Genomic DNA, 56,465 nt, shown 5'->3' on the forward strand with positions numbered 1-56,465 from the left:
GACCATGTCTTCGGCAATGCGGCCTTTGTCGCTGAAGGAACCAGCTTCGTCGGCCACCGCAAACTGCCGCAGGCACTGGCCACGCGCGGGCCGTATTATCTCGATAATTTCCGGCGCATCATGGGCGGCGAACTGATCGATCCCGTGAAGATCGTGCCGGCCACTGTGCTGGTTAAGGACGTCATGACGCTCGATCTCGGATCGCGCCGGCTCACCTTGCGGGCATGGTCGGCCGCGCACAGCGACAATGACCTGACGGTGTTCGACGAGACGACCAGGACGCTGTTCGCGGGTGATCTGGTCTTTCTCCGCCACATTCCGGTGGTGGATGGCAGCATTCGCGGCTGGCTCGCTTTGCTAAGGGAGCTGGAGGCGGTTCCGGCGGTTCGCGTCGTTCCCGGTCACGGCCCTGTGAGCGATTGGCCCGCGGCACTCACCGATGAGCGGCGTTATCTCTCAACGCTGCTGTCGGACGTCCGTGCCTCGAACAAGAAGGGCGAGCCAATCCAAACCGCGGCGGAGAAGGCGGCCGCCACCGAGCGGTCGCATTGGGAACTATTCGACGACTACAACGCCCGCAACGCTACCGCAGCATTTTCTGAAATTGAATGGGAGTAGCGGGCGCGCTACCTTTGTTCGACAACTGCGTCGTCCGCACGGGACCTTGACCATGATGGGATGCACACGTCGCCTGCTCCTGATCGCCGCATCGCTCGGCATCGCCTTCGCGCTGCCGGCGAGCGCCGAGGAGGCCTACGATCCCTGGCCGGGCCTGGTGCAGGATATCTTCAACAACCGTCCGATGAACGACGGCAACGACGTCATCGCCATCGAGATGCCCTATCGCGCCGAGGACGCGGCCATCGTGCCGGTGACCTTGCGCAGCAAGCTGTCGCCGGGCGATGAGCGCCGCATCCGATCGATCACGCTGGTGATCGACCGCAACCCGGCGCCGATGGCCGCGAAATTCGAGCTTGGCGCGGATGCCAATGTTACCGAGATATCGACGCGCGTGCGCGTCAACAATTACACCGATGTGCATGCGGTCGCCGAGCTCAGCGACGGCCAGCTCTACGTCTCCAAGACCTATGTGAAGGCATCAGGCGGCTGCTCGGCACCGGCCGGCAAGAATGCCGAAGAGGCGCAGAATCGCCTTGGCCAGATGCGCTACCGGCAATTCGCGCGCCAGGAGGCGCCGGCGAGCCGCATCCGCGAAGCGCAGATCATGATCGGCCATCCCAACAATTCCGGCCTGCAGATGGATCAGGTCACGCAGCTCTATATTCCCGCCTTCTTCATCAACCAGCTGAAGCTGACGCAGGACGACAGCCCCGTGCTATCAATGGAGGGCGGCATCTCGATATCGGAAGATCCCAATCTGCGCTTCACCTATGTCTCCAGCGGCGCGAAGCGATTCCGCGCGGAGGCCAAGGACACGGACGGCCATGTGTTCCGGAATGAGTGGGACGTGGAGAAGCCGGGGACTTAGCGCGTGAGGCTTGCGCTGAAGCACCCTCTCCCCTTGCGGGAGAGGGTGGATCGCCGCGTAGCGGCGAGACGGGTGAGGGGTTTCTCTCCTCATATGAGCGCGCGGAGAGATACCCCTCATCCGGCGCTTCGCGCCACCTTCTCCCACAAGGGGAGAAGGGAAGGAAGCATCAGAAACACCTGACCTCGGCCTCAGCCTGCGCACGCCGCAAATCATTCACGGCCGAATTCGCCTGCTCTGATGTCCGGAACTGGGTGCCGAGATTGCCGCGAACCTGGGACATGCTGAGTGCGGTCTCGGCGGTGACATAGCGCTCGTAGCTGACAATCGAGGCGACCACGTCGATCGAGCAGGAGCATTGCTCGATTGCCTGCCGCGTCTCGCCATTGGCCTTCATGCAGCCATAGACATATTCCGCGCGCGCCGACGTCGGATAATCATTGGCCTCCTCGGCCCGCGCCGCGTAAGCGGTCGCCGCGAGCATGACCACAGCGGCGACAATCGGTCGTACCTGTCCCGCAAAACTCATGAGCGTCCTCCCGCTGGTTGCGATGGAAGCTATGCTATGCCTATTGTCCTGAAAAGCACTCAATCTGCGGAAATGGCTCACAAGGTGATGAGAGTTTTGGGACGAACATTGGCGCTCGCGATGATGCTGGCACTGACGCTGGGTACGTCGGCCCATGCCGCCGACACCATCCGCCTAGCGGTGCAGAAGACCGGAACGTTCTCCTGGGAACTGGCGACCATCCGCAACGCCGGGCTCGACAAGGAGGCCAATCTGGTACTGGAAGTCACCGAGCTTGCGAGCCCCGAGGCCGGCAAGATCGCGCTGCGCGCCGGCAATGCCGACATCATGTTGTCGGACTGGCTCTGGGTGTCGCGCGAGCGCGCGCTCGGCGCCAAGCTCACCTTCTATCCTTATTCCAGCGCGCTCGGCGCGGTGATGGTGCCCGCGGCCTCTCCGATCAAGACGCTTGCCGATCTGAAGGGCCGCAAGCTCGCCGTCGGTGGCGGTCCCATCGACAAGAGCTGGCTGCTGCTGCAGGCGCGGATGAAGCAGGACGGTATCGACCTGAAGTCGGAAGCGACGATCGTCTATGGCGCGCCGCCTCTGATCGCGGCCAAGACGCTCGACGGCGAGATGGATGCGAGCCTGAATTTCTGGAATTTCTGCGCCCAGCTCGAGGCCAAGGGTTTTCGGCGCCTCGCCGGCATCGAGGAGATTTTGCCGAAACTCGGCGCCAAGGGCGCAGTGTCCGCCGTCGGCTATGTCTTCGACGAGAGCTGGGCCGCGAGCCATCGTGACGCCGTGGCGCGTTTCATCGCCATGACCCGAAAGGCCAAGCAGCTGCTGGTCACCTCGGATGCAGCCTGGGACAAGATCGCCCCGCTCACCGGCGCGACCGATCCGGTCATGCTCAAGACCTATCGCGACCGCTATCGTGACGGCATTCCACGCCGAAACATCATCGATGAGGAAGCGGATGCGCGCGTGCTCTATCGCGTGCTGGCCGAGATCGGCGGCCGCGACCTGGTCGGTCCGGCGGCCGAGCTCGATCCCGGCACGTTCTATCACGCGGTCCCTGGAGATTGAGGTGCTGCGCCTTCTGTCGATTGCCCTGCTGCTTGCGATCTGGTGGACCGCCGCGCTGTTCGTCGGAGGCGCAAAGCTGCCCTCCCCGCCCGCCGTGCTCAATGTCATTATCGCGGAAGCGTCAAGCGGCGCACTGTTTCTGCATCTCGGTGCGACGCTGGCGCGCGTCGCGCTCGCCTTCGTGCTGGCGATGTCGCTCGGCAGCGCCATCGGTTATCTGATGGGGCGGATCAAGCTCGCCGACCGGCTCGGCGATCCCTGGCTGATCCTGCTGCTCAACCTGCCGGCCTTGGTGGTGATCGTGCTGGCCTATGTCTGGGCCGGGCTCACCGAGGCCGCGGCAATCGCTGCCATCGCCATCAACAAGCTGCCGACGGCGGTCGTCACCTTGCGCGAGGGCACGCGGGCACTCGATCGTTCGCTCGACGAGATGGCGACCGTGTTCGCGATGCCGCGCTGGCGCGCCTTTCGCCATGTCGTACTGCCGCAGCTTGCCCCCTATATCGCGGCCTCCGCCCGCTCCGGCCTGTCGCTGGTATGGAAGATCGTGCTGGTCGCCGAGTTGCTGGGGCGGCCGAATGGCGTTGGCTTCGAGATCGGCGTTGCCTTCCAGCTATTCGACACGCCGCGGCTGCTCGCTTATTCCCTGACATTTGCCGCGGTCGTACTCGTTATCGAGACGGCGCTCGTGCAGCCGTTCGAGGCCCGCGCAACGCGGTGGCGACCCCGTGCGGCTTGAGGTCGAGATCACAGGCAAGACGTTCAAAAGCGCTGCGGGCGAAACGCACGCGGTGCTGGCGCCGGTCAAGTTCGCACTTCAATCCGGTGAGGTCGGCGTGCTGATCGGGCCGTCCGGCTGCGGCAAGAGCACGATGCTGCGCATCATCCTCGGGCTCGATCGTGACTTTGAGGGGCACATCGCGCGTCCGCCGGAGGCGCGGATCGGCATGGTATTCCAGGAGCCACGGCTGTTGCCGTGGCGCTCGGTCGAGCAGAATGTGCGGCTCGCTGCGCCCGGGATCAGCGACGCAAAACTGTCCGAGCTGTTCAGGATCCTCGAGTTGGAGGCGCATCGCAGCCACTTCCCCGGCGAATTGTCGCTGGGGCTGGCCCGCCGCGTCGCACTCGCCCGCGCCTTCGCGGTCGAGCCGGACTTTCTCGTGCTCGACGAGCCCCTGGCCTCGCTCGACGACGCGCTGGCCGGCCGTTTGCGCGACGAGATCGCGACGCTGGTCGCCAGCCGGCCCGTCACGACGCTGCTCGTGACGCACAGCCTGGACGATGCGGTGCGCCTCGGCGACCGCCTGTTCTTCCTGTCGCCGCGCCCGGCGCGCATTCTGGACGAGGTTCCCATCGGCATCCCGCGCGAGGTACGCGGCGACGCCTCGATTGCCGCGATCAAGGCCGGGCTTGCGCGGCGAGCCCAGGATGAACAGAACGGCGAACGCGCCGGGCGCGATGTCTCATAGGCAGCCGCGCGGCGCATGTGCTAAACAGGCCGGCAGCGGAGCCTGACGATGAGACGAACGGTTGCTCTGACGACGCTTGGCTTCGCGCTCGTCGCGACCATGGCGAGCGCCCAGGACATGATGCGCGACGTCGACCTCACCTCACCCGCCATGGTCTCCGCTGAAATGAGCCGGCAGGAGGTCGAGGCCGTGCTGGCCAAAGCAAGCGCCAGCGCGCCCGCCGACTTCACCGGCATGCGGTTGTCGGGGCTCGATCTCTCGGGGCTCGACCTTTCCAGGGCGGTGCTTCGCGCGGCACGGCTGAACAAGACAAAACTCGGCGGCGCCCGTCTTGATCGAGCGATCCTCGATCAGGCGTGGCTTCTCGACGCGGATCTCACGGGCGCGAGCCTGAAGGGCGCCAACCTGTTCGCCACCCAGATGGCGCGCGTTCACCTCGACGGCGCTGATTTATCCGGCGCGCGCATTGCAGCTGATCTCAACGGCGCGAGCCTGGTCGGCGCCTCGATCGCCGACGCGCATCTCGGCGCCGACATGCGCAACCAGTCGATGGGTTTGATGCGCGCCGTGCTGCGATCGGCCAATCTGGAACGGTTGAACGCGCACAACGCCGACCTGTCGCGCGTCGATCTCGAGTTTGCCTCCCTCAAGGGCGCCGACCTGACCGGGGCGTCACTGAAGAACGCCCAGCTCGGCGGCGCCGACCTGACCGGGGCGACCGTCGTCGACACCGATTTCGAGGGCGCCGATCTCACCTCGGCCAGGCTGATTGCACCGATCGGCCTTGACCGCGCCAAGAATTTCGACAAGGCAAAGAACCGCGAGCGCCTGATCAGACAATAACGGCGTCGCCTTGAGAGGACGATTTTTGGGAGGACGATTTGATGCGTTGGGGTCTGGTGTTGATCGCGTTGCTGGCGTTTGCCGGCGAAGCAGCCGCGCAGAGCAAAGGCAAAGGCATCCGGCTCTGGAATTTGACGAGCGAGACGATCTCCGGCTTCCAGCTCGCGCCTGTTGGCAAGACCGACTGGGGTCCGAACCAGTGCCTGAACGACAAGGACAAGGAGGTCGACCACGACGAGCGGCTGCGCATCACCGGCGTCGAGCCCGGCCGCTACGACGCCAAGGTCAGCTACCCCAATTCACGGCAGTGCGTCGTGCGCGACATCGAGATCAAGGCCGATGCGGTGTTCTCGATCGCCGACAAGGATCTGAAGGACTGCACCAAGTAGCGCTACACTTCACGCCTTGTCGTTTGGATGCGGGTATTCACAGCGCCAGCGCACGGCCTGCCACTTCGGGTGCTCGCCGACCCATTGCGCGATATAGGGCGGCGCGGCCATCGCGCATTGCGTCGGCGACCCCGCATAGTTGAACACAATATGCTGCTCCTCGCAGGTCGCAGGCGAGAGCACCGCGCACACAGTCACCACCAGGTCGATCGGATTCATGCCGGGATCCTCGCGCAGGAAGCGATTAAGTCTAGCAGAAGGGATACGTCCCGAGGAGCCGGAAGTTTCAATCCGGCGTGAGGGATGCGCTGGAACCTGCTCTGCTAGAAGTTAATCCCGAACACCAAGCGCGCCTGGTGGCGCTCGAAATTGACGAGATCGAGATTGGCCCCCGATCCGGCCGGCCGACCCCAGGCCTGCGTGCTCCAACTCAAGGTGAGTCGTGATTGCTCAGAGAGCTGGAAGTACGCGGTCGGCCCAACGAACAGGGCTTGCCCTGAGAACTCGCCGAGTCCGATGCCCTCGTATTGGCGGAAGTAGCGCATCTCGCCGCCGAGCAGCACGTTTGGGCTGACGCGCACCATGCCGGCGAAGGCGGCGCCGATGGTGGAGCTCTTCTCGGACAACCCGCTCACCTCGAAGCGCGTCCATTCCGGCTGGTAGATCAAATTGAGCGCGCCGATCGCAAAATTTGGGATCAACTCGCGATCGAACGCGAGCGTCAAGTCGGTGCCGTACATCCGTCCCTTGGCGCCGCTGACTTCATCGATGCGGTCGCCATGGGTCTCGGCGGCGATCGTCATCCCGAACGGGGCGCTCTCGCGGTCGAGCAGGCGATAACGTAGGTCGAGCGAGAGGCCCTGGAAGTTGAACTGGCGGCGATCGTCGATATCAGGGACGCCGGTGATGTCATGCAGCGTCGCGGTGCTGCCGACCTCGACGCGAAAATTGGGCAGCGGCACGATTTCGATCTCGACTTCCTGGCCGAGGGCGCGATAGGTGCCACCGCCCTTGCCGAAGCGTCCCGTCGTCTGGGTCTGGAATTCGCGCTCGCCGGGATTGCCGATATCGCTGCCGATCATGAAGCCGAAGATGTGTTCGGTGTCGAAGCCCTCTTCGGCCCTGGCGCACAGTGGCACGAGCGTGAGCGTACACGCGACCGCCGTCCAGATTGTATGGGCTCCAATGCGCATCACGAACACTACCACGGCTTCGACGGTATTCGCCATCGAAGCCGCGGCAGGTCGTTCAGTCTTACTTGCGCGCAGCGCAGGCGTACATGTTGATTTCCATGCCGACCGGCACTTCCACGATCTTCGGAGCTTTCCAAGCCATTCGGGGTCTCCCCAAGTATTGAGCGCGACATCGCGCCGGGCAAAACCTAGGGCTGCGTCAGCAACCGCGCAAGTCTGGAATCGGACCGAGAACACAGCGAACGGTCGCGCGGTGCGCGTACAGTTCACTCTCGGACAAATCGCCTTCGCTCCCAGTCAAGCGCGGCTGTTCTCAACGCAACAACCGCAGCAGTGCGCGACCCGCGCGCGAGTTCAACTCCTTCGCATCCAGCGTTCCATCCTTGTCGGGATTCGCCGCGTTGAAGCGCTGCTCCACCACGGCAAGATATTCGTCGAGTGTCAGCGTCCCGTCGTGATCGGGGTCTGCAGCGGCGAGTTCTTTCGCTGTTAACCGTCCGCGCAATTCACGCATGTCGAGCGTCCCATCATGGTCGGGATCGAGCTTTGCGAACAGCGCGGCGGCCGCCTTCTTCACCTCGGCCAGATCGAGCGTGCCGTCATTATCGGTGTCGAACATCTTGACGGCACCGGCGGATGCCGACCAGGCCGGACCGGAGAGCACAGCGAGCGTGAGCGCAAGCGCAACTGAGCGACGCGATATCATTTTGACCTCCCTGACCATGAGCCCCGATTCGCGGGGGATCGCGACAGCATAAGTCCGCAAGCCGGCCCCGGTTCAAGCCGAATTGCGATGCCACGACCGCGACGGAACCGGTCGCACCAGAATTCTCGCGCTGCGCGAATCTTCGCACCGTGGAAATTGGTGCAGCGCATTCGCGCAAGACGAGTAAAATTCTTCGAGGATTACCGCATCAAGCCTGGCATCTGGCGTCCAAACTATCGGCAGCGCGCTTCCGACTTTCGTATTGACGGGTTTTGCTTTCGAGTGGAGTGTTGCAATCGCAGCGTCAAAAGGCGCGCATATTGGGAGGAACGGATGAAACGCTTTGCGATGGCCGCGAGCCTCGTCATATCCGCATGCTCGGTTGCGAGCGCGCAGACGACCGATCAACTGGTCAAAGGCGCAACCGATACGTCGAACGTTCTCAATTACGGGATGGGCTACAATCTCCAGCGCTTCTCGACGCTGAACCAGGTCAACAAGGACACCGTCAAGAACCTCGTCCCGGTCTGGAATTACTCCTTCAACGACGATCGCAGCGAGGAATCGCAGCCGCTGGTCTACCAGGGCGTGATCTACGTGACCTCCCACAACGCGACCATGGCGGTCGACGCCAAGACCGGCAAGCAGATCTGGAAATCCAAGATCGAATATCCAGCCGAGACGCCGCGCATCGTCTGCTGCGGCATCATCAATCGCGGCGGCGCGCTCTACGAGGGCAAGCTGTTCCGCACCACGCTCGACGCCAACGTGATCGCGATCGACGCCAAGGACGGCAAGGAGCTGTGGCGGCAGAAGGCAGCCGACATCAAGGAAGGCTATTCGATGACGGTGGCTCCGCTGGTCGCCGACGGTGTCGTCATCACCGGCATCTCCGGCGCCGAGTTCGGCACCCGCGGCTTCATCGACGGCTGGGATCCGGCAACGGGCAAGCATCTCTGGCGCACCCACTCGGTCCCCGCGCCGGATGAGCCCGGCGGCGACACCTGGAAGGGTGACACCTGGAAGCTTGGCGGCGGCTCGACCTGGATCACGGGCTCTTATGATCCCGAGCTGAACACGGTCTATTGGGGCATCGGCAATCCCGGCCCGTTCAACGCGGCTGTGCGGCCCGGCGACAATCTCTACACCTGCTCCGTGCTGGCGATGGATCCGAAGACCGGCAAGATCAAGTGGCACTACCAGTTCTCGCCGAACAATCCGTTCGACTATGACGCAGTTGCCGAGATGGTGCTTGCCGACATGAACGTCGAGGGCAAGCCCACAAAGGTGCTGATGGACGCCAACCGCAACGGCTTCTTCTACGTGCTCGACCGCACCAACGGAAAGCTGCTCGCGGCCAATCCTTACGTGAAGGTGAATTGGGCAACCGGCGTCGATCTGAAGACAGGGCGGCCGATCGAGACCGATGTCGTCGCCGGCGCACGCGAGGGCAAGAAGGTCACCGTCTATCCGTCGATCCTCGGCGGCAAGAACTGGGAGCCGATGTCGTTCAACCCGCAGACCGGCCTTGCCTACGCCAACACGCTCGCGTTCGGCGGCAGGTACAAGTCGGAGCCGGCCACCTTCAAGCAGGGTGAATGGTATCTCGGCATGGACCTGACCGATCCCTGGGAATGGGGTGACGGCGCGCGCGGCCATCTGAAGGCGATCGATCCGATGACGGGCAAGGCGAAGTGGGAGGCGGCAAGCGACATCCCGCGCTTCTCCGGCGTGCTGTCGACCGCGGGCGGCGTCGTGTTCACGGGTGCGCTGACCGGTGAGTTCGAGGCCTTTGACGCTGACACCGGCAAGAAGCTCTGGCAATTCCAGACCGGCTCCGGCATCGAGGGACAGCCGGTGACCTGGCAGCAGGACGGCGTGCAGTATATCGCCGTCACCAGCGGCTATGGCGGCGTCTACTCGCTGTTCTCCGGCGACGAGCGACTGGCCAAGGTGCCGCCCGGCGGCTCGCTGTGGGTCTTTGCGGTGAAGCAGTAGCGGCAAGACACGTTGAGAGACACATCTCACAAGACGGTGGCGATCCTCGCCACCGTCGCGGTGCTGACGGTCGCGCTTGCGGCGACCGTACGTGCCGCGGATGATCCGAATGGCAATCCGCTGCAGGCGCAGATCGACCACGGCAAGTCGACCTATGCCGAAAAATGCTCGCACTGCCACGGCCCCAACATGATGAATTCCGGCACCATCACGCCGGACCTGCGCGCCTTTCCCGACGACCAAACGCGCTTCGTCACCACCGTGAAGAACGGCAAGAACAACAAGATGCCACCGTGGGGCGACATTTTAAGCGACGACGAGATCGGAAATCTCTGGGCCTTCATCTCGAGCCGGAGGAAGCCATGAGAGGCCGGCTGGCAGCACTCGGCCTCGCCATCGTGCTCGCGGGCCCAGTGACAGCGGCGTGGGCGGCAGATCCCCTGAGCATCTGTCTCGACGAGGACCGGCCGCCGCTCTCGGCGCATCACCGTGGCAAACCGGACTCGGGCTTCGACGTCCTGCTGGCGCAAGCGATCGCAGACCGGATGGGACGTCCGCTCAGGATCCAGTGGTTCGAAAGCAAGCTGGACGAGGATTCGAGCCCGCAGCTCGAGGCCAATGCGCTGCTGTCCGATGGCCGCTGCTCGCTGATTGGCGGCTACGCGCTGACGACGGATTCCCTCGTCAAGCCCGGCCTGAAGACGGCGCGCTTGCCGGATTTCGCGGGCGCCACGCGCGACGACCGGCGCCGCCGCGTCGCTCTCGGCGTCCTCGCGCCGAGCCGGCCTTACATCTATTCACCGATGACGGTGGTGCTCGGGCCGAAGGCACAGGGCCGCAAGATCGGCGATATCGGCGACCTCGCGGGTCTTCGCCTCGCGATCGAAAGCGGATCGCTCGGCGACGCTATCCTGATGACGTTCGACAAGGGACGGCTGATCGACAACATCACCCACCTCGTGCCCGCCCGCGAGGACCTCCTGGGCGCGCTCGATCGCGGCGATTATGATGCGACCTTGATCGATCTCGCGCGCTACGACGCCCACCGCGCCGCGCATCCCGACACGGCGATATCAGCCTCCGGCTATTACTATCCGATCGGGGCCAATCGCGGCTATGTCGGGCTTGGCAGCGATCCTGCCTTGATCGAGGCCGTCAACAAGGCGCTGACGGATCTTGCGGCCGAGGGCAAGATCGCCGAATTCGGCAAGCAAGCCGGCCTGACCTATCTGCCGCCGCGCGAGCCGGCGATCCTCGGCGACGTCTGGACCAAGATCATTCAGCGGTGAGCGCTCTCGTCATTCCGCGGCGCCTGCAGGGCGAGCCCGGAATCCATTTTGCTCCAGCACATGCGGCTCGGTGGATTCCGGGCCTGCGTGCTGCGCACGCATCCCGGAATGATGGAGGAGGCGGCTCGCGATCGAACGCCGCGGCTTTGAATCGCCCGGCAGCACCGGCGCCCGCGGCGTCTGCATTGGAGCGGAATGCTGTGTAACGCGGCGCTGAGCCGCTCTCGTGGCTAGCGGGCCTAGTTCTGGTCCACGGCAACAGCGCCCTGTTGCCCCTTGTGGATCGAAGACGGCACCACACCGAAATATTTCCGGAACACGCGGCTGAAATGCGATGAGCTGGAGAAGCCCCAGGAGAATGCGACATCGGTGATGGTCTTGCCGCCGTGCGCCTCGAGCTCCTGGCGGCAGTTCTGGAGGCGTGCCTGCCAGATGTAATCGCTCACCGTGGTGCCGCGCTCCGAGAATAGCATGTGCAGATAGCGCTTGGAGCAGCCGAGCTCGGCGGAGATCTGGTCGATGCACAGATCGGGATCGCGCAAGTGCTCGCGAATGAAAAATTGGGCACGCACATACATCGCCTCAGGCCCGACCCGATCGAACATCGTGTCGGCTTCGCGCAGCGGCAGCAGCAACAGGTCGATCAGCGAATCGGCAACACCGACCGCGCTGTTGGCCGACAGCTTCGCCGCCTCGTCGAACGTGGCATGGACGAAATCATGGGCGATCCGCCCCGTCCCCGTCTTCGCCGACAACTTGCAGGCCGGCATGCGCTGCGACGGGAAGCCGCGATCGCGCAGCAGCGCCTTCGGCACGATCACCACGTCGTGGCGCGTGAAGGCGGGACTGACGATCAGATGCGGGCATGAGACGTCATAGGCGATGATGTCGCCAGGGTTCAGCTCGATGTGGCGGCCTTCCTGCTCGAAATAGGACACGCCATATGTCTGGAAGTGAATTTTGATGTACGGGTGTTCATTGGCCTTGGCGCGCGCCAGCGTGTGCGCGATGCGATGCTGGCTGACCTCGATCTGACAAAGCTTCAGGCGCGAGACGCTGGTGTAGTCGATGCGCCCTTCGAGCGAGGATGCTTCCAGCGGATCGACATCGAAGTGCCCGCACAGACTCGTCAGCCCGTCGATCCAGCTCTGGATCTGTCGCTTCGGCGTCAGTCCGGTCGTCGAGAGCGTGTGAATTGTGTCGGACATTAATCCAGCCACTGGTGATACCCGGAGATTCGACGCGAATCGCGGCAAGCGCCTGCTGGAGCCTCAGCCATGATTGCGTGACGTTTACCTCAAATTTGGGCGGTCTTTTGAAACGAGCGCCATCGTTCCTTCGCCACTCTTGAACGTTAATCCTCCGCCTTAGTTGCACCGCCGTCAAGGGGAACCTGATCGTTGCACGCGGCACCGGGCCGCACGGAAGCCGCTGAATTCGCTACTGCAAAATCAAAAACTTTGTCTCCGTGCGCTGTCGAGCAAAGCGGGTTCACTCTTGGGCAAGTTTCCCGTTGACGAAGTCGTTAGGGATTGCGGCAGGAACAAAAAGAACGGGCCGCTCCTGCACGTGGACCCGTAGCTCTCATCGGAGGAGGAGACAGCACAGCATCGTTTCTGGTCCCCAACGTGACCGCCCTGCACGAGCAGACGCCGGACGAGAAGCCCGGTGATTGAGCAATGCTTCGGAAACAATAAACGAGACCAACGGAGGAATGACTATGCGCAAGGTACTACTGGCGACCTTTCTTGGATCCGCGGCGGCTCTCGCCGTCGGCAGCGCGTCAGCCAACGACGAGCTGAACAAGATGTCGCAGAACCCGAAAGACTGGGTGATGCCGACAGGCGACTATGCCAATACCCGCTACTCCAAGCTCAACCAGATCAACGCACAAAATGTCGGCAAGCTCCAGGTTGCCTGGACCTTCTCGACCGGCGTGCTGCGCGGCCACGAAGGCGGCCCGCTGATCATCGGCAACATGATGTACGTCCATACGCCGTTCCCGAACAAGGTCTACGCCATTGACCTTTCCAACGAGAACAAGATCGTCTGGAAGTACGAGCCGAAGCAGGATCCGAACGTCATCCCGGTGATGTGCTGCGATACGGTTAACCGCGGCCTGTCTTACGGCGACGGCAAGATCTTCCTGCATCAGGCCGACACGACCCTGGTCGCGCTCGACGCCAAGTCCGGTCAGGTTGCATGGACCGCCAAGAACGGCGATCCCAGCAAGGGCGAGACCGGCACTTCGGCACCGATGGTCGTCAAGGACAAGGTGCTAGTCGGCATCTCCGGCGGCGAGTTTGGCGTTCAGGCCCACATGACCGCCTACGACATCAAGACCGGCAAGGTCGCCTGGCGCGGCTATTCGGAAGGCCCGGATGACCAGATCCTGGTCGACGACAAGACCACCGCACTCGGCAAGCCGGTCGGCAAGGATTCCAGCTTGAAGACCTGGCAAGGCGATCAGTGGAAGATCGGCGGAGGCGCGACCTGGGGCTGGATCTCCTACGATCCCGAGCTGAACCTCGTCTATTACGGGTCGGGCAACCCCTCGACCTGGAATCCGAAGCAGCGTCCCGGTGACAACAAATGGTCGATGACGATCTGGGCACGTAACCCGGACACCGGCGTCGCCAAATGGGTCTACCAGATGACGCCGCATGACGAATGGGACTATGACGGCGTCAACGAGATGATCCTGTCGGATCAGTCGATCAACGGCCAGCCGCGCAAGCTGCTGACACACTTCGATCGTAACGGTCTCGGCTACACGCTCGATCGCACCAACGGCGAACTGCTGGTTGCCGAAAAGTACGATCCGAAGGTGAACTGGACCTCCGGCGTCGACATGGACAAGAACTCCGCCACCTATGGCCGTCCGAAGGTGCTCGACGCAGCTTCGACCGACAAGGCCGGCGAAGATCACAACGTGAAGGGCATCTGCCCGGCCGCGCTCGGCACCAAGGACGAGCAGCCGGCGGCCTACTCGCCCGACACGCAGCTGTTCTACGTTCCGACCAACCACGTCTGCATGGACTACGAACCGTTCAAGGTGAGTTACACCGCGGGCCAGCCCTATGTGGGCGCGACGCTCTCGATGTATCCGCCGCAGGGCGATACCCATATGGGTAACTTCATCGCCTGGGACGGCAAGACCGGCAAGATCGTCTGGTCGAACAAGGAGCAGTTCTCGGTCTGGTCGGGTGCGCTCGCAACCGCCGGCGGCGTGGTGTTCTACGGCACGCTCGAAGGCTACCTGAAGGCAGTCGACGCCAAGACCGGCAAGGAGCTCTACAAGTTCAAGACTCCTTCCGGCATCATCGGCAACGTCACCACCTACGAGAACGGCGGCAAGCAGTATGTCGCAGTGCTCTCCGGCGTGGGCGGCTGGGCCGGCATCGGTCTGGCAGCTGGCCTGACTGATCCGACCGCAGGTCTCGGTGCAGTCGGTGGCTACGCCGCGCTCAGCAACTACACGGCACTCGGCGGTACGCTGACCGTGTTCTCGCTGCCCGCGAACTAGCCTTACCTCCGTATCGCTCCGGCGCGTGGATCAACTCCACGCGCCGGCTCGTCTCCACCTGATGCCTTCGAGGAACACCTCTTGCGTAAAATCTGCTCTGTCATTGCTGCGATGATCTTCGTTGCGTCCGGAGGAATTGCTGTCGCGGACGGCTCGGGCGACCCGACCGCCGTCAAGCAGAACGAAACTGGCGAATGGCTCGATAAGGAGGGTAACCCGACCTACAAGATCAACGGCGACTCCGTCGACTGGTACACCTATTCCGGATACCGCCGCTATCACTCGGACTGCCATGTGTGTCATGGCCCGGATGGCATGGGCTCGACCTACGCGCCCGCACTGAAGGATTCGCTCAAGACGATGAGCTATGCCGATTTTCTCGGCGTCGTCGCCTCGGGCCGCAAGAACATCTCCACCGCCGCAGAAAACGTGATGCCGGCCTTCGGAGATAACCCGAACGTCGCCTGCTACATGGACGATCTCTACGTCTATCTGCGCGCCCGCTCCGACGAGGCCTGGGGTCGCGCCCGCCCCGGCAAGCATGAGGACAAGAACGACGCCTATACCAAGAATGAAGACTCGTGCATGGGCAAGAAGTGAACGTTTGGGGCCCGGCTGAGACTCAAGTCTCGGCGCCCTGCGAGAATTTGAGGAGTTACCGATGAAGACACGTGCCGCCGTCGCTTTTGAAGCCAAGAAACCACTCGAGATCGTCGAAGTCGATCTGGAAGGACCGAAGGCCGGCGAAGTCCTGGTCGAGATCAAGGCAACGGGCATCTGCCATACCGACGCCTACACGCTCGACGGTCTCGACAGCGAAGGAATCTTCCCGTCGATCCTCGGCCATGAGGGCGCCGGCATCATCCGCGAGATCGGTGCGGGCGTGACCTCCGTGAAGCCGGGCGATCACGTCATTCCGCTCTACACGCCGGAATGCCGCCAGTGTAAAAGCTGTCTGAGCCAGAAGACCAATCTCTGCACCGCGATCCGCGCGACGCAGGGCAAGGGCGTGATGCCCGACGGCACCAGCCGCTTCTCCTACAAGGGCAAGCCGATCTATCACTATATGGGCTGCTCGACCTTCTCCAACTTCACGGTGCTGCCCGAGATCGCGGTGGCGAAGATCCGCGAGGACGCCCCCTTCGACAAGAGCTGCTATATCGGCTGTGGCGTCACCACCGGCGTCGGCGCCGTCGTCAACACCGCCAAGGTCGAGCCGGGCTCCAACGTCGTCGTGTTCGGCCTCGGCGGCATCGGGTTGAACGTGATCCAGGGCGCCAAGATGGCCGGCGCCGACAAGATCATCGGCGTCGACGTCAACGACTCCAAGGAGGAATGGGGCCGCCGGTTCGGCATGACCGACTTCGTCAACCCGAAGAAGATCACCGGCGACATCGTCCCGCATCTGGTCACCCTGACCGACGGTGGTGCCGACTACACGTTCGACTGCACCGGCAACACCACGGTGATGCGCCAGGCGCTGGAAGCCTGCCATCGCGGCTGGGGCACCTCGATCATCATCGGCGTCGCCGAAGCCGGCAAGGAGATCGCAACCCGTCCGTTCCAGCTCGTCACCGGCCGCAACTGGCGCGGCACCGCCTTCGGCGGCGCCCGTGGCCGCACCGACGTGCCGAAGATCGTCGACTGGTACATGAACGGAAAGATCCAGATCGATCCAATGATCACCCACACGCTCAAGCTCGAAGACATCAACAAGGGCTTCGACCTGATGCACGAGGGTAAATCCATTCGTTCAGTCGTCGTGTTCTAGCTCGCAAGCGTCACACCCAAGGAGGATCGACTCATGACTGCACTCCATCCCTCGATCGACAACGGTATCAAACAAGGCACCGGCCACTTTGCCGGCGGCACACTCGCCTGCAAATGCAAGGACCATCAGGTCAAGGTCGGCATCAAGGGCGACGTGGCGCACAACCACGCCTGCGGCTGCACCAAGTGCTGGAAGCCGGAGGGCGCGAACTTCTCTGTGGTCGCGGTGGTGCCGCGCCAGAATCTCACCGTGCTCGAGAACGGCGACAAGCTCCAGATCGTCGACGCCTCGGCGGTGATCCAGCGTCACGCCTGCAAGGCTTGCGGCACGCACATGTATGGCCGCATCGAGAACAAGAACCACCCGTTCTACGGTCTCGATTTCATCCATCCGGAGCTGTTCCAGGAGCAGGGCTCGCAGGCGCCGCAATTCGCCGCCTTCGTCTCCTCTGTGATCGAATCGGGCGTGAAGCCTGAGCAGATGGCCGGCATCCGGTCGCGGCTGAAGGAAATCGGCCTCGAGCCCTATGACTGCCTGTCGCCGGCGCTGATGGACGCGATCGCGACCCACGTTGCGAAAGCCAAGGCCGCCTGAACAGGGCCGTCCAGACGTTGGCCACGCCTCTCTCCGCTCGCTGGCCGCAACCGCCGCCAGCGAGCCGGACAGGTGTGGCTCTCGAATGATTGCGGCCAATGTTGCCGCCTGTGCACTTTGCGTATGCAAGCGCGTTCCGCTCCTCAGTCCTGGTCTCTGAATGACTGCGCAGTGCCGCCTCCTTCGTTCTTGAAGTCAGCGTCCTGCGTTTCTCCCTCCCTCGACTGAGGCATCCTGCTTCGTCCGCGCAGTCCCTCTGGCGGACGAAGCCTTTTTTCACTTCGAATCTCATTTTGTAGTTGCACAAAACGCGCGACGTCTTGCCGCGCCCTGCTTTTGACAAATCACGGATGCAATCTCACGTCGAGAACACCCGGCTGTGAATACCGCCGCGATCCGATCTCTGATACGATCGCGGCGTGACGATGCCGCGCGAACTTCAATCAACTAAGAACAAAACGGGAGGTATCGAGCACATCCGGACATTGCGATTCGCTTTCCTGCCCCCTGCCGGGATCTGCCCGCGCGGGACAACGGGCCGGAGTGCGGCCGCGACGGCGCACCGACCATGGTGCCGACCGACGTCGACAAACCCAAATCGGCAAAGCTTATGAAGAGCGAGGGACGATCATGATCAAGGTGAAGATCAACGGCCAGGAACAGAGCTGGGACGGCGACCCGGATCTCCCGCTACTCTGGTTCCTGCGCGACGAGGCCGGGCTCACCGGCACCAAGTTCGGCTGTGGCCAGGCCCTGTGCGGCGCCTGCACCGTCATCGTCGACAAGGAGGCGGTGCGCTCCTGCATCACCTCGATCAACGACGTCGCCGGGCGCGAGGTCACCACGATCGAGGGGCTGCATCCCGATGGCGATCATCCCGTCCAGAAGGCATGGCGCCAGGTCAACGTTCCCCAATGCGGCTTCTGCCAGGCCGGCCAGATCATGCAGGCCGCCGCACTGCTGATGGACAACCCAAAACCTTCGCACGACCAGATCCGCGAGGCGATGTCCGGCAACATCTGCCGCTGCGGCTGCTACCAGCGCATCGAGAACGCCGTCCACCTCGCATCGACGGGAGTGTGACATGAATTTCATCGACAATCCCCGGAAGCTTCGTGGCTTCGAAAAGAATCTGAAGGTCGAGAAGGTCTCGCGCCGCAGCATCCTGAAGGGGCTCGGCGTCACCGGCGGCTTCGTGCTCGCCGCCCCCGTGATGTCGCGCCAGGCCTTCGCCTATGAGACCGGCGCCGGCAAGATGCCGCATGGCGTCGTGGTCGATCCACGCGTCTTCGTCGCGGTCGCGCCCGACGGCACCGTCACCATCCTCGCCCACCGTTCCGAGATGGGCACCGGCGTGCGCACCAGCCTGCCGCTGATCGTGGCCGAGGAAATGGAGGCCGACTGGTCCAAGGTGAAGGTGCAACAGGCCCATGGCGACGAGGTCAAGTTCGGCAATCAGGACACCGACGGCTCGCGCAGCACGCGACACTATTTGATTCCGATGCGCCAGATCGGCGCCTCCGCCCGCACCATGCTGGAGCAGGCCGCCGCAAAACGCTGGGGCGTTCCGGCGACCGAGGTGAAGGCGGTCAATCACGAGGTCGTCCACAGCGCCAGCGGACGCAAGCTCGGCTTCGGCGAACTCGCGGCCGACGCCGCCAAGGAATCGGTGCCGAGCATCGAAGGCCTCAAGCTGAAGGACCCCAAGGACTTCCGCTATCTGACCAAGGGCCAGGTCGGCATCGTCGATCTCCACGACATCACCACCGGCAAGGCCGGCTACGGCGCGGATGTGCGTCTGCCCGGCATGAAGTACGCCGTGATCGCGCGGCCGCCGGTCACCGGCGGCAAGCTCGTCTCGTTCGACCCGGCTGAGGCGATGAAGATCTCCGGCGTCGAGAAGGTGATGCAGGTCCGCGGTTGGCCGTGGCCCTCGAAGTTCCAGCCGCTTGGCGGCGTCGCGGTGATCGCGCGCAACACCGGCGCTGCGATCAAGGGCCGCGATGCGCTGAAGCTCGTCTGGGACGACGGTGCCAACGGCAAATACGACTCGGTCGCCTACCGCAAGGAGCTCGAGGAGGCCTCGCGCAAGCCGGGCCTCGTCGTGCGCCAGGAGGGCGACGCGGACGCCGCGCTGAAGGCCGCCGCCAAGGTCGTGATCGGCGAATATTACCTGCCGCATCTGGCCCATGTCAGCATGGAGCCACCGGTCGCGGTCGCCGACGTCAAGGGCGACAAGGCGGAAATCTGGGCGCCGGTGCAGAGCCCCGGCGGCACGCGCGAGGATGTCGCCAAGACGCTCGGCATCCCCGAGGGAAATGTCACCGTCAACGTCACGCTGCTCGGCGGCGGCTTCGGCCGCAAGTCGAAATGCGACTTCGCGCTCGAGGCCGCGCTGCTGTCGAAGGAGCTGGGCGCGCCGGTGAAGGTGCAATGGACCCGTGAGGACGACCTCCATCACGACTTCCTGCACACCGTCTCGGTCGAACGCATCGAGGCGGGGCTCGACAAGGACGGCAAGGTGATCGCCTGGCGTCATCGCAGCGTGGCGCCCACCATCGCCTCGACCTTCGCCGCCGGGGCCAATCACGCAGCAGCGTTCGAGCTCGGCATGGGCCTCGTCGACATGCCGTTCGAGATCGCCAATATCTCCTGCGAGAACCCGGAAGCTGCCGCGTTCACCCGCATCGGCTGGTTCCGTTCGGTCTCGAACATCCCGCGCGCCTTTGCGGTGCAGTCGATGGTCGGCGAGATCGCGAACGCGACCGGCCGCGACCAGAAGGAGACGTTGCTTGCCCTGATCGGCAGCCCCCGCATCGTCAAGCCAGCGGTGAAAGATCTCTGGAACTACGGCGAGCCCTATGACAGCTACCCGATCGATACCGCGCGCCTGCGCAAGGTGGTCGAGTTGGTCGCCGAGAAGGGCGAATGGGGCCGTCAGGTGCCGAAGGGCCACGGCCTCGGCATCGCCGTGCACCGCAGCTTCGTCAGCTACATCGCGACCATCGTCGAGGTGGCCGTCGACGACAAGGGCAAGCTGACTGTGCCGCGGGTCGACACTGCGATCGACTGCGGCACCTATGTCAACCCCGAGCGCATCGCCTCACAGATCGAGGGCGCCGCGATCATGGGCCTGAGCCTCGCCAAGTATGGCGCGGTCACCTTCAAGGACGGCAAGGTCGAGCAGAAGAATTTTGACGACTTCCAGGTCATCAGGATGGACGAGGCCCCGCTGATGACCAACGTCTACATCGTGCCGCCCGGACCCGACACGCCGCCGAGCGGCGTCGGCGAGCCCGGCGTGCCGCCGTTCGCACCGGCGCTGATGAACGCGATCTTCGCCGCGACCGGCAAGCGCATCCGCGCGTTGCCGATCGGCAAGCAGTTGGAGGCTTGAGGCGCGCTCGCAGGCGTTTGCCAGCCGATGTGCCCTCTCCCCTTGTGGGAGAGGGTGGCGGCCGCGGCTCGCGCGCAAAATGCGGCGGACGTTGCCGTCCGCCGCATTTCCCCCCACACGCTCCGCCTACTTCGATCCGCCGCGGAGCTTATTTCTTCAGCGCGAACACCCAGATCACGCCGCCTTGCGGCACATTGGACTCGATGCCGATGTTGTTGGTCGCGAGCGCGTCCTGGATGCGCTGTGCGTCCACGCCCCAACCCGACTGGATCGCGACGTATTGCGTGCCGTCGATCTCATACGACACCGGCATGGCCATGATGCCGGAGTTGGTCTTCTGCTCCCACAGCACTTCGCCGGTCTTGGCGTTGAAGGCGCGAAAGTTGCGGTCGTTGGTGCCGCCGGCGAAGATGAGATCGCCTGCTGTCGCCGTCACCGAGCCGAACAGCTGCGACTTCGGGAAATTGTGCTGCCACACCTTCTTGCCCGTCGCGGGATCCCAGGCCTGCAGCTCGCCGAAATGATCAGCGCCGGGCTTCGCCTTCAACCCGATATCCTCCGGTTTGGTGCCGAGCCAGAGCTCGCCTGGCTTGAGCGGCACTTTCTCGCCGGTGAAGCCGCCGCAGAAATTCTCGTTGGCGGGAACATAGACGAGGCCGGTCTTCTGGCTATAGGCCGCCGACGGCCAGTCCTTGCCGCCCCACAGTGACGGACAGAACTCGACGCGCTTGCCGATCGCCGGCTTGTGATCGGGATCGACGATCGGACGCCCGCTTTCGGCGTCGATGCCCTTCCAGACGTCGGTGGCGACGAACGGCCAGCCGGCGACGTAGTTGATCTTGGTCGGTGTGCGCTCGAGCACCCAGAAGATCGCGTCGCGCCCCGGATGGATCAGGCTCTTGAAGGTGCGGCCGTCGCGCTGCAAATCGACGAGCATCGGCGCGTCGACCTCGTCCCAGTCCCAGGAATCGTTTTGGTGGTACTGGTGATAGGTCTTGATCTTGCCGTTGCTGGGATCGAGCGCGAGCACCGACGAGGTATAGAGATTGTCGCCGGGATGGGTTTCGCCGGGCCACGGCGCGGCGTTGCCGACACCCCAATAGATCGTCTTGGTGTCCTTGTCGTAATTGCCGGTCATCCAGGCCGAGCCGCCGCCGGTCTTCCAGTCGTCGCCCTGCCAGGTGTCATGACCGGGCTCGCCCTCGCCGGGAATGGTGAAGGTGCGCCACAATTCCTTGCCGTCATTGGCATCGTAGGCGACGACGTAACCGCGCACGCCGAGTTCGCCGCCGGAACCGCCGACGATGACCTTGCCGTCGACGATCAGTGGCATCAGGGTCATGTACTGACCCTTCTTGTAATCCTGCACTTTGGTATCCCACACCACCTTGCCGGTCTTGGCATCGAGTGCGACGACATGGTCGTCGGTGGTGGCGAGATAAAGCTTGTCCTCCCACAGGCCGACGCCGCGGCTGGTCGGATGCAGCTGGAACAGATCGTCGGGGAGCTGCCGCTTGTAGCGCCAATATTCATCGCCGGTCTTCGCGTTCAGCGCGATCACCTGCCCCATCGGCGTTGCCACGAACATTACACCGTTGTTGACGATCGGCGGCGCCTCGTGGCCCTCGACCACGCCGGTGGCAAAGGTCCAGACCGGCGTGAGATCCTTGACGTTGGTGGTGTTGATCTGGTCGAGCGGGCTATAGCCCTGCCCGTCATAGGTGCGCCGATAGAGCATCCAGTTGCCTGGTTCCGGATTCTCCAGGCGCTGCTGGGTGACGGGCGCATAGCTCTCGATCGGGCCCGCGATCGCGGCGGTCGAGGCGACACACGTGAAGGCGACGAAGCCGGATAGCAGTAATTGCTTCCTGGTCATGGACGTTCCCCTTTTTCATCCGTTTGAATTCTTGTTTTGAATTCTTGTCGTTCGTCCCGACGTCCGCCCCTCGGCGGATGCGGCCTCTCGTGACGCGGGCACACCCCGCACCGTCATCATCCTGGCTGTACGCCACCTACCTTTCCCATGAAGCCGCCCACGACGCTGAGCGAGCCGTCAGCCAGCGCCAGCGGCAACGCGGCGAGCCGCCGCGGCGCCGGTCCGAACACCACTTGCGCGCCGGCGCGGGGATCGTATTCGGAGTTGTGGCACATGCACTTGAACACCTCCTTGTCGCCGACATCGCTCTTGACCCAGGCGGTGACGGGACAGCCGGCATGGGAACAGATCGCCGAATAAGCGATGATGCCGTCGACGGCACGCGCGCGCGTTTGTTCGTCGAGCTCAGCCGGATCGAGCCGAATGATCAGGATCTCATTGAGCCGCGATGCGCTGCGCACCACCGATGTCTTGGGGTCCTGCGGCCAGGCATGTACCGGCGGACCGCCGGCCGTCAGATCAGCCGCTTTGATGAGCTTTCCTTCGCTGTCGCCTTCGGAGAACACGAGCACGTCGCCCTTCTGCGGACGTTCATCGGAGCCTGGTGGATCCTCTCCCGCACGCGCCGGCGCGGAACAGCCGAGACAGGCCGTCGTGGCGAGCGCGCCGAGCAGCAGCGTTCGCCGCGTTTGCTCCGCGCTCACATCGGCTTCAGGTTCCGCAGTGCTGTCGGAGGATGACGACGTGATGCTGAATGATGCGCGTGACATGCACAGTAGCAGGCGCTGTAACTCTGCCGAAATGAAGGCGAAGAATTGGCGCCGCAGTGCATCAATATGACTATGCTCGTTTTGATTGAACACGATTGCGCGGATTCAAACACGTTTTTGCCAATTCAACGTCATGCCGCGCGATCGGTATGATGATTTTGCAGATCAGACTAATGATGTTGGAATTGGTGCAACGCGCTGTAAACAGCGCGATGCAACCTCGAAGCGATTCAACTGCACGTTTTGCAGGCAGCTTTCGCCCTCGTCAGGACCTGAGCACGTGACGCGGCGACGCGATGCGGCCGGCAATGGTGGCCGACGCCATCTCAAAACTATCAGCGATGCGACGCGCCCTGTCGATAAAGAGTGCGGCCGCTGGCGGCGGGCACACTTCGCGCGCGGTCTGTTCGAACAGATCGAGCCAGCGATCGAAATGATCGCCGACCAGGCTCAGCGGCATGTGCGCCCGCATCGGCGAGCCGTGGTAGCGCCCGCTCATCAGCACCACCGACGACCAGAAATCTTTGAGCTTGGCGAGATGCTCGTCCCAATTCCCCACGATCGCGAACACCGGCCCGAGCAACGCATCCTCGCGGACGCGTCCGTAGAAACGGGTGACAAGTTCCCCGATCATCTGCTCGGTGATCCCGGTGCGCTCGATCGCATCCTGGGTGAGCAAGTTCCGCCGTTCGGCCGCAGCTTCCCGCTCAGCCTTCAGTCGATCCGACATGTCCTTCGTTTTCCGTTTTCGTTGTTCCCGCCAGCCGCCCGTTCGACATTGTCGGGCCAATTGCGTGCGTCGTCTTTGACACAGCGCAAATTGCGGGATTGAGCGGCGAGCGCTAAGGCCCGCCGCCTGCGCCAAATCAGGCGCCGTAGCTGTAAAAGCCCTGCCCGGTCTTGCGGCCGAGATGGCCGGCATCGACCATTTCCCTGAGCAAGGGGGCCGGACGGTATTTGGGGTCGTTGAAGCCCTTATAGAAGACCTCCATCACCGAGAGCATGGTGTCGAGGCCGACGAGATCGGCCAGCGCCAACGGCCCGATCGGATGGTTGCAGCCGAGCTTCATGCCGGCGTCGATCTCCTCCGCGGTCGCAATCCCCTCCTGGAGCGCGAAGATCGCCTCGTTGATCATCGGGCACAGGATGCGGTTGACGGCGAAGCCGGGGCTGTTCTTGGCGGTAATCGCCACCTTGCCGACGCGCTGGGCGAAGTCCAGCGCCTTGGCGTGGGTGTCGTCGGAGGTCTGCAGGCCGCGGATCAGCTCCAGCAGCTGCATCACCGGCACCGGGTTGAAGAAGTGCATGCCGATGAAGCGATCGGGGCGATCCGTCGCGGCGGCAAGCTTGGTGATCGAGATCGACGAGGTGTTGGTCGCGAGCAGCGTGCGCGGCGACAGCGTGGCGCAGAGATCCTTCAGGATCTTGACCTTGAGCTCCTCGTTCTCGGTCGCAGCCTCGATGACGAGATCGCAATCGGACAGTTTGGCGCGGTCGGTCGTGCCGGTGATGCGCTTGAGTGTCGCCTCGCGATCGGCCGCCGACATCTTCTCCTTCTTGACCAGGCGCTCGAGGCTGCCGCCGACGGTCGAAATGCCGCGGTTCACCGCCGCATCAGAGATGTCGACCATCACGACCGAAAGCCCGGCCGCGGCGCATATCTGGGCGATGCCGTTGCCCATGGTGCCTGCTCCGATGATGCCAACGGTATTGATCATAGAATGACGTCCTTCTCGTTGTGCGAGCCCGGCCTCTGCGGCAGCGTGCCCGGTTTGACCTGAATTTCGACTCGCGGCGCGCCTTGAGTGCTGCGCCGCATCCTGGCTCTTCCTTAAAGCATCCGTGGCGAGAATAAAGTCGCCTTTCCGCTTCCAAAGGGCATGATTTCGCGGCCTCGCGGCCAGTTTGGCCCAAGTTTTGCGGCTGGCTTCGCCCCCGGGATTGCCGAGGGCGCAGGGAAGGCCGGGCGCCGGCTGGCACCCGCGGTCCGCTGTGCGCGTGTAGCGCAAGGAAAACTGCACAGCGGCGTACAGGGCAGCCGAGACATCCCGACCTTCCCTGCGCGAGTGGTTTGACGGCTTATGCCGTGCCCTCCCCGGAGCCGAATTCCTTTGGCCTCCGTCGCCTTGCGAAAAGTCGACGGCGAGGAGCCGGTTGGCCGCTGCCGCCTTCCGCAAGGCTTGACTGTAGCAACGACAGTCAGGACCACACGGTTTTGCCGTACGCAGCGCGCGCCGTTCGTCACACGCGGTCGGAGCTCACGAGGTTCGGCTCAATCCTCCGCTCGCCCTGCTCCCGACCCTTGCGTGCCGACGCGCCCGCGTCCACCGCAACTCACCCACGTACCGGACGACTCGCGATCCGCCCCTCGTGCCGGGTGAGGTGAAACGACACATACGCCAATTCCGAATTTCGGTAAAGTGGAATATTTTAACAGGGATGACTTGACAATCGTTCAGGCCGTTTTGCCCGCCTGGCCGGCGCCGACGGCAACGACCTTCACCTCGATGCCTTCGGCCTTCGAGAACAGCGGCAGCAAATAGCCGAACAGGCCCGACTGCTCCGTCGACGTCGTCGAGGCCACGGTCATGCTGCGGTCTTGCGCCAGCGCGCATGTCACCTCGCCGCAGCGGATCGGAACGATCCTGTCTTCGGGAGGATCGGACATGCGAAGGTTCGCCTTGCTGCCCGCATAACCTAAGCGCGACGGCCGGGAACGCCGCGGCGGTGCTTTGTCGCATCTGGGTTCCCAAGACCTGCGAAAGGGAACGCCCTCACGCCTGCCTCACGACTGATGAACCCCGCGTGAGTTGCCGCGCGATCGTGTGGCAGCGTGGAATATCGCCCGCTTCGCCCGATCCATTCAATGAAACGGTTTGGAGCGTCCCATGACCAAGACAAGCATCGTCGCCGCCTTGCGGATCATTTTGTCGCTTGCGATCGCCGGCCCGGCCCAGGCCTGGCCCGGACAGTCGTCAAGCATCGACTGCGCGTCGGGCGGCGAACCCACAGAATGCGAAGTGCTCACCATGACGCTGGTCCACCAGCACGCCCTCGCGCGTCCGCGCATCCGCAGAACGGAGCACGCGGCCATCCCGCTTGCGCCAACGCACCGGCCCGATCGCAACGAAGATCCACTCGCATCGATGCACTTCGAATGAGCGCTGTGGCGCGCGAGGCTGTGCAGATGTTCTGCAATTGGTCCCGCCTCAATTGACAGGGGTGTGACGGCCGGGGCAGTTTTTCACATTGCTGGCGAATCAGCGATTGCCCTTACGGCCCGAGTACCTCTTGGACAACTCCCAGTGCTTTCGAGACTGATATCGTTGCTGAGCCGCATTCCTGCGGTGAAATGGGCGTTCAACCGGCTTCGGCCTCTGCCGCACAGCGGCAGTCTCGACGTGGCGCCGATCGCCGCGGATGAAGAGCCTGCCCTCATGGCGGAAGCTACTCCAGCTCTCGACAACACCGCCGAACCTGTCGTCGTGGAGAGCCCGTCAGCGGCGCCGGCTGATATCAGTGCCAGCGACAATTCATCAGTAGAGCCGTCGGCAGAGGTCGAGCCTGTCATCGAGGAAGAAGTATCGACCTCTTCGGTTGATGCAACTTCGGAGCTTCCAGCCGATGTCGAGCCGGCAGTCGAAGAGCTGGCCTTCATCGCACCTGTCGAGACGGAGACGGCTTCGGTCGAGCCCTCCGAGCGCTTCATTGAAGACGAGCCCGCATCCGCCGCTTCCGTGGAGCTCGAAGCGGTTGCCGTCGATGAGACGCCCGTCATCGTGGTCGACACTGAGGTCCCCGCGCCTGTCGTCGTCGAGGCCAGCATCGACAGCGAGCCCGCTCCCAGCGTCGCCGCAGAGATCGAGCCGGTCGCCAACGATCTTTCGCCCGTCGCTGCCGTTGTTGCTGAGGAGACGATCGCCGACGCGCCGGTTGCCGCCATGGATATCGAGCCGGCGCCCGTGTCGCCCGCCCCGAAGAACCCCAGCGCGCCGAAGGCTCGTGCAAAGGTCCTGGAGCCGGCTGATCGCGCCGCGCTGATCCGGCAACGCTGGGCCGAGACCGGGATCCGGATGTGGAATCCGCGGCTTCACGGCACCGGCGATGCCACGCTGAATATCCAGGGGCGCATCGGACTGCTGCCGCCCGAGCCCGGCGAGACGATGCCGCGCTACGACAAGCTCGAATTCAAGATGCTCGGCGGCCAGATCGTCTGTGAAGGCGTGATCGTCGAGGCACCCGTGCATGCGGGCCAGCGCAGCTTCACCCGGCTCGCCGAGCCGCGTGGCTCCGATCGCACCCGCGAACCGGCGCGGGAACGCCAGGCCGCCCTCGCCTGATCCTTTCCCTCCGCGACGACATGCGCTCGACCGCCGGGGTGACGATCGGGCGCCAGGCTCCGCTTGGCGTTTAGGGGATCGGATAGCCCTTCCAGACCCACTCCAGCGCCGAAGGCAGCGTTTGCGCGATCGTCGGACGATCCACGTGCTTGGCGTTGCGCACGAACAGGAACTGGTAGTGGTATCCCTTCTCCGCCAGCACCTTTGCCGTCAGCGCGTTGGACAAGGTCCAGTCGTGCATGCCGTCGGGAATGGTCGGATTGGGATAGAACAGATCCTGGTCGCCGCCGAAGAACCAGAAGCGGATCGGCTTGGTCGGCGCGGCGACGATCAGCGGAACGCCGGGCGGCTCGGCCGGCGTCAGCACGCCCGCCTTCGAGATGAGGTTGGGCGTGGCCGGTCCCGTCCATGCGCTGTGATATTCCCAGGCGCCGCCACGCAGTGACGGATCATGCGGCCATTGCTGGTTGACCATGGTCGGCGAGAAGGCCAGCACGCGGTGATAGAGATCGGGATAGAACCACGCCATGGTGAAGGCTGCCACGCCGCTCGAGCTCAGCCCCATGGTCGCGCGCCCTTCGGGGTTCCTGGTGAGCTTGACGCCGGCGTTCTGCTCGACCAGCGGCAGCACCTCGCGCTCGACGAACTGAGCGTAGATACCCGACACCGCGTCATACTCGCGCCCGCGCTGGCTGCCCTGCGCATCCTGTCCGCCATTGCCTATCTGGATCGCGATCATCGGCGGCACGCGGCGCTGCGCGATCAGATTGTCGAGCGTGGTCGGGAGATCCTTGTAGGCATTAGAGCCGCCGTCGCCGATCACGATGAAGGGCGCCTCCGTGCCGGGCACATATTGCGCCGGAACATAGACGTCGATGGTGCGCGACCAGATGCCGGGATGGCTCGTGGTGACGATCATGTTCGACTTGTCGTCCGGCGCGGTTACGGTCGTCATGATCGAGGAGTTGCTGCAGCCGGCGACGTCGTCGCGGATCAGGCCGGGATCGTAGATCGTGCTCTCCTTCGACGACAGCGTGAAGGATTTTGTCGTGCCGCGCGGCACGCCTTCTTTCACGATAGTCTCGGGCGCAGGATTGTGGGTGGGACCGATGATGAAATTGCCCTCGGCACCCGGCGGCGGCAGCGTGCCGTCGGGCAGCTCGGTCGCCCGCGGATAGTTGGGATTGGAGGGATCGCGCGTCGGCGGCGTGGTCTTGAAATCGAGACCGGTGGTGTCGATGAAGAACGGCGCCGCCTTGTCGGTGGTGTTGGCGCCCGGCGGCACGGCCATGTTCTGGGTGACGCAGGCCGGCTGCGCCAGGGCGATCGAAGCGAAGGAGACGACGGAAATCAGCGTCCCCCCAAGGACTGTCAATGAATGGGTCATTTCAGCTCCCGATGTTGACGGCTCTAGCCGGCTCGTCTTGACGCAAAGTATGGCGACCGGCTCGCACGCGGTCAAACGCGTTGGGCGCAGTCCGGCAATCGCCGCCATGCTCAAACAGGACAGCGACCGTTATTCCGCGCATGACGCGGAATTTTTCGAGCATCAGGCCGTTGCTGCTTCACCGCGCAACATCTAGCGTGCGACCAGCGGCCCCGCCTGCGGTCGCAACGACAACAGCAAATCGGGAGGACAATCCATGAGAAGGCTTGCGGTCGCGCTATGTGCGCTGGCGCTTTTCGCACCTGTTGCGCAGGCGCAAACCATCAAGGATTTTATGGCGGCGGTCATGGTAAAGTGGACCGCTCCGTTCGAGCCGTTCCAGCTCATCGACAACATCTATTATGTCGGCACCGACGGCATCGCCGTCTATGTGATCAAGACGTCGCAGGGCCTGATCCTGATGGACACCGCGATGCCGCAGTCGACCGGCATGATCAAGGACCACATCGCCAAGCTCGGCTTCAAGGTCGCCGACATCAAATACATCCTCAACACCCACGCCCATCTCGATCACACCGGCGGCTTTGCCGAGATCAAGAAGGACAGCGGCGCACAGCTCGTGGCCGGCGAGCGCGACAAGCCGCTGCTCGAAGGCGGCTATTATCCGGGCGACGAGAAGAACGCAGACCTCGGCTTTCCCCCGGTGAAGGTCGACCGCACGGTGAAGGAAGGCGACAAGGTTACGCTCGGCGACACCACGCTGACGGCGCATGAGACGCCCGGCCATTCGCCGGGCTGCACCAGCTGGGAGATGACGGTGAAGGACGGTGGCCAGGACCGCGAGGTGCTGTTCTTCTGCAGCGGCACCGTGGCCCTGAACCGGCTGGTCGGCCAGCCGACCTATCCCGGCATCGTCGACGACTATCGCGCAACGTTCGCCAAGGCCAAGGCGATGAAGATCGACGTGCTGCTCGGGCCGCACCCCGAGGTCTATGGCATGCAGGACAAGCGCGCGCAGCAGATCAAGAGCGCCAACCCGAATCCGTTCGTCAAGTCGGGCGAGCTTGCGACCTACGCCACGCGCCTGTCGGAGGATTTCGACAAGCAGCTCGCCAAGCAGACGGCTGCGCTTCAACCGGCGAAGTGAAGGCCGCCGTCTCCTCTGCGCGGCGGTAGGTGGCGCGATTGACGAGTGCCTCGCGAAGGAACGCGAGCGCCTGGACCACGGCGCAGCCGGGGTCGTGGCCTGAAGGCGATTGGCGCCCCGACTACTTCGGCAGGCTCGGCAGATCGAGCCCCTTGTCGCGGGCGCAGTCGATAGCGATGTCGTAACCCGCATCCGCATGGCGCATGACGCCGGAGGCCGGATCGTTCCACAGCACGCGCTCAATGCGCTTGGCGGCTTCCGGCGTGCCGTCGGCGACGATCACCATGCCGGCGTGCTGCGAATAGCCGATGCCGACGCCACCGCCGTGATGCAGCGAGACCCAGGTCGCACCGCTGGCACAATTCAATAGCGCATTGAGCAGGGGCCAGTCGGACACCGCGTCCGATCCGTCCTTCATCGCTTCGGTCTCGCGGTTGGGGCTCGCCACCGATCCGCTATCGAGATGATCGCGGCCGATCACGATCGGCGCCTTCAACTCACCGCGTGCCACCATGTCGTTGAAGGCGAGGCCAAGCCGGTGACGATCGCCGAGGCCCACCCAGCAGATCCGCGCCGGCAGGCCCTGGAACTTGATGCGCTCCTTGGCCATGTCGAGCCAATTGTGCAGATGCTTGTCGTCAGGCATCAGCTCCTTGACCTTGGCATCGGTCCTGAAGATGTCCTCGGGATCCCCTGACAGCGCGGCCCAGCGGAACGGCCCGACGCCGCGGCAGAACAACGGGCGGATATAGGCGGGCACGAAACCGGGGAAATCGAAGGCGTTTCTCAGGCCCATGTCCTGCGCCATCTGGCGAATGTTGTTGCCGTAGTCCAGCGTAGGGATACCCTGCGCGTGGAAATCCAGCATGGCCTGGACGTGCTCGACCATCGATGTCTTCGACGCACGCTCCACCGCCTTCGGATCGGACGCGCGCTTGGCTTCCCAATCGGCGAGCGTCCAGCCCTTCGGCAGGTAGCCGTTGATCGGATCATGCGCGCTGGTCTGGTCGGTGACGATGTCGGGCTTGACGCCGCGGCGCACCAGCTCGGGAAAAATCTCCGCGGCATTGCCGAGCAGGCCGACCGAGACCGCGTGCTTCGTCTTCGCGGCCTCCGCCATGATCGCCAACGCTTCGTCGAGCGTTGCCGCCTGCTGATCGAGATAGCCGGTGCGCAGGCGCATCTCGATGCGGCTCGGCTGGCATTCGACCGCGAGCATCGACGCACCGGCCATGGTCGCCGCCAGAGGTTGCGCGCCGCCCATGCCGCCGAGACCGGCGGTGAGAATCCATTTGCCGGCAAGGCTGCCGCCATAATGACGACGGCCGACCTCGACAAAGGTCTCGTAGGTGCCCTGCACGATGCCCTGGCTGCCGATATAGATCCAGGAGCCTGCGGTCATCTGGCCGTACATCATCAGGCCCAGGCGATCGAGCTCGTTGAAATGGTCGAGCGTCGCCCAGTGCGGCACGATGTTCGAGTTCGCGATCAGCACACGCGGCGCGTCGGCATGGGTACGAAACACGCCGACCGGCTTGCCGGACTGAACCAGCAGCGTCTGGTCGTTCTCGAGCTTGCGCAAGGCCGCGGTAATCCGGTCAAAGCTCTCCCAGTCGCGCGCGGCGCGGCCGATGCCGCCATAGACCACGAGCTCGCTCGGGCGCTCCGCGACATCGGGGTCGAGATTGTTCATGAGCATGCGGAGCGGTGCTTCCGTCAGCCAGCTCTTGGCGCTGATGTCGCTGCCGTGGGGTGCACGGATGGTGCGGTCGTTGTCCAGTCGGCGGTTCATGAAGACCTCTTCAGTCAAGTCTCGGAAACGGATCAGTCGGAAGCACCGTGAGCGCAGCAGCCGGCAACGCGTCGGCTTCGATCAGCGCAGCCGCCTTGGCGAGATCGCCGGCCATGTAGCGGTCGGCACCAAGCGCGGGCACTTGCTCACGCAACGCCGCGATGACAGCGACGAGCGGCGCGCTCGTCGCATGCGGCGCGCGCAGTGTGATGCCTTGGGCTGCGACCAGAAGTTCGATGCCCAGGATCGCGGCGAGATTGTCGGCCATGTCCGTCAGCCGCCGCGCGGCATGCGCGGCCATCGAGACGTGGTCTTCCTGGTTGGCGCTGGTCGGCGTCGAGTCGATCGAGCAGGCCGCCGCGCGCTGCTTGTTCTCGGCATAGAGTGCGGCCGCCGTCACCTCGGCGATCATGAAGCCGGAATTGATGCCGGGATCCGGTGTCAGGAACGGCGGCAGGCCGAAATTGAGCGCGGGATCGACCAGCGTCGCGATGCGCCGCTCGCTGATCGCGCCGATTTCCGACAGCGCCAGCGCGATCGTATCGGCGGCAAAGGCGACCGGCTCGGCATGGAAATTCCCGCCCGACACGATCTCGGCAGTCTCGACCAGGACCAGCGGATTGTCGGTCACGGCATTGGCCTCGGTGATCAGCGTGCGCGCGGCCTGCGTGATCAGGTCGAGCGCGGCGCCGGCGACCTGGGGCTGGCAGCGCAAGCAATAAGGATCCTGCACACGCTCATCGCCCTCGAGATGCGAAAGCCTGATGTCGCTGCCATCGAGCAGCGCGGTCAGCGTTGCCGCCGCGGCGACCTGGCCGGGATGGCCTCGCAGCGCCTGGATCTCCGGGCGGAACGGCGCCGTCGACGCCATGGCGGCGTCGACCGACAACGCGCCGGTGACGAGCGCCGCGCGCGCGAGACGAAACGCGCGCAGCACGCCGGCGATGGCGTAGGCCGTCGAGAATTGCGTGCCGTTGATCAGCGCGAGGCCCTCCTTGGGGCCGAGTGTCAGCGGCATAAGGCCGGCAGCAGCAAGTGCCTCGTGGCCTGACACGGTCTTGCCGTCGACGATCGCCTGTCCCTCGCCGATCATCACCGCCGTCATGTGCGCAAGCGGCGCCAGATCGCCGGAGGCGCCGACCGAACCTTGCTGTGGCACCAGCGGATAAACCCGCCGTGCCAGCATCGTCTGCAATTGCTCGATCACCGCGCCGCGCACGCCCGAGGCTCCGCGCCCGAGCGAAACGATCTTCAGTGCCATCATCAGCCGCACGATCGGCTCGGGAGTCGCAGGGCCGACCCCACAGCAATGCGAGACGATAAGATTGCGCTGGAGCAGCGCAGTCTGGTCCGGCGGAATGCGTTTCGACGCCAGCTTTCCGAAGCCGGTATTGATGCCGTAGACGGGCGCCGCGGCTTGGGCGGCCTTTGCGACGATCTGCGCCGCCGCCCCGATACGCGGCCAGAATGACGGATCGAGCACGACAGGCGAGCCCGCCAGCACGCGCGCGAGATCATCGAGGCTGACCATTCCCGGCTTGACGACGATCGCTGCGCCCGGCTCCGTCACTGGCCCCTCCAGACGCGGCGATGCAGCGGGTTGAAACCGATACGATAGACGAGCTCGGCGGGCCGCTCGATGTCCCAGATCGCAAGGTCGCACCATTTACCGGCTTCCAGCGTGCCGGTGTCATCGAGCACGCCGAGCGCCCGCGCGCCTTCGCGGGTGATGCCGGCCAGGCATTCGGCGACGTTCATCCGGAACAGCGTCGCGCCCATGTTCATGGCGAGCAGCAGCGAGGTCAGCGGCGAGCTGCCGGGATTGCAGTCAGTCGCGAGCGCCATGGCGACGCCATGCTTGCGAAAGGCCTCGACTGGCGGCTTCTGCGTCTCGCGAATGAAATAGAATGCGCCGGGCAGCAGCACGGCCACCGTTCCGGCTTTCGCCATCGCAGCAGCACCGGCTTCGTCGGTATGCTCCAAATGATCGGCGGAGAGCGCTGAGAATCTTGCCGCGAGTGCAGCGCCGCCAAGGTTCGAGAGCTGATCGGCATGGAGCTTGACCGGCAGACCGAGCGCCCTCGCCGCCTCGAACACCCGCGCCGTCTGCTCCGCCGAGAACGCGATGCCTTCCATGAAGGCATCAACGGCATCGGCAAGGCCCGCTTTTGCGACAGCGGGCAACATCTCGCTGCAGACGCGATCGATGTAGCGATCCTTGTCGCCGTCGGCCTCAATCGGCAGCGCATGCGCGCCGAGGAAGGACGTGCGGATCGCAACCTTCCGCTGACGACCGAGGCTGCGCGCAGCGGAGAGCTGCCGCATCTCGGTCTCGGTGTCGAGGCCATAGCCGGACTTGATCTCGACCGTGGTGGCGCCCTCGCCGATCAGCGCATCGAGCCGCGGCAGCGCGCTTGCGACGAGTTCGGCCTCACTCGCCTTGCGCGTCGCCGCCACGGTCGAGACGATGCCGCCGCCGGCACGCGCGACCTCCTCGTAGCTCGCGCCCTTCAGCCGAAGCTCAAACTCATGCGCGCGGTTGCCGCCATAGACCAGATGGGTGTGGCAGTCGACGAGGCCCGGCGTGATCCACCGCCCCTCGCAATCGATCCATTGGATAGCGTCAGCATCAACAGGAAAATCCGCCGCCGCGCCCGCATAGACGATATGGCCGCCGCGTATGGCGATCACGCCATGCTCGATTTCGCCGAGATCGGGACGGTCGGCGCGCATTGTGGCGAGCCGGGCGTTATGCCAGATCCGGTCGAAGCGCTCTGCCATGCCACTGTCCCTTCGCGAAGTCCCTGCGCCCTGGGATGCTTGACTTATATGTCTAGACATATAATCGTAAGCCGGTTCTGTCCAGCCGGCGTGTCATCATGTCCCGACTGCATTTCGCCTCAGCGCTCCTGCCCTCGGGCTGGGCCAATGACGTGCAGGTGGTGATCACCGCCGGCGCGATCGCGGAGGTGACGCCGGACGTGGCGCCGAACGCCGGCGACGAGCGCCACGCCCTCGCACTTCCGGGATTGGCGAGCCTGCACAGCCACGCCTTCCAGCGCGGCATGGCCGGACTTGCCGAACTGCGCGGCGACTCGACCGATACATTCTGGACCTGGCGCGAGACGATGTATCGCTTCGCGCTGGCGATGACGCCGGATGATGTCGCCGCCGTTGCAACGCTGCTTTATGTCGAGATGCTGGAGCAGGGTTTTACCCGCGTTGGTGAGTTCCATTATTTGCATCACGATCGGGACGGCTCGCCCTACGCCGATCCCGCCGAGATGGCCGTGCGCATCGCGCAGGCCGCCGAAGCCTCAAGCATCGGCCTGACGCTGCTGCCGAGTTTTTATGCGCACGGCTCCTTTGGCGGCGCTGCGCCGCATGACGGTCAACGCCGCTTCATCTGCTCTGTCGATCAGTTCGCCACGCTGATGGCTGCCTCGCGCAAGGCAATCGCAAACTTGCCTGGCGCCAGCATCGGCATCGCGCCACACAGCCTGCGCGCGGTGGCACCGGACGAGCTCGCGGCGGTCATTCCGCTCGCCGAAGGCGGGCCGGTACACATTCATGCCGCTGAGCAGGTCAAGGAAGTCGAGGATTGCCTTGCCTGGTCGGGACGACGCCCGGTGCAATGGCTTCTGGAGCATGCGCCGATTGATCAACGCTGGTGCCTTATTCACGCGACCCACATGACGGATGATGAAGTCAGTGCATTCGCGAAGACTGGTGCGGTGGCGGGTCTCTGCCCCATCACCGAGGCGAGCCTTGGCGACGGCATCTTTCCGGCGCGTGAGTTTCTCGGCGCTGGCGGCCGGTTCGGTGTCGGCACCGATTCCAACGTGCTAGTCGGCGCCGCCGACGAGCTGCGCCAGCTTGAATACGGCCAGCGGCTCAAGCACCGCACGCGCAACGTGCTCTCATCCGGTGCCGGCCGTTCGACGGGGCGCACGCTGTTCGACGACGCCCTTGCGGGCGGAGCCCGGGCGCTGACGCAAGCGACGGTCGGCCTCACGCCGGGCGCGCGCGCTGATATCGTCACGCTCGACGCGACGCATCCGTCGCTGGCGGGACGTTCGCGCGACGCCGTGATCGATGGCTGGATCTTTGCGGCAGGCGACGGCGCGATCGATTGCGTCTGGGCCGGCGGCGACAAGGTCGTCGAGAGTGGTCGGCACAAATTGCGTCAAGCCGCGCGCGAGCGCTTCAACGCAGCGGTGCGGAGGCTCGTTGCATGAGCCTCGCCACCAACGCGGCCGACAAACCGACGCTCTACAAGCGCATCCGCGCCGACATCGAAAAGCGTATCCTGACCGGCGAATGGCCGCCAGGCCACCGCATTCCCTTCGAGCACGAGCTGGTCGCGCGCTACGGCTGCTCGCGCATGACGGTGAACAAGGCGCTGTCGGAGCTCGCGCAGGCCGACCTGATCGAGCGCCGGCGCCGCGCCGGCTCGTTCGTCCGCCGGCCGCAACATCAGTCGGCGGTGCTCAAGATCGCCGACATGCGCGCCGAGATCACCGGGCTTGGCCGCACTTACGGCTACGAGCTGATCGGCCGCAGGCTACGTGCAGCGACCGCCGCCGACCGCGAGCGCCTTGGCGTCAAGAAAGCCGGCAAGGTGGTTGCGATCACCTGCCGTCACAGCGCCGACAATGTGCCCTTCGCGGTCGAGGACCGGCTGATCGATCTCGCGTCCGTGCCAAATGCCGCGTCCGCGGATTTTTCGCGCGAGCCGCCGGGCTCGTGGCTGCTTCATCATGTCCCATGGACAGAGGCCGAGCATACGATCAGCGCCATTATCGCGGATGATCGCACGGCGGAAGCACTCGACATCGCCGTCGGAGCGCCATGCCTCGTGATCGACCGCTATACATGGCGCAGCGCGCGCACGATCACCGCGGTGCGGCTGCTCTATCCCGGTGACTCTCACCGCCTTGTCGCCCGATTCAAGGGAGGCTGAGAGAACGATGTCGGCACAAATCGTGCAGCGCTTCGGGCAACGGTGCCCTATGGACCGACAGAGATCAACAGGACGTCAAACCATCGATCGGCAAGAGGACGACAATCATGCGTAGTTCGACAGTTTTTGCGACAATCATTGCTCTCGCGGCCGCCACTCCCGTGCTCGCCGACGACGTCAAGGTCGGCGTCGGCATCTCCGGATGGACAGGTTTCGCGCCGCTGACGCTGGCGAAGGAAGCCGGCATCTTCAAGAAGAACGGCCTCGACGTCACCATCAAGAAGATCCCGCAGAAGGACCGCCACCTCGCGATCGCCTCCGGCGACGTCCAGTGCGCGGCGACCACGGTCGAGACCTGGATCTCCTGGAACGCCAACGGCGTCGCGACCAAGCAGATCTTCCAGCTCGACAAGAGCTTTGGCGCCGACGGCATGGCCGTGCGCAACGACGTCACGTCGATCAAGGAGCTGAAAGGCAAGACGGTTGCAGCTTCCGCGCCCGGCACCTCGCCTTATTTCGCGCTGGCCTGGATGCTGAAGAAAAATGGCCTGTCGGTGAAGGACGTCACCGTCGTGAACCTCGAGCCGGCCGCCGCCGCGCAGGCCTTCGTCTCCGGCCAGAACGATGCCGCGATGACCTATGAGCCGTATCTGTCGACTGTGCGCGCCGCGCCTGACAAGGGCAAGATCATCGCGACCACGCTGGACTATCCGATCGTGATGGACACGTTCGGCTGCACGCCGAAATTCCTCAGCGAGAACCCGAAAGCGGCGCAGGCGCTGGCCAACAGCTACTTCGAGTCGCTCGACATGATCGCCAAGGACCAGGCCAAGGCCTATGAGATCATGGGCGCCGACGTGAAGCAGACCGGCGAGGCGTTCGGCAATTCGGCAAAGTACCTGCGCTGGCAGGACAAGGCCGCGAACCAGAAGTTTTTCGCGGGCGACTTCCTCGCCTTCAACAAGGATGCGGCCGACCTCCTGCTCGAGATCGGCATCATCAAGGCCGCGCCGAAGGTCGAGGATCTCTACGACGCCAGCTTCATCAAGTAAGCTTCGACGAGCTGCCGGTCCCGCCCGAGGCGGGACCGGAGTCTGATCGACCATTCGGATAGATTGTTGATGCGTCCCCTCGATTCCGTGACATCGAAGCAGCGCGTGGCCTATGGCCTCGCGTTCTTCGTGCTGTTCGTCGCCCTCTGGTCCTGGGCAACCTTCGGCGGCCATGTGTCAAAAACCTTCCTCGCCAATCCGCTGACCATGGTGCAGGAGGGCTATGACCTCCTGACCAAGCAGGGCTTCCTGTTCGACATCGGCATGACGATCTGGCGTGTTGTCGGCGGCTTTGCGCTGGCCGCGATCATCGCAGTGCCGCTCGGCGTCCTCATGGGCGCCTACAAGCCGGTCGAGGCCTTCCTCGAACCGTTCGTCTCCTTTGCGCGCTATTTGCCCGCTTCTGCTTTCATTCCGCTGTTGATCCTGTGGGCCGGCATCGGCGAGTTGCAGAAGCTGTTGGTCATCTTCATCGGCTCGGTGTTTCAGGTCATCCTGATGGTCGCCGTGACAGTCGGCACGACGCGGCGCGATCTGGTGGAAGCCGCCTATACGCTCGGGGCCAGCGACCGCGGCATCATCCGCCGCGTGCTGCTGCCCTCCTCCGCGCCCGAGATCGCGGAGATCCTGCGGCTGGTGCTGGGCTGGGCCTGGACCTACGTCATCGTCGCCGAGCTGATCGGCTCGTCCTCCGGCATCGGCCACATGATCACGGACAGCCAGGCGCTGCTCAATACCGGCCAGATCATCTTCGGCATCATCGTCATCGGTCTGATCGGCCTCCTCTCGGACTTCATGTTCAAGGCGTTCAATGCCTGGCTGTTTCCGTGGAGGCTCGCATGACCACGCTGAAGATCGAGCAGGTCTCGCGAACCTTCCCGGCGCGCCACGGCAACGCTCCCACAAGGGCACTGGAGCCCACCGATCTCACCATCGGCAACAACGATTTCGTCACGATCCTTGGGCCCTCCGGCTGCGGAAAGTCCACGCTGCTTCGCATCGTCGCCGGCCTCGACCGTCCGACCAGCGGACGCGTCACCCTCGATGGCCGCGAGGTCACCGGGCCCGGCGCCGATCGCGGCATGGTGTTCCAGTCCTACACGCTGTTTCCCTGGCTCACCGTGCGCGAGAACATCGCCTTCGGCCTCCGCGAGCGGGGCGTGTCGGAAGGCGAGCGCAACAAGATCGCCGACGCCTTCATCCGCCAGGTCGGACTGTCCGGCTTTGAGAACCATTGGCCGAAGCAGCTCTCGGGTGGCATGCAGCAGCGCACGGCGATCGCGCGCGCGCTCGCCAATGACCCAAAAATTTTACTGCTCGACGAACCCTTCGGCGCGCTGGACAACCAGACCCGCGCCTTGATGCAGGAAATGCTGCTCGCCATCTGGGAGCGCGACCAGAAGACCGTTCTGTTCGTGACCCACGACATCGAGGAGGCGATTTTCCTCGGCAGCCGCGTCATCGTCATGAGCGCCCGTCCCGGCCGCATCAAGGCCGAGATCAATGTGGACCTGCCGCATCCGCGCTCCTACAAGATCAAGACCACGCCGGAATTCGTCCAGTTGAAGGAACGGCTGGTCGAGGAGATCCGCACCGAGGCGCTAAAGGTTGCCGAACATGCCTGACACCAATCCGCGCGCCGATGGCGAGCGCGTCCTCGCCGATCTCAATGCGCTGCGTGCCTTCGGCGCCTACAAGACCGGCGTGCACAAGCCGACCTTCTCCGAGCCACACAGGCAATCGCTGGACTGGCTGGTGCGGAAGCTGTCCGAGGCCGGGCTTGCGGGCGCGATCGACGGCATCGGCAATGTCATCGGCACCAGTGCAAAGCCGGGGCCGAAGCTGCTGGCGGGATCACATCTAGAAAGCCAAAACTACGCTGGCTGGCTCGATGGCCCCCTCGGCGTCGTCTACGCGCTCGAGGCCGCGCGCGTGCTCAACACGGATCCCTCGGCGAAAGGCGCGGTCGAAGTCGCGGCGTGGTGTGACGAGGAAGGTCATTTCGGCAGCTTCCTCGGCTCGCGCTCCTATATCGGACAGGTGAGCGAGGCCGAGATCGACGCCGCGCGCGACCGCACTGATGGACGCACCATGCGCGACGCGCTGAGCGAGATGGGGCTTGCCGGACGGGCGCGCATCGCTGCCGAGCCGGGACGGCACGTCGGGTATCTCGAGGCGCATATTGAGCAGGGCGACACGCTCGAGAGCGGCAAGCTCGCGATCGGCGTCGTGACCTCCATCGTCGGCATCTGGCAGTACCGCATCAATTTCACCGGTGAGCAGAACCACGCCGGCACCACGCGCATGGCCGTGCGCAAGGATGCCGGCCTCGCGCTGGCCAAATTCTGCGTGGCGGTCGACCAGCGTTTCCCGGCTGTGTGTGGACCGCGCACGGTCTGGACCACCGGCCGCATCACGCTCGATCCGGGCGCGCCGAGCATCATCCCCGGCGGTGCGGAGATGCTGTTCCAGATCCGCGACGACAACCCGGCCGTGATCGCGCAGCTGGAAGAGCTGCTGCGAACGTTGGCGGACGAGGCCAACGCCAACGGTCCCTGTACCGTGACCGCGGAGCGGATCCGCGTGGGCGCACCCGCCATGATGGATTCCCGCTTCCAGGATGCGATCGAGGCGGCGAGCAAAGCCGAGGCGGACGGACGATCGCTGCGCATGCCGAGCGGCGCCGGCCACGACGCGCAGATGCTCGCGACCATCATGCCCGCGGGCATGCTGTTCGTGCCCTCGATCGGCGGCATCAGCCACCATTGGACTGAAAACACCGCCGACATCGACATCGTCACCGGCGCTCAGGTTTTCGTCGATGCCTGCCGGCGGATTCTCGCGGGTTAGAACGACGTACCGCCGCCGAACCTGAACTGCTGCACCACGTCGTATTTGCCCTTCGTGAGCGGCACGGCGTAGTCGAAGCGCAGCGGTCCGAACGGCGAGGCCCAGATCAGACCGACGCCGACTGACGAGCGCACCACGCTGCTGTCGTCATATTGCAGTCCGCAGGTCGGGCAGGCCTTGGTATTGACCTCGCCCGTGGCCGTCCACGAGGTCGGCCCCTGGTAACCCCAGAGCGAGCCGGCATCGGCATAGACCGCGCCCTTCAGGCCGACCTCCCTGGGCAGGAACCAGAACGGCATCTGCAACTCCATGGACGCACCCCAGTACTTCGTGCCGCCAAGGGCATCGCCCGTGGCGCCGAAGCTGGCATAGGTGATGTCGCGCGGACCGATGCCGTTGGAAGCGAAGCCACGCACGAGGTTCGAGCCCATCTGGAAGTGATCCAGCATGCGCAGATCGTTGTTGCCGATCTTGCTGAGGACGCCACCCTGGAGATGGATCACACTGACGATCTCGGAGACCAGCGGCGTGTAGTATTTGGTGTCCAGCGCAGTCTTCAGATAGGTGACATCGCCGCCGACGCCGGCAAAATCCTGCTTGAAGTCGACGAGCAGGCCGTCGGTCGGGTTCTTGGTGTTGTCGAGCGTGTTGTAAGTCAGCGTGTAGCCCAGCGCCGAGGTCCAGGTCGGGCCGTTCGCCAATTCTTTTCGGACCGGCAGGCTGGATTCGCCGTCGCCATAGCAGCCGTAACCGTAGAGGCCCGAGCTCGTGGAATTCGTCGGATCAACCCCGCCCAGGACACTCTGGATGTAGGCCGGCGTCGGGTTGAACGCCAGCGACGTGTTGGCCGCGTTGTTGTTGCAATTGTTGTAGGCGCTGGCGAGCGCGATGCTCTGCTGATAGAGCGAGTAGCGAAGCTGGAGCGACAGGTCCTCGCGCAACGCGAAGCCCAGGCGCGGCGAGAAGCCCAGCGTCGTCACCCCATAGCTCGTATAGCTGTTCGACAATTGCTGACGCCAGTAGGTATCGAATCCAAGCGCGATCCGGTAGTCGAGCAAATAGGGCTCGACAAAGGACAGCGATACCCCGCGGGCATATTGGCCGTAGGTCACCGACGCCTTGGCAAAGAGCCCTTTGCCGAGCAAGTTGCGCTCGGAGACCGAGACTTCGGCAAGCGCGCCGTCGGTCGTGGAGTAGCCGCCCGAGATCGAGAAATCGCCGGTCGACTTCTCCTCCATATCAACGATCAGGATCACGCGGTCGCTGGACGAGCCGGGCTCCGTGGTGATCTTGACGCTCTTGAAATAGTCGAGGTTCTTCAACCGGCGTTCGGCGCGGTCAACCAGGGCGCGGTTGTAGGCGTCGCCCTCGGAGAGGTCGAATTCGCGCCGGATCACGTAGTCACGCGTGCGGGTATTGCCCCGCAGACTGATGCGCTCGATATAGGTGCGCGGCCCTTCGTCGATGTTGAACACGACCGAGACGGTGTGTGATTCAAAATTGCGGTCACCGCTCGGCCGCACCACGGCGAACGCATAGCCGCGGCGCGAGGCCTCGATCTGCATCTCCTCGGTCGACTTCTCGACCGATTCGACATTGTAGAGCGAGCCGACATTGACGCGCGAAAACCCGCGCAGCGAGCTCGCGTCGAAATTGGCGATGCTGGAGCGGAAGTCGACCGTGCCGACGCGATATTGCTGGCCTTCCTCGATCTTGAAGCTGACGAGGAAACCCTTCTTGTCCGGATCATATTCGGTCAGCGCGGCCACCACCTGCGCGTCCGCAAAGCCGTTCTTGAGATAGAAGCGGCGGATCAGGTCGCGATCGGATTCGACCCGGTCCGGATCGTAGATGTCACCACTGCTGAGGAAGCTGAGCAGATTGCTCTCATGCGTCTTGATCACGTCGCGCAGGCGCGCGGCCGAGAAAGCGCTGTTGCCGATGAACTCGATCGATTTGACGCCGGTCTTGACGCCCTCCTCGACCGTGAAGACGAGATCGACGCGGTTGCTCGGCTGCTCGATGATTTCGGGCGTGACGCGGACGTCGTAGCGGCCTGAGCGGCGATAGATCTCGGCGATCCGCAGCGTGTCGGACTGCACCATCGCGCGCGAGAAGGTCCCGCGCGGCTTGGATTGGATTTCGGCCGAGAGCTGCTCGTCCTTGATCTTCTTGTTGCCCTCGAAGGCAACGCGGCCGATCACGGCGTTTTCCATCACCGACACGACGATATGGCCGCCGGCCCGGTTGACCTTCACATCCTGAAACAGGCCGGTCTCGATCAATGCCTTGATGCCGTCGTCGAGAGCGACCTGGTCGAACTGCCCGTTGGCGCCAGCCTTGAAATAGGAGCGAACTGTCTCGGCCTCGACGCGGCGATTGCCCTCCACCACGATCGCATCAGTGGCTTGCGCCGCCGCGGCTGGCTGCGGCAATAGCACCGACGGAAGCGAGGTTGCAACCGACACGCCACCCACGACCACCGCGACAAGCCAGGCCCGCAAAAACGACATTCCACACCTCAAGAGCACCTGACTTGCTCTGAAACGGGAAAGCTGTGGCCACGGTGTGGCTTTCAGATTGCTGTACTGTTTCCGGCGATTGAGTTTGATTGAGCCGCCAACATGCACGACGCCGCTCGCGCGGCGTTTGCGCGAAGAACCAGCAACATCGGGCAACGCAAGGCTTGTTTACACGCCGCTGGGTTACCTTGCGCCCTTCAAACGATCAGCCATGCGCTCCGCGATGGCGACTGTGGTCAAATGAGTGTTGGCGCGCGGCACTTCCGGCATGATCGAGGCATCGATCACGCGCAATCCCGTGCATCCGATCACACGGCAATCGTGATCGACGACCGAACGTGCGTCGTCCGGCGCGCCCATTCTGCAGGTGCCGCTGGCGTGCTGCGCGTCGCTGCACTCGGCGAAAAGCCAGTCGTCGAGCTCTGCATCGCTCAACGCCTCGTCCATGGAGCGTCCGCTGGCGCCATAGTCGACGCGGTCAGCGATATCGGTCACCGCAGGCTGCAAACAGATATCACGCAGCCGGCGGACACCGTCGCGCATACGCAAGAGATCGCGAGGATCGGACAGCATGCGCTCCTCCACGGCCGGATCGACCTCGGGGTCGGTCGTCACGATGCGGACGTGGCCTTGGCTGAAAGCCTGATAAACAGAAACGGCGATACGCCCTAGCGTGACTTCAGCCATCGATTGCGACGAGCGGGCAAGATTACCGGCGATCATGATCATGTCGTTCTCGCCGACATCCGCAAGGCCGGACGAGTAGCGCAGGCAGCAATTGGTGTGCCGGTGCATCAGCGTGCTGACCTGGCTGCCCTCACGCAAATGCAGCAGTGCGTTGACGATCGGATGGTCCAGCAAGTTCTCGCCCACCGGCAAGTCCGCGCGGATGGGAATGCCGAGCCTCTCCAACAGGACCGCAGGCCCAATGCCGGAGCGCTGCAGGATGGCCGGCGAATGGATGGCGCCGGCGCAGAGGATAACGTCACGCGTTGCACGATGTGCGTAGGATCGATCGTTCACGCGAACCCGGACGCCGTTGGCGTGCAGCCGGTTGCCTTCGAAGGTGATGGTGTCGACCAGGGCGTGACCGACGATATCGAGATTGGCGCGATCGCGCGCCGGCTCGAGATAGCCATCATTGGTGGAGATGCGTAAGCCACCCTCGCTGTTGATGGCGTAAGGCGAGACGCCGGTGCCATCAGGTGCGTTGTGATCCTCACACCAGCCATAGCCGAGGCCGAGCGCCGACGCGCGCAGCGCGCGGTCGACATTGCCCCAATCCGGAATCGGAGCGCGATACACCGGGATCGGACCACGATCCCCGTGATAGGGCGCATCAGGGAAATTCTTGTCCGTTTCGAGCTTGCAGAAATAGGGCAGAAGCTCGTCCCACGACCAGCCCGTGCAGCCCGCAGCCGCCCAGCGGTCGATGTCGTCGGGAACGGCGCGGATCGCGATCTGGCCATTGATTGTCGAGCTGCCGCCCATGGCGCGGCCACGCCAGAGCAGCAGCGGCTGCTGCCGCTCGGTGCGTCGCGCCAGCAGCTTCGGCCAGCGGAAGTCGTCGTCGCCGATGGCCCGCATCGGGTTCGGGATGCGAATGTGTTCCGGCGTGGTCGCGGTGCGGAGATCCTGCCCCGCCTCGAGCAGCAGCACACGATGCGACGGGTCTTCGCTGAGGCGCGCGGCCAGCGTCGCTCCGGCGGAACCTCCGCCGATGATGATCGTATCGTATTCCTGTTCAATCACGTCCTGTGCGCTCCTGCGACGGCCCAATGGGACGTGGCGATCATTCCTTCAGACCGGTTCCAGCCACGCCACGCACGAAATTTCGGCGCATCAGCGAGAAGAATAACGCGCTGGGAACGAGGGCAAGGGCCGCTGCCGCGCTGAGATGACCGATATCCACCGTGAAACCGGTCTGAAACAGCGCCAGCCCAACCTCGAGCGTATAGGTATCCTTGTTGGTCGTCACGACGAGCGGCCATGCGAACGCGGTCCAGGCCTGAAAGAACGCCAGCACGGCCAGCGCCCCCAGCGGTCCCCGCATCAGCGGCAGCACGATCCGCAGAAAGATCCAGCCCTCGCCTGCCCCATCCACCCGCGCGGCCTCCAGCAGCTCGTCGGGGATCGACGTCGTCACATATTGCCGCACCAGAAAGATGCCGAAGCTCATGACGAGATAGCCGACCAGGAGTCCGGGCAGCGTGTTCAGCAGTCCCGCCGCCTGAACGTTCAGATAGAGCGGGATCATGTACACTTCAAAGGGAACGACCGATGTCGCGATGATGATGCCGAAGACGGCCGGGAACCAGGGCAGATCGAACTTGCCGAGCACGTAACCGGCGATGGCGGAGGTGGTGACGATGCTGGCCGTCGAAAGCCCTGCAAAGACGAGCGTATTGCCGATCCAGCGAAGCAGCGGCGTTTCGTGCAGCACGCCGAGGATATTCTGCAGCGTCGGTTGGTCCGGAATGATGGTTGGCGGCCACGTCAGCAATTCCGGCGGCGTCTTGAATGCGTTGCTGATCAGGAAGACGAGCGGCAGCAGCATCATCAGGCCGACCGCGAACAGAACGACGTCGATCGCGAGGCCGGCAGGCGTGTTCCGATCAACATCGCTGGACGGATGGTCTGGATCGCTCACGCGCGGCTCCGATCCCGAAATAGTCTGAACTGCGCGCTCGTCAGGACGAGCACGATCACGAGAAGAACCACGGCTTCGGCGGCGGCATAGCCGACCCGGTAGTTTCGAAAGCTGTTCTCGAGCATATCGAGGACGAGGACGCGAACGAGATGTCCCGGCGCACCCTGGACGTCCGAGGCCAGGACGAAGGCCTGCGCATAGATGTTGTACGACGAGATCAGCGTAATCACCGACACATACAGCATCACCGGCTTCAACAGAGGTATTGCGACGTAGCGGAAGGCCTGGAACGAGGATGCGCCGTCGAGGCGCGCTGCCTCGTAGAGCGCCTCCGGAACGTTCTTCAATCCGACGAGAAAGATCAGGACAGCGTAGCCGATCGACTGCCAGGAACACAGGACGATCAGACACACCAACGATAAGGTAGGGTCGAACAACCAGGACTGGGCCGGGATTCCGAACCATCCAATGAGGGCATTGAGTGGCCCGAGCCGCGCATCGAAAATCCATTTCCAGGCCATCGCCGCCGGCACCAGCGACACGACGTGCGGCAAAAAGATGGAGGTTTCGTAGAAGCCGCTGCGACGCAGCCCCTGCCGGCTGTTGATCAGCGCGGCGAGCGCGAGCCCGACGGGAATCGTGATCACCAGGACGCCGAAGGCGACGATGGTGGTATTGAAGATCGCTTCGAGAAATAGTGGATCACTCATCAGCTCGACGAAGTTGTCGAGTCCAACGAACGGTTTGCGCCGCGAGATGATGTTCCACTTGAACAGGCTGAGACGTAATGTCTCGGCGATTGGATAAACACGCAGGCAAGCATAGAGGCCGAGAACCGGGAGCAGCGCCAGAACTGGAAACAGCCATTTCGGCTTGGAACGCATGGAGTCTCCCGGAGGCGGTCGCTGGCTAGCGCTGCAATTGTGTGGGTCTAGGGTTTGGCCAGCAGATCTTCCCGGGCAAGGATCTTGTCGCTCTCCTCAGCCGCCGACTTCAGGAAAGCGTCGATGGCTGTATCGTTTCCTGCCAGCGATTTGTCGGTGAATGCCTTCTCGAGCCGGGCCGCGAGCCGGGTGAGAATTTCGCTGGCCGGACTGATCGCCGGAACAGTGAAGAAGACGTGGTCGGCGGGGGTATTCACGAACGCGCCGAGCTGGGGGATCTTGCCGAGGACTGCAGAGTAGTCGAGCCCCTTGCGATTTGGCACCCACGCCGTGTTCTCGAGCAGCCACAGCAAATTCTCCGGCTCGTTCGCCTTCTGAACGAAATCCCAGGCGATCTGACTCTTCGGCCCCTTGTTGGGAACGTAGAGATCCACCGGGACCATCAACGTGCCCTTCGGCAACGGCGCCGTCGCGTATTTGAGGTTGGGCGCCTTTTTGGCGACGTCGCCGATCACCCAGGACTCCCGGATGAACATCGCGGTCTGCCCGAGCTCGAAGGCTTCAGCGTCCGCCTTCATCTCCGGCAACACCGTCCGATAGGTCACGACGTTGTCGAGGTACAGCTTGAGCGCGTTGCGGCCAGCCTCGTTCGCATAGGCGGCGCGCCACTTCCCGCCCTTCTCCTCCAGCAAGGTCCCGCCGAAATTATAGAGGATCGTCCAGTACTTCTCAGCGATACCGGAACCACCGCCGCTCAGACGCAAACTCCAGCCGCTGACCGTCGGCGCGCCGGACGCGTCACGCTGCACGAGCTTCTGCGCATAGGCAGTGTAATCCGCCATCGTCTTGGGAGGCGAGTTGAGGCCGGCCTTGGCAAACATCTCGGTGTTGTAGAACAGCGCGCCCTGCCCCTGGAACAGCGGGACGCCGTAGATCTTGCCGTCATACGTGGCCGTCTTTACGCGCGTCATGTCGTAATTGGCTTTGACGAAATCCACGATCGCGGCCGGCGGATCCGGAATAAGGCCCGCCTCCAGATATCGCGCAGCCTCGACCTCCATCTCGATGACGTCTCCGGCCGAACCGGAGGGAAGCGAGAGCGCCAGCCGCTTCTCATGCTCACGCAAGGCGATTGCCTCGACGCTGATGTCGAGATCGGGATACTTCGCCTTCAGCTGGTCTCCGACGCGCTTATAAAATGGGGCCAGGTCAGGCCAGCCGCTCCAGATGGTCAGCTTCTCCGCCGACGCCGGTGACGCCATCATTGGCAGGGCGACAGCCACCGCCAGCCATCGCGCCGCTGACAGCCATGAACGACGCTTCTTCGCGGGAGCGGTTGGATATCCGAACGTGCCGACCGATGTCGCGATGAAGGCCATGTCCCCGCTCCCAGAACTACATAAATCCCGATCAAAGGCTGTCATGCAACCGGTTGCGTGTCAATTGCGATCCATTGCCGCTTTCCGAGGCTGTTGACCAAATCGTCAGCGGCTTCTTCGTTTCGCAGGCACCGGACCCGTGCTCGCGCGAATGACGAGATGAGAGTTCAGCTTGTGACGGATCTCGCCCGACGCGCCACCATTCATCTGGCTGAGCAGGAGGCCGACCGCGACGTCGCCGGCATCGGCGCAACGCGCCGACACTGTCGTGAGCTGCGGGTAAGTGGTCTCACCAAGGACGTCATCGCAGCCGACCACGCTGAACGATTTGGGCACGTCGACGTCGAGAGCGGCAAGCCCCGCCAACAAGCCCTGGGCCACAAGGTCGTCGAACGCGATGGCCGCAGTCACTCCGCTGGCAACGATCGGGGCGGCGGCCAATCGGCCGGTGTCGTAAGACGGCGGGCGCGCTGGAATGGCGATCACCTTGAGCCCGCGTTTCGCCGCCTCCTTGCGGACCGCGTTGCGCCGCTGCTGGTTGGACCATGACGTCGTGGGGCCGCTGACATAGGCGATGTGCCGATGCCCGAGCTCGGCAAGATGCGCGATCGCGGCCGCAACGCCCGGCGCCGTGTCGATCAGGACCCGCGTAATTCCCTCGATGTCGCGATTGATCAGCACCAGCGGCCGACGCGCCGCGTAGATCCGGATTTGCGCCTCGTCCAGGCGGGATGAGGCGAGCACGAGCCCCTCTACCTGGCCGATGAAGCGGCCGAGCAGCAACTCCTCGCGGGCGGGATCCTCGTCCGAATTGCCCAGAAAGACGCATAGTCCCGCCCGGTCGGCATGAAGCTGCGCCGCTCTGATCAGGGGCGGAAAGAACGGGTTCGCAACGTCGGAGACGATGAGCGCGACATTACCGTGCCGTCCGGTCGAGAGTGCGCGCGCGACCTGGTTGGGCACATATCCCAATTTGTCGGCGACCGCCTTGACGCGCCGGACGGTCCCCTCACTCAGCATTTCCGGTCGCGTGAAGGCGCGCGATACCGTCGCGCGCGAGACGCCGGAGATCTTTGCGACCTGACTTATGGTCGGCGCGATCTGTGACCGCCGCTCTCTGCTGTCGGAATCGCGTTTCACCAGAGGGCGTCTCCTGTGCGGGATCTCGACACTACACATGCCTTGATCGTCGCCGGGGCGCAAGCTTGACATGCAACCGATTGCATTACATCTTTGATCGTGCGGAGTGACAGGCCCCGACAAGAACCCACGGATGAGCATGATGGCTTCGGTCGCTCCAGGAATCCCGACATCAAGGATCGCGATATCAGAGACGCGGGACGCGATGGGCCGGGCCGCGGCTCTCGACATCGCTGCCGCGCTGCGCGATCGCCTCGCGCGGCAAGATCGTGTGAGGATGGTGTTCGCCGCCGCTCCGAGTCAGGCAGAGATGCTGGAGGCGCTTGCGGCCGAGCGCGATATCGATTGGCGACGCGTGATCGCCTTCCACATGGACGAATATCTTGGGCTTCCGGCGCACGCGTCCGAGCGCTTCGGCGCGTGGCTGACCCGCCATTTCTTCTCGCGCGTTCCCCTGGGCACGGTCCATTTGATCGGACAAGAATCAGATGCGGACCGCGAAGCGGCGCGTTACACGGCCTTGCTTGCCGAGGCCGCGATCGACATCGTGTGCCTCGGCATCGGCGTCAACGGGCATCTGGCGTTCAACGATCCGCCCGTTGCAGATTTGCACGACACCAAGCAGGTCAAGATCGTCGAGCTCGACGCGATCTGCCGCCAGCAGCAGGTCGACGACAAGTGCTTTGCAACTCTGGACGACGTGCCGACACACGCCATTACGCTGACGATCCCCCGGTTGCTGGACGCTCATCGGCTGTTTTGCGTGGTGCCCGGCGCAGCCAAGCGCGCCGCCGTCGAGCAATCCCTGTACGGCCCGATTGGCGCGGCCTGTCCGGCGAGCGCATTGCGTACGCATCCGCGATGCACGCTGTATCTCGACCGGGATTCCGCACCACCTCGGCTGCAGGCGCCGGCACGCGCATGAGCAACGAGGCGACACATGTCTCGGGCTGCGATCCGGAGACCGGACAGCCTCATACGATCACCATTGTCGATGGCCGCATCTCAGGCATCTCCCCAGGTGGTGCCGATGACGGACATTGGTTGTCGCTCGGACTGTTCGATCTGCAACTGAATGGTTTTGGTCGCCATGACCTCAATGGCGGCACCGATCCCCAGACGGTTTGCGATCTTGTCCTAGCCGTCCACGGCAGCGGCGTTTCGCGTTTTGCTCCGACGCTGATCACGGCATCACGCGCTGCGCTCATCGATGCGTTGAAGGCGATCGCACAGGCGCGCAACAGCGATCCGCTGGTCAAGCACGCGATCCCCTTCGTCCATGTTGAAGGGCCCCATATCGCACCCGAGGACGGTCCTCGCGGCGCGCACCCAGCCGAGCATGTCAGGCCACCAGATCTCGATGAGTTCGACGCCTGGCAAGCCGCCTGCGGAAATATCATCGGCCTGGTGACCTTGTCACCGCACTGGCCGGAGACGGCCGACTATGTGCGAGGGCTTCGGAGGCGCGGCGTTCATGTTGCGCTCGGCCATACCAGCGCCACGGCAGATCAGATCTCCGCTGCCGTCGACGCTGGCGCCATGTTGTCAACGCACCTCGGCAACGGCATCGCGGCGCAGCTGCCGCGGCATCCCAACCCGATCTGGACGCAGTTGGCGGAAGACAGGCTCCGGGCGAGCTTCATCGCCGATGGCCACCACCTTCCGCCCGAGACCTTCAAGGCGATGCTGCGCGCAAAGGGCCTCGAACGATCGATGCTGGTTTCAGACGCCGTCGCGCTCGCGGGTTGTCCGCCGGCGATCTATGACATGCCAGTGGGCGGACGCGTCGAACTGAAGGCGAATGGCCGGTTGGAAGTCGTCGGCACGCCGTTTCTGGCGGGCGCAGCAGCCAGCCTTGCGTTCGGGATTGCGACGGCCAGACGGATGGCCGGCTTGACGCTGGCCGAGGCACTCAGGCTGGCAACGATCAATCCCCGCACACTATTCCAGCTGCCAGCTCTGACAGTCGGCTCGCCAGCAGATCTGCTTCGATTTCGTCTCGGAGACGACGGGTCCATCATTCCCGAGACCGTCTATGTCGCTGGTCAGCCCTTTCCAGCCAAGCATTGAGGAGGTGAGATGAGCCAACTTCGCATTGGGTTGGTCGGTCCAGGGGCGATCGGTGAAACGCACGCGCGAGCGATCAGGGCGCTGGGCGAGACCGTTTTGGCCGCTGTCGCCGGCGGCACGCCTGAGCAGATTGCCGCATGCATCGATGGCGAACCGGTTCCGACATTTGCAACCACCGACGCCATGCTGGCCGGAGCAGACATCGACGCCGTCGTTATCTGCACTCCGAGCGGCGCTCATCATGACGCAGCACTTGCCGCCATCAGGTCCGGACGGCATGTGCTGGTCGAAAAGCCGCTTTGCGTCGATCCGGCCGAAGCCGCATCGCTGGTCCGCGCGGCCGAGAGCTCGCAGTTGACATGCGGCGTGGTCTCGCAGCGTCGGCTCGAACCGCAACACCAGGCGATCAAGGCGCTGCTCGACGCGGGCCACCTCGGACAACCGCGCCTGATCGAGGCGGCAATCCACTGGTATCGCTCCGACGCATATTATGCGGAAAAGCCATGGCGCGCCGAAGCCGATCACGGCGGCGGCTCGCTGTTCAACCAGGGCGTCCACAATCTGGATCTGATGCTTTGGCTGTTTGGACCGGTGGCGAGTGTTCAAGGCAAGACGGCGACGCTTGGACATGCGCACGCGATTGAGGACACGACGACGGCGCTGTTGTCCTTCCTCTCCGGCCCGCTCGGCGTGATCGTGACGAGCACGGCATTGCCGCCGGGACGGCCGGCCATGCTGCGCTTGTTCACAGATCGCGGCAGCTGCGAGCTTGCACACGACAGCATCGTTCGCTGGGATTTTCCCGATGTCCCACAGCCGGCGAGCGCGACGGGACCGGGAAGTGCCGCCAACGATCCCAAGGCGATCGGTATCGAGGGGCATATTGCGCAATGGCGCGACTTCGTCCAGGCGGTCCGGGAGCGACGGGCACCCGCCACTCCGTTCAGGGATGGGTTCGAGGCTACGCGCGTCGTCACCGCAATCTATCGCTCGGCCGCGGAAGGCCGGGCTATCACCCCCAACGACATCTCGCCCCTGGTGTAGTCCGATGGCCGGCAATGCTTCTTCCAAGCTCGATATCGCCATCATTGGTGCGGCTCATCCGCATGTCGAATATGTGCTCTCGGAGATCGCTGTCAGGACCGACGTCAGGATCGCGGCGGTCGCCGATCACGACGGCGCGCGCCTCGCCGAGTTCGAAAGGCGCACGCAGGCTCCCGGCTATGCCGACCCGATCGCATTGTTGGAGGCGCACAAGGTCCAGGCGGTGGCCGTCTTCACCGAGTTCGGTCTCCGGGCTCCGATCGTGGCCGAACTGCTGCGCCGGAATATTTTTGCGATCGTCGACAAGCCGATGGCGGTGACGGTTCCCCAGCTTACCCTGATCGAGGACGCCCTTGCCGGGCGCAACCTGCTGACGCTCCTGCTCGAGAAGCGCTTTTATCCGGTCACGCTCGCGCTCCGTTCGGTCCTCGAAAGCGGCGAATTGGGAGACATCGTATCGATCAGCTCGACCGGACCGCACAAGCTCGTGCCAAGCCGTCGTCCGGCATGGATGTTCGAGCCGTCCACCTATGGCGGCATTCTCGCCGACCTGACGGTCCACGACATCGATCTGGCGCTTTGGCTGACGGGCCACACCAGCGGCACGATCAGCGGCTGGGTCTCGCCCACCCCGGCTGCCGGCACGACGAGCTTTCCCGCTCTGGGGCGCGCCATCCTCGCCTGCGACAACGGCCCGCAATTTTCAATCGAAGTGGACTGGATTCAGCCGGAAGCCTCTCCCCGCCACGGCGACTATGCCATGCGGATCTCGGGGACACGCGGGCGCGCGGACATTCTCTTCGCCGAGAATCGGCTGCTCGTTGAAACCGCGACACGAGCGAGACGTGAGGTCGACCTTCCCTCGGGCGGCTCGCCTGCCGGCTTTGTCTTCGATCACCTCGTGCGCGGCGAAGCCCTGCAGATTTCGACGAAGGATGCCCTGCGCGCCACGCGCATTGCGATCCTCGCCGAGGAAAGTGCAAAGCAAGGCGGCAAGCCGATACGGTGGGGCTGAGAGGCGATGCTCGAATTTACGGCAGATTATCCCGCAGAAAAATGTCGATGCGGATGCGCTCCTGATCGGGGCTGATCGGCTCGCCGGAACAATGCGCGAGCAGGACGCGCGCCGCAGACCGTGCCTCGTGGCCGGGATCCTGGTTGATGATGGCATCGAGCGTGCCGCGGACCAGAAAACGCCGCGTGTATTGCGTCAGCTCATGGGTGATCCAGACCACCTCGCGCGCGCGGGCGGAGGCCTCGAGCGCATCGGCGATGCCACGGTTTCCGGCGCCGCAGCAATAGATCCCGCGGAGATCGGCATGGCGCGCGAGCAGCGCGGCGGTGAGCTCGCGCGTGCGCTCGCTGTCGTCGCGCCCCTCGATGACCGGCAGCGCGCGCAGGTTCGGATACTCGCTGGACAGGATCTGGTGGAAGCCGAACTGCCGCTCGGTGTGATCGCGCAACGACAACGATCCCGCGATCACGGCGACGGTCCCTTCGCGCCCGGCGAGGAAACGTCCCATCAGCGTCGATGCAGTCCGCCCCGCCGCCGGGTTGTCGATGCCGACATAATGCAAGCGGCGCGAGCTCGGCGCGTCCGACACAAGGGTCACCACGGCGACCCCACGCGCAGTGAGCTCGTCGATCGCGGCGCGCACCCTGGGATGGTCGAGCGCGATGACCGCGACGCCCTGATAGGCCGGCGACAGGTTCTCCAGCGCGCCGGCCAGCACATCCGGATCGAACACGTCGACATGGACGATATCGATGAAACCGCGCTGGCCGGCGAGCCAGTCCGCGGTGCGCTGGACCTGCTCGGTCAGGTTGGTCATGAAGCTGTTGCTGCCGGACGGCAGCACAAAGGCAAAGCGAAAACTCTGCCCGCGTGCGAGCCGCGCGGCCGCAACGTCAGCACGGTAGCCAAGCTTGGCAACCGCAGCCTCGACGCGCGCGACGGTCTTGGCGCGCACCCCCTCGCGCCGGTTGACGACGCGATCGACAGTGGCGAGCGAGACGCCCGCCGCACGCGCGACATCCTCCAGCGTGGCGCGAAGCGCCGGCTGCGTCGCGCCAGCTGTCATTCGCGCGCCGCCCATAGCATGCCGCGGGTCATCAATGTCCGGATCTCCGGTACGTCGAGCTCGTAGGCGCGGTGGCCGAGCGAGGAATAGAACACCCTGCCCGCGCCGTATCGCTTCTTCCAGACCACTGGCATCACCACGCCGTCGATCCAGGATGCGTGCTCGCCGGTAAAGGTCGTCGTCGCCAACACCTCGTTGGCGGGGTCGACATGCATGTAATACTGCTCGGAACGATGCTCGAAACTCTTCAGACCCTTCATGATGGGATCATCCGGCTTCGTCAAGTCGACCTTGTAGTCGATGATGTTGCCGGGATGCGCGACCCATTGCCCGCCGCACAGGAACTGGTAGTCGACGGACTCGCGGAACGCATCGCCCATGCCGCCATGATGGCCGGCAAGCCCGACGCCGCCACGCACCGCCGCGCAGAGATTGAGCGCGTCCGCTTTCTCGATCTTCGACATGGTGTAGATCGGGATGATCAACGAGAGATCATGGATCGCCGGATCGCCGAATGCCTCGGTCGTCGTTTCGATCCGGACCTCGAAGCCTTCCGCCTTCAGCCAGCCGCGGATCATCGAGGCACAGAGATCGGGATCGTGTCCCGGCCAGCCGCCCCATACAATCAATGCCTTGCGCATGGTCATTCCCTCAGTCGATCTGTCCGGTTTCACGTCCGGCCGGCAGCATCGCCGGCCGCTCGACGCGGTTCTCGATTTTGACGCGCCGCCCCTCGTCGGCGGAGGTCTGGAACGCCTCCATCACCTCCAGCACGTGGAAGGCGAGCGCGCCGCTGGCACGATGCGGCCGGTTGTTCAGGATCGCTGAGGCCATGTCGGCGACACCGATGGAACGAAATTCGCCTTCGACGTGACCGTGCGTCAACGGCACCGTCTCCCATTCGCCGCCGATCTTCGCGATCTGCACCTCGCCGCCGAAGCGGTTCGGATCCGGCACCAGCATGCTACCCTTGTCGCCATAGATCTCGATCGGCGCGTGCCGGTGCTTCGGCACATCGAAGCTCATCGCGATCGAGACAACCGCGCCGCTCTCGAATTCGAGCGTGCCCGCGACGTGGGTCGAAACCTCGACCGGAATCAGGGTGCCGTTCATCGGCTGGCTGGTGACCAGACGCTCGGATTTCGGGCGCGCGGTCGAGCCCATCACGCTCGCGACCGGGCCGAGCAGCTGCACGAGATCGGTGATGTAGTACGGGCCCATGTCGAGCATCGGCCCGCCGCCGCGCAAGTAATAGAATCCCGGCGCCGGGTGCCAGCGCTCGTGGCCAGGGCAGCCGAAGAAGGCGCTGCCCGCCACCGGCGTGCCGATCGCGCCGTCGTCGATCAGCTTGCGCGCGGTCTGGTGCCCGCCGCCGAGGAACGTGTCGGGCGCGCAGCCAACGCGAAGGCCCTTCTGCGCGGCGAGATCCATAACCTTGCGGGCCTCCGCGACGTTGATGCCGAGCGGCTTCTCGGAGTGAACGTGCTTGCCAGCGTTCAACACCGCGAGGCTGACGTCGGTGTGGGCGAGCGGCACGGTGAGATTGATGACGATCTCGACGTCGTCGCGTTTGAGCAGCTGGTCGACCCGCATCGCCGGCAGCCCGAAGGCGGCGCCCTGGCGCTCGGCCGCGTCGCTGCGCATGTCGGCGAGCGCCTTGATCTCCATGACCGGGAAGCGCTGGGCCGCTTTCAGATAGGCGGTGCTGATATTGCCGCAGCCGATGATTCCGATGCCGACTTTTCTCATTGTTGTCTCCGTGAGGTACCCTTCATCCCTTGACCGCGCCTGCAGTGAGGCCAGCGACGATGTGCTTCTGTGCCAGCAGGAACAGAATGATCGTCGGCAGGATGGTGAGCGTGATGAAGGCCAGGATCAGGTGCCACTCGGACGAATATTCGCCCTGGTAGATCATGATGCCGAGTGGCCAGGGATAAAGCGCATCGGTGTTGAGCATCACTAGCGGCAGCAGATAAGCGTTCCAGCTGTTGACGAAGGTGATGGTGCCGACGGTCGCCAGGATCGGCCGCGACAACGGCAGCGTCACGTAGCGGAAGAACTTGACGTAGCTGCAGCCATCGACCAGTGCCGCTTCGAGCAATTCATGGGGGATGTCCTTGAAGAAGCGCCGCAGTAGTAGCACGCTCATGGCGAGGCTGAAGGCCACCTGCGGCAGCGCGACGCCGAAATAAGTATCGAGCAGTCCGAGATCGCGCACCTTGATGAACAACGGCAGCACCGCGGTCGCCGCCGGAAA

Annotated in this window: 54 protein-coding genes and 1 pseudogene (2 of these 55 running past the window's edge); 30 read left to right on the forward strand and 25 right to left on the reverse strand. The window is 64.0% G+C overall.

The window, feature by feature from the left end; genetic code table 11:
• On the forward strand, positions 1-618 hold the 3' portion of the coding sequence (locus tag ACLFLU_RS30260) for a quinoprotein relay system zinc metallohydrolase 2 (RefSeq protein ID WP_426408392.1). It extends 309 nt beyond the left edge of the window; the window shows 618 of its 927 coding nt (coding positions 310-927); the start codon falls outside the window, past its left edge; it ends in the stop codon at positions 616-618.
• Positions 619-670: 52 nt separating this feature from the next.
• Complete coding sequence (locus tag ACLFLU_RS30265) at positions 671-1,489, forward strand: quinoprotein dehydrogenase-associated SoxYZ-like carrier (protein ID WP_426408393.1); 819 nt, start codon at positions 671-673, stop codon at positions 1,487-1,489.
• Positions 1,490-1,658: 169 nt separating this feature from the next.
• On the opposite strand, the gene ACLFLU_RS30270 is transcribed toward ACLFLU_RS30265, so the two are convergent.
• A complete protein-coding gene (locus tag ACLFLU_RS30270) occupies positions 1,659-2,018 on the reverse strand; it encodes a hypothetical protein (protein ID WP_426408394.1) in 360 nt (119 codons plus the stop codon).
• An 87-nt stretch (positions 2,019-2,105) separates the two neighbouring features.
• Between ACLFLU_RS30270 and ACLFLU_RS30275 the strand changes: the two genes are divergently transcribed.
• The 5 genes from ACLFLU_RS30275 to ACLFLU_RS30295 are packed head-to-tail and all read left to right on the forward strand — an operon-like array spanning position 2,106 to position 5,787.
• The gene (locus tag ACLFLU_RS30275; RefSeq protein WP_426408395.1) at positions 2,106-3,086 is read left to right on the forward strand and encodes an ABC transporter substrate-binding protein; all 981 of its coding nucleotides are present in this window, start codon (positions 2,106-2,108) and stop codon (positions 3,084-3,086) included.
• Between the two features lies 1 nt (position 3,087).
• Positions 3,088-3,825: an ABC transporter permease gene (locus tag ACLFLU_RS30280; RefSeq protein ID WP_426408396.1), complete on the forward strand. Its 738-nt coding sequence runs from the start codon at positions 3,088-3,090 to the stop codon at positions 3,823-3,825.
• Positions 3,815-4,555 carry an ABC transporter ATP-binding protein gene (locus ACLFLU_RS30285; protein WP_426408397.1) on the forward strand — a complete coding sequence of 247 codons (741 nt, stop codon included), beginning with the start codon at positions 3,815-3,817 and terminating at the stop codon, positions 4,553-4,555. The genes ACLFLU_RS30280 and ACLFLU_RS30285 overlap by 11 nt, the downstream gene beginning before the upstream one ends.
• Before the next feature lie 48 nt (positions 4,556-4,603).
• Complete coding sequence (locus tag ACLFLU_RS30290; RefSeq protein ID WP_426408398.1) at positions 4,604-5,398, forward strand: pentapeptide repeat-containing protein; 795 nt, start codon at positions 4,604-4,606, stop codon at positions 5,396-5,398.
• Between the two features lie 41 nt (positions 5,399-5,439).
• Complete coding sequence (locus ACLFLU_RS30295; protein WP_426408399.1) at positions 5,440-5,787, forward strand: hypothetical protein; 348 nt, start codon at positions 5,440-5,442, stop codon at positions 5,785-5,787.
• Between the two features lie 9 nt (positions 5,788-5,796).
• On the opposite strand, the gene ACLFLU_RS30300 is transcribed toward ACLFLU_RS30295, so the two are convergent.
• The 4 genes from ACLFLU_RS30300 to ACLFLU_RS30315 form a co-directional block, all read right to left on the reverse strand.
• Complete coding sequence (locus tag ACLFLU_RS30300) at positions 5,797-6,006, reverse strand: hypothetical protein (RefSeq protein ID WP_212235236.1); 210 nt, start codon at positions 6,004-6,006, stop codon at positions 5,797-5,799.
• A 104-nt stretch (positions 6,007-6,110) separates the two neighbouring features.
• Entirely contained in the window at positions 6,111-7,016 is a 906-nt protein-coding gene (locus tag ACLFLU_RS30305) for a hypothetical protein (protein WP_426408400.1), read from the reverse strand.
• Between the two features lie 25 nt (positions 7,017-7,041).
• Entirely contained in the window at positions 7,042-7,122 is an 81-nt protein-coding gene (gene pqqA, locus ACLFLU_RS30310; protein ID WP_012029362.1) for a pyrroloquinoline quinone precursor peptide PqqA, read from the reverse strand.
• Between the two features lie 171 nt (positions 7,123-7,293).
• Positions 7,294-7,686 (reverse strand): calcium-binding protein, encoded by a 393-nt coding sequence (locus ACLFLU_RS30315; RefSeq protein ID WP_426408401.1) that lies wholly within the window; start codon positions 7,684-7,686, stop codon positions 7,294-7,296.
• A gap of 333 nt (positions 7,687-8,019) precedes the next feature.
• On the opposite strand from ACLFLU_RS30315, the gene ACLFLU_RS30320 reads away from it, so the two are divergent.
• The 3 genes from ACLFLU_RS30320 to ACLFLU_RS30330 are packed head-to-tail and all read left to right on the forward strand — an operon-like array spanning position 8,020 to position 10,973.
• The gene (locus tag ACLFLU_RS30320; protein ID WP_426408402.1) at positions 8,020-9,684 is read left to right on the forward strand and encodes a methanol/ethanol family PQQ-dependent dehydrogenase; all 1,665 of its coding nucleotides are present in this window, start codon (positions 8,020-8,022) and stop codon (positions 9,682-9,684) included.
• Positions 9,685-9,696: 12 nt separating this feature from the next.
• Positions 9,697-10,050 carry a c-type cytochrome gene (locus ACLFLU_RS30325; protein WP_426408403.1) on the forward strand — a complete coding sequence of 118 codons (354 nt, stop codon included), beginning with the start codon at positions 9,697-9,699 and terminating at the stop codon, positions 10,048-10,050.
• The gene (locus ACLFLU_RS30330; RefSeq protein WP_426408404.1) at positions 10,047-10,973 is read left to right on the forward strand and encodes a substrate-binding periplasmic protein; all 927 of its coding nucleotides are present in this window, start codon (positions 10,047-10,049) and stop codon (positions 10,971-10,973) included. The genes ACLFLU_RS30325 and ACLFLU_RS30330 overlap by 4 nt, the downstream gene beginning before the upstream one ends.
• A 239-nt stretch (positions 10,974-11,212) precedes the next feature.
• Here ACLFLU_RS30330 and ACLFLU_RS30335 read toward each other — a convergent pair whose 3' ends face one another.
• Positions 11,213-12,181 carry a helix-turn-helix domain-containing protein gene (locus ACLFLU_RS30335; RefSeq protein ID WP_426408405.1) on the reverse strand — a complete coding sequence of 323 codons (969 nt, stop codon included), beginning with the start codon at positions 12,179-12,181 and terminating at the stop codon, positions 11,213-11,215.
• A 512-nt stretch (positions 12,182-12,693) separates the two neighbouring features.
• On the opposite strand from ACLFLU_RS30335, the gene xoxF5 reads away from it, so the two are divergent.
• The 6 genes from xoxF5 (at position 12,694) to ACLFLU_RS30365 (ending at position 20,261) form a co-directional block, all read left to right on the forward strand.
• Entirely contained in the window at positions 12,694-14,499 is a 1,806-nt protein-coding gene (gene xoxF5 / locus ACLFLU_RS30340) for a lanthanide-dependent methanol dehydrogenase XoxF5 (RefSeq protein ID WP_426408406.1), read from the forward strand.
• A gap of 111 nt (positions 14,500-14,610) precedes the next feature.
• Complete coding sequence (locus tag ACLFLU_RS30345; RefSeq protein ID WP_426414104.1) at positions 14,611-15,099, forward strand: c-type cytochrome, methanol metabolism-related; 489 nt, start codon at positions 14,611-14,613, stop codon at positions 15,097-15,099.
• Between the two features lie 61 nt (positions 15,100-15,160).
• Positions 15,161-16,270 carry an S-(hydroxymethyl)glutathione dehydrogenase/class III alcohol dehydrogenase gene (locus tag ACLFLU_RS30350; protein ID WP_200472900.1) on the forward strand — a complete coding sequence of 370 codons (1,110 nt, stop codon included), beginning with the start codon at positions 15,161-15,163 and terminating at the stop codon, positions 16,268-16,270.
• A 33-nt stretch (positions 16,271-16,303) separates the two neighbouring features.
• Positions 16,304-16,864: an S-(hydroxymethyl)glutathione synthase gene (gene gfa / locus ACLFLU_RS30355; RefSeq protein ID WP_426408407.1), complete on the forward strand. Its 561-nt coding sequence runs from the start codon at positions 16,304-16,306 to the stop codon at positions 16,862-16,864.
• Between the two features lie 630 nt (positions 16,865-17,494).
• Entirely contained in the window at positions 17,495-17,947 is a 453-nt protein-coding gene (locus tag ACLFLU_RS30360) for a (2Fe-2S)-binding protein (RefSeq protein ID WP_128950514.1), read from the forward strand.
• A 1-nt stretch (position 17,948) separates the two neighbouring features.
• A complete protein-coding gene (locus tag ACLFLU_RS30365; RefSeq protein WP_426408408.1) occupies positions 17,949-20,261 on the forward strand; it encodes a molybdopterin cofactor-binding domain-containing protein in 2,313 nt (770 codons plus the stop codon).
• 148 nt (positions 20,262-20,409) lie between these two features.
• On the opposite strand, the gene ACLFLU_RS30370 is transcribed toward ACLFLU_RS30365, so the two are convergent.
• From ACLFLU_RS30370 to ACLFLU_RS30390, 5 genes and pseudogenes are all read right to left on the reverse strand, one after another.
• Positions 20,410-22,137 carry a methanol/ethanol family PQQ-dependent dehydrogenase gene (locus tag ACLFLU_RS30370; RefSeq protein WP_426408409.1) on the reverse strand — a complete coding sequence of 576 codons (1,728 nt, stop codon included), beginning with the start codon at positions 22,135-22,137 and terminating at the stop codon, positions 20,410-20,412.
• 116 nt (positions 22,138-22,253) lie between these two features.
• Positions 22,254-22,907: a ubiquinol-cytochrome c reductase iron-sulfur subunit gene (locus ACLFLU_RS30375; protein WP_426408410.1), complete on the reverse strand. Its 654-nt coding sequence runs from the start codon at positions 22,905-22,907 to the stop codon at positions 22,254-22,256.
• Between the two features lie 265 nt (positions 22,908-23,172).
• Positions 23,173-23,637 carry a group III truncated hemoglobin gene (locus ACLFLU_RS30380; RefSeq protein WP_426408411.1) on the reverse strand — a complete coding sequence of 155 codons (465 nt, stop codon included), beginning with the start codon at positions 23,635-23,637 and terminating at the stop codon, positions 23,173-23,175.
• A gap of 136 nt (positions 23,638-23,773) precedes the next feature.
• Positions 23,774-24,625 (reverse strand): 3-hydroxybutyryl-CoA dehydrogenase, encoded by an 852-nt coding sequence (locus tag ACLFLU_RS30385; protein WP_426408412.1) that lies wholly within the window; start codon positions 24,623-24,625, stop codon positions 23,774-23,776.
• A 752-nt stretch (positions 24,626-25,377) separates the two neighbouring features.
• Positions 25,378-25,575 (reverse strand): annotated as a pseudogene (locus ACLFLU_RS30390) (hypothetical protein); the annotation flags it as partial.
• A 220-nt stretch (positions 25,576-25,795) separates the two neighbouring features.
• On the opposite strand from ACLFLU_RS30390, the gene ACLFLU_RS30395 reads away from it, so the two are divergent.
• Entirely contained in the window at positions 25,796-26,068 is a 273-nt protein-coding gene (locus tag ACLFLU_RS30395; RefSeq protein WP_426408413.1) for a hypothetical protein, read from the forward strand.
• Positions 26,069-26,212: 144 nt separating this feature from the next.
• Positions 26,213-27,247: a hypothetical protein gene (locus ACLFLU_RS30400; protein WP_426408414.1), complete on the forward strand. Its 1,035-nt coding sequence runs from the start codon at positions 26,213-26,215 to the stop codon at positions 27,245-27,247.
• 70 nt (positions 27,248-27,317) lie between these two features.
• Here ACLFLU_RS30400 and ACLFLU_RS30405 read toward each other — a convergent pair whose 3' ends face one another.
• Positions 27,318-28,634 carry an alpha/beta hydrolase gene (locus ACLFLU_RS30405; RefSeq protein WP_426408415.1) on the reverse strand — a complete coding sequence of 439 codons (1,317 nt, stop codon included), beginning with the start codon at positions 28,632-28,634 and terminating at the stop codon, positions 27,318-27,320.
• A gap of 49 nt (positions 28,635-28,683) precedes the next feature.
• On the opposite strand from ACLFLU_RS30405, the gene ACLFLU_RS30410 reads away from it, so the two are divergent.
• Both ACLFLU_RS30410 and blaBJP read left to right on the forward strand, forming a co-directional pair.
• Positions 28,684-28,830, forward strand: coding sequence for a hypothetical protein (locus ACLFLU_RS30410; RefSeq protein ID WP_426408416.1), 147 nt, complete (start codon positions 28,684-28,686; stop codon positions 28,828-28,830).
• 60 nt (positions 28,831-28,890) lie between these two features.
• Positions 28,891-29,781: a BJP family subclass B3 metallo-beta-lactamase gene (blaBJP, locus tag ACLFLU_RS30415; protein ID WP_426408417.1), complete on the forward strand. Its 891-nt coding sequence runs from the start codon at positions 28,891-28,893 to the stop codon at positions 29,779-29,781.
• Positions 29,782-29,902: 121 nt separating this feature from the next.
• Here blaBJP and hutU read toward each other — a convergent pair whose 3' ends face one another.
• The 3 genes from hutU to hutI are packed head-to-tail and all read right to left on the reverse strand — an operon-like array spanning position 29,903 to position 34,354.
• The gene (gene hutU, locus ACLFLU_RS30420; RefSeq protein ID WP_426408418.1) at positions 29,903-31,573 is read right to left on the reverse strand and encodes a urocanate hydratase; all 1,671 of its coding nucleotides are present in this window, start codon (positions 31,571-31,573) and stop codon (positions 29,903-29,905) included.
• Positions 31,574-31,583: 10 nt separating this feature from the next.
• The gene (hutH, locus tag ACLFLU_RS30425; RefSeq protein ID WP_426408419.1) at positions 31,584-33,143 is read right to left on the reverse strand and encodes a histidine ammonia-lyase; all 1,560 of its coding nucleotides are present in this window, start codon (positions 33,141-33,143) and stop codon (positions 31,584-31,586) included.
• Entirely contained in the window at positions 33,140-34,354 is a 1,215-nt protein-coding gene (gene hutI / locus ACLFLU_RS30430) for an imidazolonepropionase (RefSeq protein ID WP_426408420.1), read from the reverse strand. The genes hutH and hutI overlap by 4 nt, the downstream gene beginning before the upstream one ends.
• 98 nt (positions 34,355-34,452) lie before the next feature.
• On the opposite strand from hutI, the gene ACLFLU_RS30435 reads away from it, so the two are divergent.
• The 6 genes from ACLFLU_RS30435 (at position 34,453) to ACLFLU_RS30460 (ending at position 40,438) form a co-directional block, all read left to right on the forward strand.
• Positions 34,453-35,811, forward strand: a complete 1,359-nt coding sequence (locus tag ACLFLU_RS30435) for a formimidoylglutamate deiminase (RefSeq protein ID WP_426408421.1) — start codon at positions 34,453-34,455, stop codon at positions 35,809-35,811.
• Entirely contained in the window at positions 35,808-36,536 is a 729-nt protein-coding gene (hutC, locus tag ACLFLU_RS30440; protein ID WP_426408422.1) for a histidine utilization repressor, read from the forward strand. The genes ACLFLU_RS30435 and hutC overlap by 4 nt, the downstream gene beginning before the upstream one ends.
• Before the next feature lie 107 nt (positions 36,537-36,643).
• A complete protein-coding gene (locus tag ACLFLU_RS30445) occupies positions 36,644-37,588 on the forward strand; it encodes an ABC transporter substrate-binding protein (protein WP_426408423.1) in 945 nt (314 codons plus the stop codon).
• A 69-nt stretch (positions 37,589-37,657) separates the two neighbouring features.
• Positions 37,658-38,431, forward strand: a complete 774-nt coding sequence (locus ACLFLU_RS30450) for an ABC transporter permease (RefSeq protein WP_426414105.1) — start codon at positions 37,658-37,660, stop codon at positions 38,429-38,431.
• On the forward strand, positions 38,428-39,213 hold the full coding sequence (locus ACLFLU_RS30455; RefSeq protein ID WP_426408424.1) for an ABC transporter ATP-binding protein: 786 nt from the start codon (positions 38,428-38,430) through the stop codon (positions 39,211-39,213). The genes ACLFLU_RS30450 and ACLFLU_RS30455 overlap by 4 nt, the downstream gene beginning before the upstream one ends.
• Positions 39,206-40,438 (forward strand): Zn-dependent hydrolase, encoded by a 1,233-nt coding sequence (locus ACLFLU_RS30460; RefSeq protein ID WP_426408425.1) that lies wholly within the window; start codon positions 39,206-39,208, stop codon positions 40,436-40,438. The genes ACLFLU_RS30455 and ACLFLU_RS30460 overlap by 8 nt, the downstream gene beginning before the upstream one ends.
• Here ACLFLU_RS30460 and bamA read toward each other — a convergent pair.
• The 6 genes from bamA to ACLFLU_RS30490 all read right to left on the reverse strand — a co-directional run bounded on the left by bamA (position 40,435) and on the right by ACLFLU_RS30490 (position 49,013).
• Entirely contained in the window at positions 40,435-42,951 is a 2,517-nt protein-coding gene (gene bamA, locus ACLFLU_RS30465) for an outer membrane protein assembly factor BamA (RefSeq protein WP_426408426.1), read from the reverse strand. The two genes, ACLFLU_RS30460 and bamA, sit on opposite strands and share 4 nt — an antisense overlap.
• A gap of 192 nt (positions 42,952-43,143) precedes the next feature.
• On the reverse strand, positions 43,144-44,712 hold the full coding sequence (locus tag ACLFLU_RS30470; protein ID WP_426408427.1) for a GMC family oxidoreductase: 1,569 nt from the start codon (positions 44,710-44,712) through the stop codon (positions 43,144-43,146).
• 40 nt (positions 44,713-44,752) lie between these two features.
• The gene (locus tag ACLFLU_RS30475) at positions 44,753-45,610 is read right to left on the reverse strand and encodes a carbohydrate ABC transporter permease (RefSeq protein WP_426408428.1); all 858 of its coding nucleotides are present in this window, start codon (positions 45,608-45,610) and stop codon (positions 44,753-44,755) included.
• Positions 45,607-46,494, reverse strand: coding sequence for a carbohydrate ABC transporter permease (locus ACLFLU_RS30480; protein ID WP_426408429.1), 888 nt, complete (start codon positions 46,492-46,494; stop codon positions 45,607-45,609). The genes ACLFLU_RS30475 and ACLFLU_RS30480 overlap by 4 nt, the downstream gene beginning before the upstream one ends.
• A 47-nt stretch (positions 46,495-46,541) precedes the next feature.
• Positions 46,542-47,873, reverse strand: a complete 1,332-nt coding sequence (locus ACLFLU_RS30485; RefSeq protein ID WP_426408430.1) for an extracellular solute-binding protein — start codon at positions 47,871-47,873, stop codon at positions 46,542-46,544.
• 105 nt (positions 47,874-47,978) lie between these two features.
• A complete protein-coding gene (locus ACLFLU_RS30490) occupies positions 47,979-49,013 on the reverse strand; it encodes a LacI family DNA-binding transcriptional regulator (protein ID WP_426408431.1) in 1,035 nt (344 codons plus the stop codon).
• 205 nt (positions 49,014-49,218) lie between these two features.
• Between ACLFLU_RS30490 and ACLFLU_RS30495 the strand changes: the two genes are divergently transcribed.
• The 4 genes from ACLFLU_RS30495 to ACLFLU_RS30510 are packed head-to-tail and all read left to right on the forward strand — an operon-like array spanning position 49,219 to position 53,142.
• Positions 49,219-49,938, forward strand: a complete 720-nt coding sequence (locus ACLFLU_RS30495; RefSeq protein WP_426408432.1) for a glucosamine-6-phosphate deaminase — start codon at positions 49,219-49,221, stop codon at positions 49,936-49,938.
• On the forward strand, positions 49,935-51,083 hold the full coding sequence (locus ACLFLU_RS30500) for an N-acetylglucosamine-6-phosphate deacetylase (protein ID WP_426408433.1): 1,149 nt from the start codon (positions 49,935-49,937) through the stop codon (positions 51,081-51,083). Before ACLFLU_RS30495 ends, ACLFLU_RS30500 begins: the two co-directional genes overlap by 4 nt.
• 9 nt (positions 51,084-51,092) lie before the next feature.
• Positions 51,093-52,127 (forward strand): Gfo/Idh/MocA family protein, encoded by a 1,035-nt coding sequence (locus ACLFLU_RS30505; protein ID WP_426408434.1) that lies wholly within the window; start codon positions 51,093-51,095, stop codon positions 52,125-52,127.
• Positions 52,128-52,131: 4 nt separating this feature from the next.
• A complete protein-coding gene (locus ACLFLU_RS30510) occupies positions 52,132-53,142 on the forward strand; it encodes a Gfo/Idh/MocA family protein (RefSeq protein ID WP_426408435.1) in 1,011 nt (336 codons plus the stop codon).
• A 16-nt stretch (positions 53,143-53,158) separates the two neighbouring features.
• On the opposite strand, the gene ACLFLU_RS30515 is transcribed toward ACLFLU_RS30510, so the two are convergent.
• The 4 genes in view from ACLFLU_RS30515 to ACLFLU_RS30530 are tightly spaced (at most 22 nt apart) and all read right to left on the reverse strand, a layout consistent with a single transcriptional unit that may run on beyond the window.
• Positions 53,159-54,208, reverse strand: coding sequence for a LacI family DNA-binding transcriptional regulator (locus ACLFLU_RS30515; RefSeq protein WP_426408436.1), 1,050 nt, complete (start codon positions 54,206-54,208; stop codon positions 53,159-53,161).
• The gene (locus ACLFLU_RS30520; protein WP_426408437.1) at positions 54,205-54,849 is read right to left on the reverse strand and encodes a ThuA domain-containing protein; all 645 of its coding nucleotides are present in this window, start codon (positions 54,847-54,849) and stop codon (positions 54,205-54,207) included. The genes ACLFLU_RS30515 and ACLFLU_RS30520 overlap by 4 nt, the downstream gene beginning before the upstream one ends.
• A 10-nt stretch (positions 54,850-54,859) precedes the next feature.
• Positions 54,860-55,957, reverse strand: coding sequence for a Gfo/Idh/MocA family protein (locus ACLFLU_RS30525; protein WP_426408438.1), 1,098 nt, complete (start codon positions 55,955-55,957; stop codon positions 54,860-54,862).
• Positions 55,958-55,979: 22 nt separating this feature from the next.
• Positions 55,980-56,465 carry the 3' portion of a carbohydrate ABC transporter permease gene (locus ACLFLU_RS30530; protein ID WP_426408439.1) on the reverse strand. The gene runs 363 nt beyond the window's last position, so 486 of the gene's 849 nt are visible here — the last part of the coding sequence; its start codon lies off the right edge, out of view; its stop codon occupies positions 55,980-55,982.

Origin of the sequence: Bradyrhizobium ganzhouense (assembly GCF_049949285.1) — a bacterium.
Lineage (GTDB): Bacteria > Pseudomonadota > Alphaproteobacteria > Rhizobiales > Xanthobacteraceae > Bradyrhizobium > Bradyrhizobium ganzhouense.

Bases quoted from the DNA above. Each gene is read 5' to 3' on its own strand.
- gfa (WP_426408407.1), top strand. From the start codon at position 16,304: ATGACTGCACTCCATCCCTCGATCGACAACGGTATCAAACAAGGCACC.
- ACLFLU_RS30485 (WP_426408430.1), bottom strand. From the start codon at position 47,873: ATGGCCTTCATCGCGACATCGGTCGGCACGTTCGGATATCCAACCGCT.
- ACLFLU_RS30445 (WP_426408423.1), top strand. From the start codon at position 36,644: ATGCGTAGTTCGACAGTTTTTGCGACAATCATTGCTCTCGCGGCCGCC.
- ACLFLU_RS30290 (WP_426408398.1), top strand. From the start codon at position 4,604: ATGAGACGAACGGTTGCTCTGACGACGCTTGGCTTCGCGCTCGTCGCG.
- blaBJP (WP_426408417.1), top strand. From the start codon at position 28,891: ATGAGAAGGCTTGCGGTCGCGCTATGTGCGCTGGCGCTTTTCGCACCT.
- hutC (WP_426408422.1), top strand. From the start codon at position 35,808: ATGAGCCTCGCCACCAACGCGGCCGACAAACCGACGCTCTACAAGCGC.
- ACLFLU_RS30375 (WP_426408410.1), bottom strand. From the start codon at position 22,907: ATGTCACGCGCATCATTCAGCATCACGTCGTCATCCTCCGACAGCACT.
- ACLFLU_RS30380 (WP_426408411.1), bottom strand. From the start codon at position 23,637: ATGTCGGATCGACTGAAGGCTGAGCGGGAAGCTGCGGCCGAACGGCGG.
- ACLFLU_RS30480 (WP_426408429.1), bottom strand. From the start codon at position 46,494: ATGCGTTCCAAGCCGAAATGGCTGTTTCCAGTTCTGGCGCTGCTCCCG.
- ACLFLU_RS30330 (WP_426408404.1), top strand. From the start codon at position 10,047: ATGAGAGGCCGGCTGGCAGCACTCGGCCTCGCCATCGTGCTCGCGGGC.
- xoxF5 (WP_426408406.1), top strand. From the start codon at position 12,694: ATGCGCAAGGTACTACTGGCGACCTTTCTTGGATCCGCGGCGGCTCTC.
- ACLFLU_RS30515 (WP_426408436.1), bottom strand. From the start codon at position 54,208: ATGACAGCTGGCGCGACGCAGCCGGCGCTTCGCGCCACGCTGGAGGAT.
- ACLFLU_RS30505 (WP_426408434.1), top strand. From the start codon at position 51,093: ATGAGCCAACTTCGCATTGGGTTGGTCGGTCCAGGGGCGATCGGTGAA.
- hutU (WP_426408418.1), bottom strand. From the start codon at position 31,573: ATGAACCGCCGACTGGACAACGACCGCACCATCCGTGCACCCCACGGC.
- ACLFLU_RS30455 (WP_426408424.1), top strand. From the start codon at position 38,428: ATGACCACGCTGAAGATCGAGCAGGTCTCGCGAACCTTCCCGGCGCGC.
- ACLFLU_RS30500 (WP_426408433.1), top strand. From the start codon at position 49,935: ATGAGCAACGAGGCGACACATGTCTCGGGCTGCGATCCGGAGACCGGA.
- bamA (WP_426408426.1), bottom strand. From the start codon at position 42,951: ATGTCGTTTTTGCGGGCCTGGCTTGTCGCGGTGGTCGTGGGTGGCGTG.
- ACLFLU_RS30385 (WP_426408412.1), bottom strand. From the start codon at position 24,625: ATGATCAATACCGTTGGCATCATCGGAGCAGGCACCATGGGCAACGGC.
- hutI (WP_426408420.1), bottom strand. From the start codon at position 34,354: ATGGCAGAGCGCTTCGACCGGATCTGGCATAACGCCCGGCTCGCCACA.
- ACLFLU_RS30435 (WP_426408421.1), top strand. From the start codon at position 34,453: ATGTCCCGACTGCATTTCGCCTCAGCGCTCCTGCCCTCGGGCTGGGCC.
- ACLFLU_RS30520 (WP_426408437.1), bottom strand. From the start codon at position 54,849: ATGCGCAAGGCATTGATTGTATGGGGCGGCTGGCCGGGACACGATCCC.
- pqqA (WP_012029362.1), bottom strand. From the start codon at position 7,122: ATGGCTTGGAAAGCTCCGAAGATCGTGGAAGTGCCGGTCGGCATGGAA.
- ACLFLU_RS30495 (WP_426408432.1), top strand. From the start codon at position 49,219: ATGGGCCGGGCCGCGGCTCTCGACATCGCTGCCGCGCTGCGCGATCGC.
- ACLFLU_RS30270 (WP_426408394.1), bottom strand. From the start codon at position 2,018: ATGAGTTTTGCGGGACAGGTACGACCGATTGTCGCCGCTGTGGTCATG.
- ACLFLU_RS30395 (WP_426408413.1), top strand. From the start codon at position 25,796: ATGACCAAGACAAGCATCGTCGCCGCCTTGCGGATCATTTTGTCGCTT.
- ACLFLU_RS30410 (WP_426408416.1), top strand. From the start codon at position 28,684: ATGGCGACCGGCTCGCACGCGGTCAAACGCGTTGGGCGCAGTCCGGCA.
- ACLFLU_RS30275 (WP_426408395.1), top strand. From the start codon at position 2,106: ATGAGAGTTTTGGGACGAACATTGGCGCTCGCGATGATGCTGGCACTG.
- ACLFLU_RS30450 (WP_426414105.1), top strand. From the start codon at position 37,658: ATGCGTCCCCTCGATTCCGTGACATCGAAGCAGCGCGTGGCCTATGGC.
- ACLFLU_RS30360 (WP_128950514.1), top strand. From the start codon at position 17,495: ATGATCAAGGTGAAGATCAACGGCCAGGAACAGAGCTGGGACGGCGAC.
- ACLFLU_RS30320 (WP_426408402.1), top strand. From the start codon at position 8,020: ATGAAACGCTTTGCGATGGCCGCGAGCCTCGTCATATCCGCATGCTCG.
- ACLFLU_RS30365 (WP_426408408.1), top strand. From the start codon at position 17,949: ATGAATTTCATCGACAATCCCCGGAAGCTTCGTGGCTTCGAAAAGAAT.
- ACLFLU_RS30335 (WP_426408405.1), bottom strand. From the start codon at position 12,181: ATGTCCGACACAATTCACACGCTCTCGACGACCGGACTGACGCCGAAG.
- ACLFLU_RS30345 (WP_426414104.1), top strand. From the start codon at position 14,611: ATGATCTTCGTTGCGTCCGGAGGAATTGCTGTCGCGGACGGCTCGGGC.
- ACLFLU_RS30300 (WP_212235236.1), bottom strand. From the start codon at position 6,006: ATGAATCCGATCGACCTGGTGGTGACTGTGTGCGCGGTGCTCTCGCCT.
- ACLFLU_RS30315 (WP_426408401.1), bottom strand. From the start codon at position 7,686: ATGATATCGCGTCGCTCAGTTGCGCTTGCGCTCACGCTCGCTGTGCTC.
- ACLFLU_RS30460 (WP_426408425.1), top strand. From the start codon at position 39,206: ATGCCTGACACCAATCCGCGCGCCGATGGCGAGCGCGTCCTCGCCGAT.
- ACLFLU_RS30525 (WP_426408438.1), bottom strand. From the start codon at position 55,957: ATGAGAAAAGTCGGCATCGGAATCATCGGCTGCGGCAATATCAGCACC.
- ACLFLU_RS30295 (WP_426408399.1), top strand. From the start codon at position 5,440: ATGCGTTGGGGTCTGGTGTTGATCGCGTTGCTGGCGTTTGCCGGCGAA.
- ACLFLU_RS30350 (WP_200472900.1), top strand. From the start codon at position 15,161: ATGAAGACACGTGCCGCCGTCGCTTTTGAAGCCAAGAAACCACTCGAG.
- ACLFLU_RS30405 (WP_426408415.1), bottom strand. From the start codon at position 28,634: ATGACCCATTCATTGACAGTCCTTGGGGGGACGCTGATTTCCGTCGTC.
- ACLFLU_RS30265 (WP_426408393.1), top strand. From the start codon at position 671: ATGATGGGATGCACACGTCGCCTGCTCCTGATCGCCGCATCGCTCGGC.
- ACLFLU_RS30305 (WP_426408400.1), bottom strand. From the start codon at position 7,016: ATGGCGAATACCGTCGAAGCCGTGGTAGTGTTCGTGATGCGCATTGGA.
- ACLFLU_RS30510 (WP_426408435.1), top strand. From the start codon at position 52,132: ATGGCCGGCAATGCTTCTTCCAAGCTCGATATCGCCATCATTGGTGCG.
- ACLFLU_RS30370 (WP_426408409.1), bottom strand. From the start codon at position 22,137: ATGACCAGGAAGCAATTACTGCTATCCGGCTTCGTCGCCTTCACGTGT.